Origin of the sequence: Marichromatium sp. AB31 (assembly GCF_003718685.1) — a bacterium.
Lineage (GTDB): Bacteria > Pseudomonadota > Gammaproteobacteria > Chromatiales > Chromatiaceae > Marichromatium > Marichromatium gracile.
The window spans coordinates 112293-169963 of sequence record NZ_RHFI01000001.1 but is presented as its reverse complement, the minus strand read 5'-3'; the positions used below and the strand labels follow the sequence as shown (position 1 = coordinate 169963).

Genomic DNA, 57671 nt, shown 5'->3' with positions numbered 1-57671 from the left:
CCCTATCTCGACGCCATCGCCGCGGTGATGGTGGCGCTGATGATCGCCAAGATCGCCTGGGAACTCGGTTGGGAGGCGGCCAGCGAGCTGGTCGATACCGGTCTGCAGGGCGAGCGGCTCGAGGCGGTCAAGCAGACCATCCACTCGGTCGGCGGGGTGCGCGATATCCATATGCTGCGCACCCGCCGTCTCGGAGGGCAGGCGTCGGTCGACGTGCATGTGCTGGTCGATCCCTACGTCAGTGTCTCCGAAGGTCACATGATCAGCGTCTTGGTCGAACGCCGGCTCAAGCGCGAGATCGACGAGATCGCCGATGTCACCGTGCACATCGACCCCGAGGACGACGAGCACCTCTCCGCCTGCTACCTGCTGCCGCTGCGTGCCGAGGCACTGGCGCGCCTGGCCTCGGCCTGGTCGGCGATCCCCGAGGCCAACGAGCGCCAGCGGGTGTTGCTGCACTATCTCGACGGGGCCATCGACATCGAGGTGTACTTCCCGTTTGCCGCCTGTCTGCGCCAGGGAGCCGATGCCGAGCGATTGCGGACGCGCCTGGCCGAGGCGCTCGCCGATGACCCGGTGTTCCGTGGGGTGCGAATCTTCTTTGGCGACTGATTTGCACCTTTTTGGTGCATAAAGTCGCTCGATGTTCTTTTTTAGTGCGGTCCGCGCCCGGTGTCGCGCCGCGATTGGGTGCGCCGGCCCCCCGCTGTCCGCCCATCCTTGGCGGTGCTGTCGTCACCATGGTGCGTGATTTCACAACCCTCTCATCGCCAAGGTCTTGTTTGTACGTCTCATCGTCTCATCGCGTGTTCGTTGCGATCGGGGCGCGGGGCTGGCGTCAGCGGGGTGCGCAAGATTCTGGCTTGCTCGTTGCATGACTGATTGGCATCGGACGGCGTGGATCATCCCGTCGTCCGGCGGAACGGTCGCGATGGAGGTCCTTGTCGTGGACCCGAGCCCGGGACATCAACCGGGTCAGCCAGAATTCTGCATCGCCTGCCGGCCCGGACGGCAGGTCGTGCGGCACGATCGATGACCTGTTAGGCTGCTGCGCCGGATGGTGCGAGCGCTGATACGCCAGCGCAAGCCTTGTGCATTGCTCGGCCGACAACGCCTTATCCGTATCTAGAACACAGCACTCAGCATTGGAGACGTTCGAATGACCACTGATGTCATGAAGATGATGAAAGACAACGAAGTGACCTTCGTGGATCTGCGCTTCACCGATACCCGCGGCAAGGAGCAGCACGTCTCCATGCCGACGAGCATGATCGACGAGGATGCCTTCAAGGAAGGCAAGATGTTCGACGGCTCCTCGATCGCGGGCTGGAAGGGCATCGAGGCCTCGGACATGGTGCTGATGCCCGACCCCACGACCGCGGTGATGGATCCTTTCTCCGAGGAGAGCACCCTCATCATCCGTTGTGACATCCTCGAGCCCGACACCATGATCGGCTACGAGCGTGATCCGCGTTCGGTGGCCAAGCGCGCCGAGGCCTATCTGAAGTCCACCGGTATCGCCGACACCGCCTTCTTCGGTCCCGAGCCCGAGTTCTTCGTGCTCGACGACGTGCGCTGGGGCGCGGACATGAGCGGCGCCTTCTACAAGATCGACTCCGAGGAGGCCGGCTGGAACTCCGAGCGGGTGTTCGGCGACGGCAACATGGGTCACCGTCCGAAGGTCAAGGGCGGCTACTTCCCGGTGCCCCCGGTCGACTCGCTCAACGATCTGCGTGCGGCCATGTGTCTGACCCTCGAGGAGATGGGCGTCGGCGTCGAGGTGCACCACCACGAGGTCGCCACCGCCGGCCAGTGTGAGATCGGCACCAAGTTCGACACCCTGGTCAAGCGTGCCGACGCCAACCAGATCCTCAAGTACGTGGTGCACAACGTCGCCCACGCCTACGGCAAGACCGCGACCTTCATGCCCAAGCCGCTGGTCGGCGACAACGGCAGCGGCATGCACGTGCACCAGTCGCTCGCCAAGGACGGTCAGAACCTGTTCGCCGGCGACAAGTACGGCGGCCTGTCCGACATGGCCCTCTACTACATCGGCGGCATCATCAAGCACGCGCGTGCGCTCAACGCCCTGACCAACGCCTCGACCAACTCCTACAAGCGTCTGGTCCCGGGCTTCGAGGCGCCGGTGATGCTCGCCTACTCGGCGCGCAACCGCTCGGCCTCGATCCGCATCCCGCACTGCGCCAGCCCCAAGGGTCGTCGCATCGAGGTGCGCTTCCCCGATCCCACCGGCAACCCCTACCTCGCCTTCTCGGCGATGATGCTCGCCGGTCTCGACGGCATCATGAACAAGATCCACCCCGGCGATGCCATGGACAAGGATCTCTACGACCTGCCGCGTGAAGAGGCCAAGGCCATCCCGACCGTCGCCTCCTCGCTGGAGATGGCGCTCGACAACCTCGACCGTGACCGTGAGTTCCTCACCGTCGGCGGCGTGTTCACCGATGACCTGATCGACAGCTACATCAACCTCAAGATGGACGAGGTCACCCGCATGCGGATGACGACCCACCCGGTCGAGTTCGACATGTACTACAGCCTCTGATCGGCTGTCGCGACCGCGCGGGTCCCGCGCGGTCGCAACCTCGGCGCAGGGAAGCGCCACCGACGTCCAGGCGTCCCCGCTTGAGCCCCCTCCGACGCTGGACTATGCTTCGGCCATGATCCGGCCGGCACTGCTCCTCCCGCTGTTGCTGCTCCCCTGCCTCATCGTCCAGGCCGGCGTCTATCGCTGGGTCGATGCCGACGGGCGGGTGCACTTCTCCGATCGACCCGCCGACGCCACCGCCGAGCGACTCGATATCCATGTCGACGCCCCGGTCTCGCGCGGCGCCGACAGCCCCGTCGATCCGCCCCCTGCCAGCGCCCCCTTCCCCGGGCCCTATGCGCGCTTCGAGATCCTCTCCCCTGTCGATGCGGAGGTGCTGATGCGCGGCGAGGGTCGCTTCGCCGTCGAACTCGGACTCGAACCCGCGCTGCAACCGGGGCATCGCTTGGCGATGGTGCTCGATGGACTCGAGACGGTGATCGAGGCCGGCGCCACCCGCTTTGCCCTCGATGGCGTGGCCTTCGGTCCCCACCGCCTCGGCGCGTTGATCCGCGACGAGCAGGGTGTGCTGATCGCCCGCGCCCCGACACTTCGCTTCGAGCTGCGTCGCGACGCGCCCCCCGGCGAGCTCTGAGCACTCCTCCTGGCCGCACTGGCCTGTCTCTTGCTAGTCTTTTCTTCGACGACAGGATGCCCTGTCTCGTCCTCCGGTCTCGGATGACCTCACTCAGTCGCGCAGATGGACCATGACAGCTCAAACCACCGGTAAGCGCTCGCTGGAGCGGACGATCCTCGATCACGTCAACATGGCGGTGCTGCTGTTCGATCGAGGGCTGCGGCTCGAATACCTCAACCCGGCGGCCGAGATCCTCTTCGAGGCCAGCGCCCGACACATGATCGGTCAGGCTGCCGCCGACCTGCTGCCCTGCCCCGATGGCCAGGTCGAGGCCCGGCTGGCGGCGGCGCTGCGTTCGCGCCACCCCTTCACCGAACGTGAGATCAACGTCACCGTGGCCGATGGGCGCACCAAGACGGTGAACTGTACCGTGCTGCCCCTGCACCATTTTGGTGCGGACGAGGGGGTGCTGGTCGAGCTCTATCAGGTCGATCGTCAGCTGCGCATCACCCGCGAGGAGCACCTGCTCACCCAGCACCGGGCCACCCAGGCGCTGATCCGCGGCCTCGCCCACGAGATCAAGAATCCGCTCGGGGGGTTGCGCGGCGCGGCCCAGCTGCTCGAGCAGGAACTGCCCGACCCCGCGTTGTGCGAATACACCCGGATCATCATCGACGAGGCCGACCGCCTGCAGTCGCTGGTCGATCGCATGCTGGGGCCCAACCGCATGCCCCAGCGCGAGACGCTCAACATCCACGACGTGCTCGAGCACGTGCGCGGGCTGATCCTCGCCGAGTTCCCGCGCGGCCCCGAGGTGGTGCGCGACTACGACCCCAGCATCCCCGACCTGATGGGCGACGGTGACCGGCTGATCCAGGCCTTCCTCAACCTCGCGCGCAACGCCGCGGCCGCCACCGGCGCGGACGGACGCGTCGAGCTGCGCACCCGGGTGCTGCGTCAGTTCACCATCGGCAGTCGTCGCTATCGGCTGGTGTTGCAGACCCAGGTTCGGGACGATGGCCAGGGGATCCCCGAGGACATCCGCGACAAGATCTTCTTCCCGATGGTCTCGGGCAAGCAGGGTGGCACCGGACTGGGGCTGCCCATCGCACAGGAACTCATCAACCAGCACGGCGGGCTGATCGAATGCGAGAGCCGGCCGGGCGAGACGGTGTTCTTCGTCTATCTGCCGCTGGAGTCGGAGCATGCATAGGAACCTGCAACCACCCCATTCGCCAACCTCGTCGGCGTCGCCGTGCCCACGCCGCCCGAGGCATGCCGTCGGCATGCCGGGAGCGCGATGATGCCGCACAGTCTCGAGCGCGGGAATCGCGAGCCCCGGGTCTGGGTGATCGACGACGATCGGTCGATCCGCTGGGTACTGGAACGGGCGTTGCGCAAGGCGCAGATGCACGTCACCTGTTTCTCCAACGGGGTCGGGGTGATGGAGGCGCTGGAGCGCGAGCAGCCCGACGTCATCCTCTCCGACATCCGCATGCCGGGGATCGACGGGCTCGATCTGCTCGAACAGGTCTCGGCCCGCTACCCCGGGCTGCCGGTGATCATCATGACCGCGCACTCGGACCTCGACAGCGCCGTCTCCGCCTTCCACGGCGGCGCCTTCGAGTACCTGCCCAAGCCCTTCGATCTCGACGAGGCGGTGGCGCAGGTCAGCCGCGCCTGCCGGCGTGGTCGCGAGGAGCGTCAGGAGGAGGTGGCGCGTCCGACCGGACCCGACATCATCGGCGAGGCGCCGGCGATGCAGGAGGTGTTCCGCGCCGTCGGGCGGCTGGCGCGCTCCAACATCACCGTGTTGATCAATGGTGAGTCGGGCACCGGCAAGGAGCTGGTGGCCCAGGCGCTGCATCGTCACAGCCCGCGCAGCGAACGTCCGTTCATCGCCCTCAACATGGCGGCGATCCCGCGCGACCTGCTCGAGTCCGAGCTGTTCGGTCACGAGCGCGGTTCCTTCACCGGTGCCCAGGCGCGCCGCGAGGGGCGTTTCGAGCAGGCCGACGGCGGTACCCTGTTCCTCGACGAGATCGGTGACATGCCCGCCGAGCTGCAGACCCGGCTGCTGCGGGTGCTCGCCGACGGCGAGTTCTATCGTGTCGGCGGGGTCGCGCCGATCAAGGTCGACGTGCGCATCATCGCCGCCACCCACCAGGACCTCGAGTCGCTGGTGCGCGAGGGACGCTTTCGCGAGGACCTGTTCCACCGACTCAACGTCATCCGTATCCATCTGCCGGCGCTGCGCGATCGCCGCGAGGACATCCCGCTGCTGATGCGCCACTTCCTCGCGCAGGCGGCGCGCGAGTTGAGCTGCGAGCCCAAGGTGCTGATGCAGGGGGCGATCGAGCGGCTCGAGCGACTCGACTGGCCGGGTAACGTGCGTCAGCTCGAGAACACCGCGCGCTGGCTCACGGTGATGGCCTCGGGCAAGCAGATCCATGCCGAGGACCTGCCCGAGGATCTCAGCGCCTCGCTGACCCAGGAGCAGCCCGAGACATCCTGGGAGACGGTGTTGCGGCGCTGGGCGCGGCAGCGGTTGCAGCAGGGCGAGCGCGGTCTGCTCGACGAGGCGCTGCCGGTCTTCGAGCAGACCCTCATCCAGTGCGCCCTCGAACAGACCGGCGGGCGGCGCCAGGAAGCGGCGCGGCTGCTCGGCTGGGGGCGCAACACCCTGACCCGCAAGATCAAGGAGCTCGGGCTCGAGAGCGAGTCCGAGACCGGGGTGGACTGAGCGCCGGGCTTGGCTTGGGCGGCGGCTGCCGCGACACTAGGTCGACGAGGCCCGGACGTCGTGGACCGGGCATGGCGATGGAGTGAGTCGAGTGGACAGCATCAGTATCGATCTCAAGGGCTCGACGGTCGATGCCGTCGAGCAGCGCGGCGGGCAGCTGCGGATCCATTTCTCGCGCGCCTATCAGCTCAAGACCATGACCGGCTCGCGCGAGCGGACACGCTGGTGGCAGGCCGGAACCCTGGTGTTCGAAGGGGCCGACGAGACCGTCCTGCCCCCTCCGGGTGAGCTGTGCTGCAGCGGTGGCGAGCTCGAGGACAACCTCTATGTCTATCGCGACATGATCCCGGTGCCCTTCGAGAGCCGGGGGCGGGTGGGGTGCAGTCTGGAGTTCGAGGGGCTGGAGGCGCCGCTGGTGGTGCGGGGCGAGGCGGTGCGGCTGGAGCTGGAGGCGGTGCCTCGATATATCGAGCACCTGCGCCCGGAGACGGGGTGACTGCGGCGGCCCCGGCGGCTGCCGGGGCCTGTCGGGTCAGAGTCGCGAGGACCCGACGAGTTCGTGGGCGATGTCGACGACACGGTTGGCCATCGTCATGTACTCGTCACGGTAATTGGCCAGCAGGCCCTCCTGGGACCCCCAGTAGTCCTTACCCGAGACGCCGTTTTCGTGTTCGTAGTCGATGAACTGCTGCTGCATCTCGACCATCTTCTCGATCAGCGCTTGCTTCTCTGCTTTCAGCGCGGCGATGTCACTCATGGACCTGTCCCCCACTATGGCGTGAGCCGTCTGCGACGGCGAATTTAGCAAATGCCGAAGTCTTAATATATCATGCGTCCGCGCGCCGGGGACAACCGTTAAACCCTGGTGCGCGGGCGGATATCTCGCCGTCCGCAAAGGATTTTCCTCCGCCCTCCGCTGCTTCCTGACGAGTCCCGCCCGCGATGTTCGATATCATCCTCTACGAGCCCGAGATCCCGCCCAACACCGGCAATGCGATCCGTCTGAGCGCCAACGCCGGGGCCCGGCTGCACCTGGTCGAGCCGCTCGGCTTCGTGCTCGAGGACAGCAAGCTGCGTCGCGCCGGGCTCGATTATCACGAATGGGCGGAGGTTCGCGTACACGTCTCGCTCGAGAGCTGTCTCGGGCAGCTCGCCCCGCGGCGGCTGTTCGCGCTCACCAGTCATGGCCAGGTGCCCTATACCGAGCCCGACTACCAGCCCGGCGATGCGCTGCTGTTCGGTCCGGAGACCCGGGGGCTGCCGCGCGCGCGCATCGAGGCGCTGCCCGAGTCGCAACGGCTCTATATCCCGATGTGTCCGGGCAATCGCAGTCTCAATCTCTCCAACGCGGTCGCGGTGGTGGTCTTCGAGGCCTGGCGCCAGCAGGGGTTTGCCGGTGCCGCGCCACGCTGAGGGCGGGCGCCCGGACCGCGTGCGGTCCGGGCGTGGGGGTCAGTGGAACTCGGGCTTGGGTTCGCGCTCGAGCAATGCCTGGGTCGCCTGTGCCGGCGAGACCCCGGCGTGGAGCACCAGATAGACCTGTTCGCTGATCGGCATCTCGATGCCGAGACGCTGGGCCAGGCCGTGGATCGCCTTGGCGGTGATCACGCCCTCGACCTCCTGGCCGATGCGCGCGCGTGCCGCCTCGATGCTCTCACCCCGGGCCAGCGCCAGCCCCATGCGGCGGTTGCGTGACTGGTCGTCGGTGCAGGTGAGCACCAGGTCACCCATCCCGGCCAGCCCCATGAAGGTCTCGGGGCGGCCGCCGAGTGCCTGACCGAGCCGGATCAGCTCGGCCAGACCGCGGGTGATCAGCGCCGCACGGGTGTTGGCGCCGAAACCGAGACCGTCGGCGATGCCGGTGGCGATCGCCAGCACGTTCTTCGCCGCGCCGCAGATCTCCACCCCGACCATGTCGCTGCTGGTATAGGCGCGGAAGCGCCCGCCGTGGAGCAGGCCGGCGACGTGTTGGGCGAAGGGCTCGCGTTCGGCGGCGACGGTGACCGCCGTCGGCAGGCCGTCGCCGACCTCGCGGGCGAAGCTCGGCCCGGAGACCACCGCCAGCGGGCGCTCGCCGAGCTCCTCCTGGGCGACCTGATGGAGCAGCTGGTTGCTGCCCGGGTCCAGCCCCTTGGTCGCCCAGGCCACGCCGAAGCCCTTGGAGAGGTGTGCGGCGAGCTGACGGGCGACGGTGCGGAAGGCATGGCTCGGCACCACCACCAGACAGTCGCTGGCGTCGGCCAGGGCCTCGGCGAGCGAGGCGGTGGGGATCAGCCCTTCGGGCAGCGCCACGCCGGGGAGGAACTGGCGATTCTCGCGGTCGCGCTGGAGTGCCGCGATCTGTTCCGGCTCATGACTCCAGAGCCGTACCTGATGGCCGTTGGCCACCAGCTGCAGCGCCAGCGCCGTGCCCCAGGAGCCGGCGCCGATGACTGCGATCCGGGCGCTGGGGGTGGTGCTCAATGCTGGACCGCCTCGGCCGGCTCGGTGCCGCCCTGCTGGGCCTCCTGCTGGGCGCGCTGCTGCTGGTGCTGGGCGAAGAGCATGTCGAAGTTGACGTGCTGCAGCACCAGTTGCGGGAAGCTGCCCTTGACCACCAGGTCGGAGACCACCTCTCGGGCATAGGGGAAGAGCAGGCTCGGGCAATAGGCGCCGAGCATCGGGCCGAGCTCCTGTTCGGGGAAACCGGCGATGTTGAAGATGCCGGCCTGCTGCACCTCGACGATGAAGGCGGTCTTGTCGCCGACCTTGACCGTCACCGTGACCTCGAGCACCACCTCGTAGTGGTCCTTGTCGAGATCGTTGATCCTGGTGTTGAGGTTGAGGGTGTGCTTCGGGGTCCAGTCGCCGCGGAAGAGTTCGGGCGCGTTGGGGGACTCGAAGGAAACATCCTTGATATAGACGCGCTGGACGGAGAATTGACGCTCGGGGGTCTGCTGTTGCTTGTCGGCCATGCCGCGATTCCTGTGTCTGGTGGTGCCCCCGACGTCCTTGACTGGCGTCGGGCGGCGGGAACGGATCGGGCCCGGCCCCGGCGCGCCGGGACGGGGCGAGGGTGCCCGCGCTCGCGCGGGCCGATCAGGCCCGCCGCGCGGCGGGGCTCAGCGCTTCTTCTTGCCGCCGCGGGCCAGCGGCAGGCTCGCCGCCTCCCAGCCCATGATGCCGCCGCGGAGGTTGTAGACCTCCTCGAAGCCCTCCTTGCGCAGCTGGGCGCAGGCCATCTGCGACTGCGAGCCGGAGCGGCAGTTGACGATGATCGGCTTGCCCTTGTGCTTGGCGACGGTGGCGAGCTGATTCTTGAAGCCGTTCATGGGGATGTTGATGGCGTTGAGGATGTGACCCTTGGCAAAGTCGGCCGCCGGGCGCACGTCGATCACCACCGCATCCTGGCGGTTGATCATCTCGGTGGCCGCGAGCGGTTCGACGCTGCCCTTGCTGCCGACGATCAGGTTGTGGATGAGCAACCCGAGGATGACGACGAGCGCCAGGAACAGGAGCCAATGGTTGCCCACGAACTGGACGAGCTGGTCTAGCGACATCGCGATGCAGTCTCACATGAATGTTGGAGCGCCGCCCGCGTGCCGCCCGTCACCGCTGCTGATCGGGGTGCGGCGGCGAGATCGCGCGAACCGGCGCTGGTGCAAAGGGGGTTCAGAGTATAAGGAGCCGCGGCGGTGGGCGACACCCCGGAGGTGTCAGCGCACGTGCTGACAGAAGACCTCGCGCATCATCCCGATCAGCTGCAGGGTGCGACCGTCGCTGACACGGTAGTAGACACGGTTGGCGTCCTTGCGCGAGGCCAGGATACCCTTGTCGCGCAGGATCGCCAGATGCTGGGAGATATTGCTCTGCGAGGTGCCGACATGGTCGACGATCTCCTGCACGCTGACCTCCTGCTCGCCGAGCGTGCACAGGATCTTCAGTCGCAGCGGATGCGACATCGCCTTGAGCGAACGCGAGGCGCGTTCGATATCCGCGTCGTCGGCGAACAGGTCGAGTGGCTCGGAGCCGGCGGCGTTGAGGATCGGGGGAGGAGACTGGCTCAGCTTGCTCACCATCGTGATCGTGTCTAATCAATGTTTCACCATATGATGATAAACGCTTTGCCCGTCAAGCGCGATGCGGCGCGCTGTGAGCCGAATCCGCCCGGATCGATCGCGGATGCCGGGGCTGGGGCGGCGACCGCGCACGCCGCGGCGGAGAGCGCATCATCGAGCAGACATTGACCGGGGGTGGGTGAGTTGAACGCGGCGTCCTGTGTCCCTCGTGCCTGGCCGTGGCTGTGTCTCTGCACGCTGCTGGCGGTCGCGGCGCCGACGGCCGGCTCCGAGCCCGCGCTCGAGACGCGCCAGCGCGACCTCGTCGAGCTCGAGCGCGAGGTCGAGCGCCTCGGCACCGCGCTGGCCGATCAGCAGCGCACCCGTGGCGAGCTGATCGCCGCGCTCGAGGGGCACGAGCGTGAGATCGCCCGACTCGCGCTGGCCGAGCGCGAGATCGCGCAGCAGGAGACCCGTCAGCGCGTCCGTGCCGAGGCGCTCGCGCAGCGTCGCCTCACCGCACGCGCCGCGCTCGACGGCCAGCTCGGCGAACTGGCCGAGCTGGTGCGTACCGCCCACGTGGTCGGGCGCGCCGACCGGTTGCGGCTGCTGCTCAATCAGGAGGACCCGGTTCGCGCCGGGCGGGTGCTGTCCTACTTCGCCTATCTCAATCGCGACCGGGTGCAGCGCATCGATCGGGTACGCGGCGAGATCGAGCGTCTCGCCGCGCTCGCCGCCGCCGCCGCCGAGCAGGCCGCGTTGCTGGCCGAGCTCGGCGCCGAGCGGGGCGCGACGCGCGCCCGGCTGGAGGCCGCCCAGGACGAGCGCGAAACGGTCCTTGCCGCGCTCGAGACGGCGATCGCCGCGCGTCGTGACGACCTCGCCGCGCGCCGCGCCGATGCCGAGACGCTGCGTCGGTTGATCGAGCACCTGCGTCAGCGCGCCGCCATCCAGGCCGAGCTCGAGATCCGTCGCGATCCCTTCGCCGCACGCAAGGGGCGGCTGACCTGGCCGCTCATCGAGGGCCGGGTGCTGGCCGGCTTCGGCAGCCGCAAGGCCGACTCCCAACTGCGTTGGGACGGCGTGCTGCTCGCCGCCGAGGCCGGCGAGGAGGTGCATGCGGTCTACGACGGCCGGGTGGTCTATGCCGACTGGCTGCGCGGCTTCGGCCTGCTGCTGGTGCTCGAGCACGGCGACGGTTTCATGAGCCTCTATGGCCACAACCAGGCGCTGACCAAGGAGGTCGGCGAGTGGGTCGGCGCCGGCGAGGTGATCGCACTCAGTGGCAACAGTGGCGGCCAGCCGCGCCCGGCGCTCTATTTCGCCATCCGCCACGACGGCAAGCCACAGGATCCGACCCAGTGGTGCAGTCGTCCCGGCGCGCGCGCTGCGCTCGGTCACCCACCGGTCGCCGGGAACATGTCGCCGCGCGCGTCGTCCAAGGCGCCGTTGCCCGGGGCGGCGCTGTCGGCGCGTGCGGAAACATGCGATCCTTACGCCATCAGGGATGTCCGCGGTGCGCCGGTCGGCCGCCGCGTCGCCGAATCCATCATCGATCGAGAGATCCCCGCGTCATGATGATCATGCCTCGTCCGCTCGCCCTGGCCCTGGGGCTGTTGCTCGCCGTCGGTCCGTCGGCGTATGCCGCCGAACCCGCCGGTGATGAGATCGCCGCCGCTGACACCGCCTCCGAGGCGCTGCCGCTCGATGAGCTGCGCACCTTCGCCGAGGTCTTCGGTCGCATCAAGACCGACTATGTCGAGTCGGTCGCCGACGGCGAGCTGCTCGAGAGCGCCATCCGCGGCATGCTCGCCGGACTCGATCCGCACTCGGCCTATCTCGACGCCGAGGAGTACCGCGACCTGCGTGTCGGTACCAGCGGCGAGTTCGGCGGACTCGGCATCGAGGTCGGCATGGAGAACGGCTTCGTCAAGGTGATCGCGCCGATCGACGACACCCCGGCACAGCGCGCCGGGCTGCGCGCCGGCGACCTGATCGTGCGCATCGACCACAAGCCGGTGAAGGGGATGAGCCTCAACGATGCCGTCGAGCTGATGCGCGGCGAGCCAGGCACCGAGGTGGTGCTGATGCTGATGCGCGAGGGCGAGGAGGCGCCGCTGGAGCTGACCCTGGAGCGCGCCGTCATCCAGGTCGAGAGCGTCAGGAGCCGGGTGCTCGAGCCCGGCTACGGCTATGTCCGCATCGCCCACTTCCAGTCGCGCACCGCCGAGGACATGACCGCGGCGATCGAGACGCTGAAGGCGGGCGAGACCCCGCTCGCGGGGCTGGTGCTCGACCTGCGCAACAACCCCGGCGGGGTGCTCAACAGCGCCGTCGGGGTGAGCGACGCCTTCCTCACCGGCGGGCTGATCGTCTATACCCAGGGGCGCGATCCGAGCAGCCGGCTCGACTTCAAGGCCGGTCCCGACGACGTGCTCGACGGCGCCCCGCTGGTGGTGCTGGTCAACGGTGGCAGCGCCTCGGCCTCGGAGATCGTCGCCGGCGCGCTGCAGGATCAGCGCCGCGCCATCGTCATGGGTGCCCAGACCTTCGGCAAGGGGTCGGTGCAGACCATCGTCCCGGTCGACGACGAGACCGCGCTCAAGCTCACCACGGCGCGCTACTACACCCCCTCCGGACGCTCGATCCAGGCCCAGGGGATCAGCCCCGACATCCTGCTCGAGCGCGGCGAGTTCCGCCCCCTCGCCGGCGCCTCGGTGGAGCCGCTCAAGGAGGCCGATCTGGTGCGTCATCTCGACGATCCGGACGAGGACGGGACGGTTCCGGTCGAGGCGGACGAACCCGCCGAGGCCGCGACCACCGAGTCGCTCGACGCCGAGGTCGAGCCGACGCCGTTGCGCGCCCGCGACGACTACCAGTTGCTCGAGGCGCTCAACGTGCTCAAGGGTGTCAACATCCTCGGGCGGTCACGCGCCGATTGAGTGCGCCCCTGGCCGCCGATCCATCCATCACTGCAAGTTAAGGAGTGTCAAGCCATGCCCAGGGTACTCGTCCCGCTCGCCGAAGGTCTCGAGGAGCTCGAGGCGGTGACCATCATCGATCTGCTGCGTCGCGGTGAGGTCGAGGTGGTGACGGCCGCGCTCGGTGCCCGTGAGGTCACCGCCAGTCACGGTACCGTGCTGGTGGCCGACACCTCCCTCGACGCGGTCGCCGATGAGCAGTTCGACATGGTGGTGCTGCCCGGCGGCCTGCCCGGCGCCGATCATCTCGATCAGGACCCGCGGGTGCGCGCCCTGCTCCAGCGCCATCACGCCGCCGGCGCCTATACCGCCGCGATCTGCGCCGCGCCCAAGGCGCTGGCCAACCTCGGGCTGCTCGACGAGCGTCGCGCCACCCACTATCCGGGCGCGCTCAATGCCGCCGACTTCCCGCGGGCCGAACTGGTCGACGCCCCGGTGGTGATCGACGGCAAGGTGGTCACCGGCCGTGGCCCCGGCACCGCGATGGACTTCGCCCTGGAGCTGCTCGAACTGCTGCAGGGCAGCGAGTGTCGCGCCCGGGTCGAGACGGGGCTGACACGCGCCGCCTGACCCCTTCCCGATGCAACCGCGCCCGGCCCGCGCCGGGCGCCGACCTCGAACCATTCCGAGATGATCCCACAGACCCCGATCCTGGCCGTGGCGGTGCTCGCCGCCCTGCTCCTGAGCGCGCTCGCCACGCGCTGGCTGTCTGCGCGCGCCGGCACCCGGTTCGGTGCGCTCGACGTCCCCAACGCCCGCTCGCTGCACAGTGCGCCGGTGCCCCGCACCGGCGGTCTGGCGGTGCTGCTGGGGCTGGCGCTGCCGCTGCTCGCGCTCGCCGTGCTGGGGCTGGCGCCGGGCGTGCTCGGCTGGATCGCACTGGCGCTGGCGCCGGTGGCGGCGGTCGCCTTCGTCGACGACCTCGGCGAGGTCGCGCCGCGCTGGCGGCTGCTCGCCCAGGTGCTCGGCGCGCTGGTGCTGATCGCCGTCGGGTTGCGCTGGGGCGTGGTCGAGCTGCCCGGGGTGGCGTGGGCGCTGCCGCTGGTCGCGAGTCTGCCGCTGACCCTGCTGGCGGTGGTGTGGATGACCAATCTCTACAACTTCATGGACGGCATGGACGGGCTGGCGGCGAGCATGACCCTGTTCGGTTTCGGTGCCCTGGCGCTGCTCGGCTGGAAGGGCGGCGAGCCGGGCTATGCCGCCGTCGCCGGTTGCGTGGCCGCTGCCGGTGCCGGCTTCCTCAGCGGCAATTTCCCACCGGCGCGGATCTTCCTCGGTGACGTCGGCTCGGCCTCGCTGGGGCTGCTGGCGGCGGCCCTGGCGCTGTGGGGCGCGCAGCTCGGGTTGTTCCCGCTGTGGGTGGCGCTGCTCGCCTTCTCGCCCTTCGTGGTCGATGCCACCTGGACCCTGCTCGTACGGCTCGCGCGCGGCGAGCGGGTGTGGCAGGCGCATCGCTCGCACCACTACCAGCGCCTGGTGCTCGCCGGCTGGTCGCACCGCCGCACCCTGCTGCGTGCCCAGCTGCTGATGGCCGCCGCCAGCGCCTGCGCGGTCGCCGCGCCGGGGCTGGTGGCGCGCGATCAGTGGCTGGTGATCGGTGCCTGGTGCGCGATCTATCTGCTGGTGCACCTCAAGGTCGGGCTGGTCGAGCGCGCCGCCGCGGGGTCGCGCGCATGAACCCGGTGCTCGACCGGCTGCGCTCGCGCACCGCCGCCTTCGCCCACGATCTCGTCACCATCCCAGCGGCCTGGCTGCTGGCCTACTGGCTGCGCTTCAACCTCGGCGAGATCCCCCCCGAGTTCCTCGCCGGGGCGCTGCAGGCGCTGCCCTGGGTGATGCTGGTGCAGGGCAGCGTCTATTGGGCCTTCGGGCTCTATCGCGGGGTGTGGCGCTTCGCCTCGCTGCCGGACCTGATCCGTATCCTCAAGGCGGTGGTGGTCGGCTCGCTGCTGGTGATCGCGGTGCTCTTCATCGTCAACCGCTCGCTGGCGCTGCCGCGCTCGGTGCCGGTGATCTATCTCGGCCTGCAGCTGGCGCTGCTGACCGGGCCGCGCCTGCTCTATCGCTGGCTCAAGGATCGCAAGCTCGACCTCTCCGGCGGTCAGCGGGTGCTGATCGTCGGTGCCGGGCGCGCCGGCGAGATGCTGGTGCGCGATATGCTGCGCGACCCGCGCCGCGCCTATGTCCCGATCGGCTTCCTCGACGACAAGCTGCGCCGTCAGGGCAGCGAGGTCCACGGCGTGCCGGTGCTGGGGTCGACCACGGCGCTGCCGGCGCTGGCCGCGCGTCACGACGTCGAGCTGGTGCTGCTGGCGGTGCCGAGCGCCGGGGCGCGACAGATGCGCCGCCTGGTGGCGCTGTGCGAGCGCGCCGGGGTGGCCTTCCGCACCGTCCCCGAGCTGGCCAGCCTGATGCGCGGCGAGGTCAGCATCGGCCAGCTGCGCCCGGTGTCGATCGAGGACCTGCTCGGGCGCGACCCGGTGCGGCTCGACTGGGACGGGATCTGTGCCGGGCTCTCGGGACGGGCGATCCTGATCACCGGCGCCGGCGGTTCGATCGGCTCGGAGCTGGTGCGCCAGCTCGCCGGCGCCGCCCCCGAGCGACTGATCCTGGTCGACAGCTGCGAGTACAACCTCTATCGCATCGAGCTGGAGCTGCGCGAGCGCCACCCCGGGCTCGCCTTCTCGCGCCACCTGCTCGACGTCACCGACGCCACCGCGATCGATGCCCTGTTCGCCGCCGAGCGCCCGGCGATCGTCTTCCACGCCGCCGCCTACAAGCACGTGCCGATGCTCGAGGATCAGGTCGGGGTGGCGGTGCGCAACAACGTCGGCGGCACCCGGGTGGTGGCCGAGGCGGCGGTCGCCCACGCCTGCGAGCGCTTCGTGCTGATCTCCACCGACAAGGCGGTGCACCCGGCCAACGTGATGGGTGCGACCAAGCGGCTGGCCGAGGCGCTGTGCCAGCGCCTCGATCGCGCCGAGGGCTGCCGCTTCATCACCGTGCGCTTCGGCAACGTGCTCGGCTCGGCCGGGAGCGTGGTGCCGCTGTTCCGTCGTCAGCTCGAACGCGGCGGTCCGCTCACCGTCACCCATCCCGAGATCGAGCGCTTCTTCATGACCATCCCCGAGGCCTGCCAGCTGATCATGCAGGCGGCGGCGATCGGCGAGGGCGGCGAGATCTTCGTTCTCGACATGGGCGAGCCGATCCGCATCGCCTATCTCGCCGAACAGATGATCCGGCTCGCCGGGCGCGAGCCCGGGGTCGACGTGGCCATCGAGTACGTCGGCCTGCGCCCCGGCGAGAAGCTCTACGAGGAGCTGTTCTACGACGGCGAGGACCTGGTCGAGACCGCGCACCCGAAGATCCGCGCCGCGCGCGGCGCCGGGGTCGCGCTCGATCCAGATCGCCTCGAGGCGCTGTGCCGCAGCGCGGTCGATGGCGACGAGCGCGCCGCCCGCGCGCTGCTGCAGGGGCTGTTGCCGGAGTGGCAGAGCCCGGTGATCGCGCCGGAGGGCGCCTGCGCATGTCCGCCGCCCCCGAGCTGAGCGCGGCCGAGTCCGCGGCGCTGACGCGTCTGGCGCGCGCCGGCCGGCTCACCGAGAGCGATCTGGCGCGCGCCCGGCGCCTCGCCGAGGAGGGCGGCGAGGCACTGCTGCCGATGCTGTTGCGGCTCGGGTTGGTGGCCGAGCGCGCGCTCGCCGAGGCGCTGGCCGCCGAGCTCGGGCTCGAACTGGTCGAGTCCGAGCGCTTTCCGGGTGCGCCGGTGGCCGAGGAGCGCTTCACCCCGCGTTTTCTCAAGGACGCCCGGGTGTTGCCGCTGGCCGAGCGCGACGGCGTGCTGGAGGTCGCACTCGCCAACCCCGCCGATCCCTTCGTCGTCCAGGCGGTGCGACTCGCCGCCGCCGGCCCGGTGCGTCTGGCGGTGGCGCTGCCGAGCGTGCTCGAACAGAGCTTCGAGCGGCTCTACGAGGCCGCGCCCGAGCCCGCGGCGGAGGAGCCGAGCGGCGAGATCGACGCCACCGACATCGAGCAGCTCAAGGACCTCGCCAGCGAGGCCCCGGTGATCCGCATGGTCAACCAGCTGCTGCAGCGCGCCGTCGAGGCGCGCGCCTCGGACATCCATCTCGAGCCCTTCGCCGACACCCTGCGGGTGCGCTATCGCGTCGACGGCGTGTTGCAGGAGGTCGAGGCGCCGCCGGTGCGCTCGAGCGCGGCGGTGATCTCGCGGGTCAAGATCATGGCGCGGCTCAACATCGCCGAGCGCCGCCTGCCGCAGGACGGGCGCATCCCGCTGCGGGTGCAGGGGCGCGAGCTCGATCTGCGCGTCTCCACGGTGCCGACCCTGTTCGGCGAGAGCCTGGTGATCCGGCTGCTCGACAAGGACCGGGTGCGCTTCGACCTCGATGCCCTCGGCTTCGACGGTGCGCTGCGCGCGCGGCTCGATCGGGTGCTCGAACACCCCTACGGCATCCTCCTGGTCACCGGGCCGACCGGCTCGGGCAAGAGCACCACCCTCTACACCCTGCTCGCGCGGCTCAACACCGAGTCGCGCAAGATCATCACCGTCGAGGACCCGGTCGAGTATCAGCTCGCCGGGATCAACCAGATCCCGGTGCGCCCGGCCATCGGCATGACCTTCGCCAGCGCGCTGCGGGCGATCGTGCGCCAGGACCCGGACGTCATCATGGTCGGTGAGATGCGCGACCTGGAGACGGCGCGCATCGCGGTGCAGTCGGCGCTGACCGGACACCTGGTGCTCTCCACCCTGCACACCAACGATGCCGCAAGCGGTGCCACCCGGCTGCTCGAGATGGGGGTCGAGGACTATCTGCTGACCTCCACCGTCAACGGCATCCTCGCGCAGCGGCTGGTACGGCGGCTCTGCCCCCACTGTCGCGCGCGCTATCGCGCCGACGCCGAGCTGGCCGCGCGACTCGGCCTCGCCACGGACGCGCTCGACCTCCACCGCGCCGTCGGCTGCGACGCCTGTCGCGGCACCGGCTATCACGGCCGGCTGGTGATCGGCGAGCTGCTGATCCTCTCCGAGGCGGTCCGTGCCGCCGTGCTCGATCATGCCGGGGCCGCCGAGATCCGCCGCATCGCCCGTGCCGAGGGCATGGTGACCATGTTCGAGGACGGGGTGACGAAGGCGCGCGCCGGGCTGACCAGCATCGAGGAGGTGCTGCGGGTGGCCGAGGACTGAGACCATGGCGCGCTTCCAGTTCCGCGCAGTCAGGCTCGAGGGCGAGACGCTCGACGGCGAGCGCGAGGCGCCGGATCTGGCGGCGCTGCGCGCGCAGCTGCAGCACGAGGGCCTGCTGGTGCTGGAGCTGCGCCCGGCCGGCGGGCTGCGGGCGCGGTTGCGCGCGCGCGCGCGTCGTCGGCTCGGGCGCGCCGAGGTCACCGCGCTGACCCGTCAGCTCGCCACCCTGCTGGAGTCGGGCATGGCCCTCGACCGTGCGCTGCAGATCCTCATCGAGCTGGCCGCCGCGGGGCCGACCACCCGGGTGCTCGGCGACCTGCAGCAGCGGGTGCGCGGTGGTGCGAGCTTCTCGACCGCGCTCGCCGAGCAGGACGGTCAGTTCTCCAGGCTCTATGTCAGCATGGTGCGCGCGGGCGAGGCCGGCGGCGCGCTCGATCGCGTGCTGGGGAGTCTGGCCGATTATCTCGAACGCATCGCCGAGCTGCGCCAGACGGTGATCTCGGCGCTGGTCTACCCGGCGATCCTGGTCGCGGTGGCGGGGCTGACGGTGGCCCTGCTGCTGATCTTCGTCGTCCCCCAGTTCGCCGGGCTGTTCGCCGACATGGGCGCGACCCTGCCGCGCTCGACCCGCATCCTCATCGGTCTCGGCGAGCTGCTGCGCGACTCTTGGTGGGTGCTGCTCTGTCTGCCCGCGCCGATCGCCCTGGCGCTCGAACGCTGGCTGGAGGACCCGGCGCGCCGCGTCCGGCTCGATCGCCGCCTGCTCGGGCTGCCGCTGGCCGGTGCGCTGCTGTGGCGGCTGGAGACGGCGCGGCTCTGTCACACCCTCGCCACCCTGCTCGGCAACGGTCTGCCGCTGGCCGGCGCGCTCGATCTGGCCCGCGAGGTGGTGACCAACCGCGCGCTCGCCGAACGGCTCGAGGCCGCCGGCGACGAGCTGCGTCGCGGGCGTGGTCTGGCCGGTCCGCTGGCGCGCCACCAGGCGCTGCCGCCGCTGGCGCTGCAGATGGTCCGGGTCGGCGAGGAGTCGGGCGGGCTGGAGCCGGTGCTGGCGAAGGTCGCGACGATCTACGATCGCGAGACCCGCGCTGCGGTGCAGCGCCTGCTCGCGTTGCTCGAACCGGCGCTGATCCTCGGCCTCGGGGTGGTGGTCGCCGGGATCATCCTCTCGATCCTTGGCGCCATCCTCGGTGCCAACGCCCTGGTGGTCTGAGGCCGGCGCGGGCGTTTGCCCGTGCTTTCCCCGGCCCTCTAGAATGGCCTCCCCTTCACTCGCGTATCGGCATTGCCATGGATTCTCAGCGTTCGCGTATGTACGGTTTCACCCTGGTCGAGCTGCTGGTGGTGCTCGCCATCCTCGGACTGCTCGCCGGGGTGGTCGGTCCCCAGGTGATGAAGTTCCTCGACAGCTCCAAGAGCAAGACCGCCAAGCTGCAGGTCGACAGCCTCGCCGCCACCCTCGATCTCTACCGGCTCGAGGTCGGGCGCTATCCGAGCACCAGCGAGGGGCTCGAGGCGCTGGTGCGCAATACCGCCGACCTCGACACCTGGAACGGCCCCTATCTCACCAAGGGCGAGGTGCCCACCGACCCCTGGGGCAACCCCTATCATTACCGTTTCCCCGGCGAGCACGGCGGTTTCGACCTGTGGACCTTCGGCGCCGACAACCGCGAGGGCGGCGAGGGCGAGAGCGCCGACCTCCACAGCTGGGACTGAGCGCGTGCGCGCCGCTCGCGCGCCCGGGTTCACCCTGGTCGAGCTGCTGGTGGTGCTGGCGATCCTCGGGCTGGTGCTCGCCGCGCTCCCCGGCGCCTTCAGCGCCGCGCTCCCCGGGGTCGAGGCCAAGGCCGCGGCGCGGCGCACGGTGGCCGCGCTGCGCCTGACGCGCGAGCGGGCGATCCGCGAGGCCCGCGCCGAGGCGCTGCTGGTGCGCCCCGCCGCGCACCGTCTGGAGCCGCCGGGTGCGGCGCCGGTGCAGCTGCCGCGGCGTCTGGCGCTGCATCTGGAGACGGCCCGCGCCGAGCTGGTTGGTGCGCGCGCCGGGGCCATCCGTTTCTTCCCCGACGGCAGTTCGAGCGGCGGGCGCATCGTGCTGAGCGCCGAGGGGCGCGGCTATCAGGTCGGGGTGCACTGGCTCACCGGGCGGGTGCGCATGGCCCCCTGGAGCGCGCCATGAGCCGGGCGCGCGAGCGCGGCTTCTCGCTGCTCGAGGCGGTGGTCGCCTTCGCCATCCTCGCCCTTGCCCTCGGGGTGCTGCTGGAGATCTTCTCGCGCGCCTCGCTCGCCAGTCAGCGCGCGACCATGCTGGCACGCGCCTCGGCGCTCGCCGAGTCGCGCCTGGCGCTGGTCGACGGCGGTGCCGTCGAGCTCGTCCCCGGGGTGATCGAGGGCGGCGAGGCGGCGGGGATGCGCTGGAGCCTGGCGATGATCCCGCTGGCGCGCGCCGGGCTCGCCGCCGGCGATCCCCAGCCCTACCGGGTCGAGGCGCGGGTGCGCTGGGTCGAGGCCGGGCGCGAGCGTCGGCTGGTGCTGCCCACCCAACGTCTCGGCGCGCCGCAGCCATGAGACCGAGTCCGCGCCGCCGCGCGCGCGGCTTCACCCTGCTCGAACTGCTGGTGGCGCTGGCGCTGCTCGGGCTGATCGCGACCCTGGTGTTCGCCGGGCTGCGCCTCGGTGCGCGCACCTGGGAGGCGGTCGATGCCCGCGCCGAGGCGCTCGCCGAGCTGCGCGCGGTGCATGGTTTCGTCGGTCGCGCGCTGCGTCAGGGGCGGGCGCTGGCGCTGACCCGCGAGGACGGCGTGCACCCGGTGTTCGCCGGCGACAGCGAACGTCTGGAGTGGGTTGCGCCCTTGTCGACCCATGTCGGCCTGCCCGGTCTGCATCTGCTGCGTCTGACCCGCGAGCGGGGGGCACGCGGCGAGGTGCTGATGCTCACCCACTGGCTGTTCCATCCCGAGGTGCTCGCCGGCGCGTCCGGTACGCCGCCCTGGGTGGCGCTGGCCGATGAGCCGCCAGCGCCCGGTGCGCCGGGCGAGGAACTGGACCTGGGCGACGGCGCCTTTGGCCGGACCCTGCTGCTGGCGGGGCCGATGCGCTTCGAGCTGGCCTATTACGGCACCCGCGAGGGCGAGCCGGGCCCGGCCTGGCATCGCGACTGGCTGGGTCAGCCGCGCCCGCCGCGGTTGGTGCGGATGCGGTTGCGCACCGCGGCGCTCGACTGGCCCGAGCTGGTGGTGGCGCTCGCCGATGAGGCGGCGCGATGAGTGCGTCGCGTCAGCGCGGGGTGGCGCTGCTGCTGGTGCTCTGGGTGCTGGCGCTATTGACGGTGATGGCCGCCGGGCTGACCGCCACCGGGCGCAGCGAGTTGGCGCTGGTCGACAACGCGCTCGCCGCCGCGCGCTTCCGCGCCGCCGCCGATGCCGCGCTCGCCGAGGTGGCGCTACGCCTGACGCTGCCGCCGGGGCGGCTTGGCGAGCCGCTGTGGCGGGTCGACGCCACGCCCCATCCCTGGACCTTCGGCGGCGAGCGGCTGGAGGTCCGCATCCAGGACCTCGGCGGGCTGATCGATCTCAACCGCGCCGACCCGCAGCGGCTCACCGACCTGTTGCGGGTCCTCGGGGTCGAACCGGGGCGAGCCGGACGGCTGGCGGCGGAGATCGTCGACTGGCGCGATGGCGATGCATTGACCCGCGCGGGGGGCGCCGAAGACGCCGATTACCGCGCCCTCGGTCGCGCCTTCGGGGCCCGCGATGGCGATCTGCCGCTGGTCGACGAGCTGGCGCTGCTGCCGGGGATGACGCCCGAGCTGGTCGCGGCGCTGGCGCCGCTGACGCGGGTGACGGGTGACGCTGGCGGGATCGCGCGCGCCTTCGCCCCGGCGGCGGTGCTCGCCGCACTCGACGGTCTCGGGCTGGAGCAGGCGCAAGCACTGCGCGCGGCGCGCGAGATCGATCCCAGGCTGCGCGGTGGGCCGCGCTATCGCGTCGAGGTGCGCGCCCGCGACGGTGGCTGGCGGTTGCTGGCGCTGCTCGAACTCGGTGCCGACCCGGGGCGCCCCTATCGCGTGCGCTGGCGCCGCCTCGTCTATCCCGGCGCCTGATCCGGGCGGTTCAGACGCCGGGCTCGGCGAGCAGCCGCTCCAGGGCGGGGAGGTCGGCGCCGCGCCAGGGGCGGTCGTCGACCGGGTCGAGCGGCGGCTGGCGCCGCGCCCGTGGCGGCAGCACGATCAGCTCGAAGGGCTGGTCGCCGGCGACGAAGCTGAAGGCGGGGTGGGCATTGCGGGCACCGCCGGGATAGCGCAGGGTGCGCTCGCCCTCGTCCCAGGGAATGCCCTGGTCGTGGAGACGGAAGAGCACGTCCTCGGGGCGCTCGGCATAGAGCAGCAACTCGACCCCGAGGCTGGGGTCGCCGACGCCCTGCAGCGCCGCGCCGACCAGTCGCGGCGAGAAGTCGGCGAGGTTGCGCATCGCCCCGGCGGCGGCCTCGCGCATCCGCCGCAACTGCGCGGCGTCGTCGTCGCGGAACAGCCGGCGCTGGGTCAGCAGCGCCTCCTGCACGGTCTCGTTGTCCGGCCAGTGCCGACGGTCGCGGATGCCGGTGCGGGTGGCGGCCTTGCGTCTGGCCCGGTCGAAGTCGGACAGGCCCTGTTCGATCATGATGCGCGCGGCCTCGTAGGCCATTCGCGCACGCAGGGCGTCGGTGCGCGCTCGTGCGGTCATCGCTGAACCCCTCCGCTCGTTCGCCGGTCCCGCCGGGGCGGGTCTGTGGACGACCATCGCGGGCGTCGTCACGCCCGTATCGGCACCGACACTAGCATGGCCGACGGCGGCGGCGGAAGGGTGTTCCGGCAAGGGCACCGTGCGTGGCGCGGCGATGAGCTCGGTTGTCGGGGCGCGGACCGGGTGGTGGTGCCGCCAGGATGGTCGTCGCGACGATGAATGCTCGCGAAAGCGCAAAATTTTGATATCTTTAGAGCCATTATCGTAGAAGTCGGTTTACCCGCTCCGGGTACGATCGAGCAGACGAGATCACTGAATGTTCGGCCTCATCAGCAAGAACCGTACACTGATCGGTGTCGATATCGGCTCGACCTCGGTCAAGCTCATCGAACTCTCGCGCGGGCACGCCAACGCCTCGAGCGGGTTGCGCCTCGAGCACTTCGCCATCGAGCCGCTGCCGGCCAATGCGGTCGCCGAGAAGAAGATCGTCGAGTCCGAGGCGGTGGGCGAGACCATCGCCCGTGCGGTGAGTCGCTCGGGCACCGAGACCAAGCGTGCCGCCGTGGCGGTGGCCGGCTCGGCGGTGATCACCAAGATGATCGTGATGCCGGGCGGACTCGAGGACGCCGAGCTGGAGAGCCAGATCGAACTCGAGGCCGACCAGTACATCCCCTATCCGCTCGAGGAGGTCAATCTCGACTTCGAGGTGATCGGTCCCTCGCAGACCAACCCGGGGATGATCGACGTGCTGCTCGCCGCCTCGCGCACCGAGAACGTCGACGACCGGGTCAACGCCCTCGAGACCGCCGGGCTGGTGCCGGCGATCGTCGACGTCGAGGCCTATGCCATGGAGAACGCCTGTGCGCTGCTGCTCGAGGAGGACGGCGAGCCGGGCGCGACCGTCGCCCTGGCCGACGTCGGCAGCGCGACCACCACCCTGCACGTGCTCCACGAGGGGCGCATCGTCTATACCCGCGAACAGAACTTCGGCGGGCAGCAGCTGCGTGACGAGGTGCAGCGTCGCTACGGCTTCTCGCGTGAGCAGGCGGCGGCGAAGATCCTCGACGGCGATGTCGCCGAGGGCTACGACATCGATGTGCTCGCGCCCTTCAAGGAGGCCTTGGCGCAACAGATCGGCCGTGCGCTGCAGTTCTTCTATTCGGGCACCAGCTACAACCGGGTCGACCGGCTGGTGATCTCCGGCGGCGTGGCCTCGCTGCCCCGGCTCGATCAGCTCGTCAGCGAGCGACTGCGTATTCCGACCACCATCGCCAATCCCTTCGCGCGCATGACCCTGGCCCCGACGCTCGACGCCCAGGCGTTGATGCGCGAGGCGCCGGGGATGATGCTCGCGCTCGGCCTGGCCCTGCGGGGAGTGGACTAGAGATGCCACGGATCAACCTGCTGCCGTGGCGCGAAGAGGCGCGACAGCGGCGCAAGAAGGAGCTGGCGATCGCCGCCGGCGCGGCGCTCGGCGCGACCCTGGTGCTGGCGGTGCTGGTGCACCTTCATTACGACGGGCGCATCGCCTATCAGGAGAGTCGCAACCAGCTGTTGCAGCAGGAGATCGCCCAGCTCCAGCGCAAGATCCGCGAGATCGACCGGCTCGAGCAGACCAAGGCCGACCTGCTTGCGCGCATGGAGGTCATCCAGAACCTGCAGCAGAGTCGGCCCGAGATCGTCCACCTCTTCGAGGAGCTGGTGGTGACCATCCCCGAGGGAGTCTATCTCAACCGTCTCGAGCAGAAGGGGCGTTCGGTGGTGGTCGAGGGGCGCGCCCAGTCCAACGCCCGGGTCTCGGCCTTCATGAGCAGCATCGAGTCATCGGACTGGGTCGGCAATCCGCGGCTGATGCTGATCGAGAACAAGGACAAGACCGGGACCGGGCTGAGCCACTTCCGGCTGTCCTTCGATCAGGTCCGCCCCGGCGGCGAGGACGAGGACCAGCCGGCATGATCGGCGCGACACGTGGCTCGCCCCCGACGGAGACCGCGACGCGGCGGAGATCGTCATGGATCTGAATCAACTCAACGAACTCGATCTCAGCACCATCGGCGACTGGCCGCTGCCGGCCAAGGCGGCGGTGATCGCGGTCGGCTGTCTGCTGCTCGGCGTCGCGGCCTACCATTTCGACATCAAGAATCAGCTGATGCTGCTCGAGACCGCCGAGCGTCAGGAGCAGCAGCTGCGTGCCGATTTCGAGAAGAAACAGCGCAAGGCGGCCAACCTCGCCGGCTATCGTCAGCAGCTCGCCGAGATGGAGGAGTCGTTCGGCGCCATGCTGCGCCAGTTGCCGAACAAGACCGAGGTCGCCTCGCTGCTGATCGATGTCTCCCAGACCGGGCTGGCCAACGGGCTGGAGTTCGAGCGCTTCGAGCCCGAGGGCGAGAACCAGCGCGACTTCTACGCCGAGCTGCCGATCCGGATCCGCGTCAACGGCAGCTATCACGAGTTCGGTCGATTCATCAGCGGGCTCGCGGCGCTGCCGCGCATCGTCACCATCCACGACATCGAGATCGAGCAGCCCGGCGGTCGCGACCGGGATGTCGCCGAGGCGGGGCGCAAGCTCTCGCTCGATGCCACCGTCAAGACCTATCGCTATCTCGACGAGGGGGCGGCGCAATGAACCGGATCCGCCTGTCCGTCCCGGTCGCCGCGCTGCTGGTGCTGGCCGGCTGTGGTGGCGGCAACATGTCCGATCTCGAACGCTATGTCGGCGAGGTCAAGTCGCGTCCGCCGCGTCCGGTCGAGCCGCTGCCCGAGATCCAGCCGGTCGACAGCTTCGTGTTCGACCCCGGCGATCGACGTGACCCCTTCGTCCCCGATCGCGGGCTCGCCCCGCTCGCCGCCGAGGAGAGCGACAACGGTCTGGCGCCCGACCCCAATCGCCGCAAGGAGGTGCTCGAGGGCTATGCACTCGATGCCTTGCGCATGGTCGGGACGCTCGAGCAGACGGACCTGCGCTGGGCGCTGGTGCGGACCCAGGACGGGGTCCTGCACCGGGTGCGGGTCGGCAACTACATGGGGCTGAACAACGGGCAGATCGTCAGCATCGACGAGGACTCGATCGAGCTCATCGAGATCGTCGCCGACGCCCCGGGGCAGTGGCGCGAGCGCGACGCGGCCCTGGAGCTTTCCGAATGATTTCTGGAGGGGACCCCGGCATGAACGCACCATCTCAATCCGATGCACGCCTCGGGAGGGCGCTGGCGCGCGGCGTGCGCCGGCCGGTCGTGTCGCTGTGTCTTCTGCTCCTGCTGCTCGCCGGCTGGAGCACCGCGACGATGGCCGTGGAGCTGCGCGACGTGCAGTTCGCCGCCCAGCCCGGCAACCGGGTCGAGATCCAACTCGAACTCTCGGCGCCGGTGAGTCCGCCCGAGACCTTCGCCACCGATGCGCCGGCGCGGATTGCGCTCGACTTCCCCGGGGTGAGCAACGGGCTCGATGAGCGCTCGCTGCCGATCGGCATCGGTTCGGTGCACAGCCTGGTGGCGGTGGAGGCGAGCAATCGCACCCGGGTGGTGATCAATCTCAGCGATCCCGTCCCCTATCGGGTGAGCAGCGAGGGCAACCGGGTGCGTCTGATCATCGAGACCCAGGCCGACGCGGCCGGCTCGCCGCCGAGTCGGCAAACGACAGCGGCGCTGTCCCGACCGACCGCGACGCGCGCGCCGTCGACGCCGGCCTCCGGCGGTTCGGTGCGCGATATCGACTTCAGACGCGGCGCCGAGGGTGAGGGGCGGGTGCTGATCCGTCTGCCCAACCCCGAGACCCGGGTGACGGTGCGCGAGCAGGGGCGGCGGGTGATGGTCGAACTGCACGACACCTCGCTGCCGCGCCGGTTGTTCCGCCGACTCGACGTGGTCGACTTCGCCACCCCGGTGGTGGCCGTCGAGTCGCGCCCGCGCGGGCGCAACGTCGAGGTCGCGGTGGAGACCGGCAGCGATTACGACTACATGGCCTATCAGACCGACGACCTCTTCACCCTCGACTTCCGTCCGCTGACCGCGGCGGAGAAGGAAGAGCAGCTGCGCAGCAAGGTCGTCTACGAGGGCGAGCGGCTGTCGCTGAACTTCCAGGACATCGAGGTGCGGGCGGTGCTGCAGGTGCTGGCCGACTTCACCGATCTCAATCTGGTGGCCAGCGACACCGTCACCGGCAACATCACCCTGCGGCTGAAGAACGTCCCCTGGGACCAGGCGCTCGACATCATCCTCAAGACCAAGGGACTGTCGATGCGCCGTACCGGCAACGTCATCATGGTTGCGCCGACCGAGGAGATCGCCAGCCAGGAAGAGCTGGAGATGCGCTCGATGCAGAAGATCGAGGAGCTGGCGCCGTTGCGCTCGGAGTTCATCCAGGTCAACTACGCCAAGGCCGCCGATCTCGCCCGTCTGCTCAAGAGCGAGGAGAACCAGCTGCTGACCAAGGATCGCGGCAACGTCACCGTCGACGAGCGCACCAACACCCTGCTGGTGCAGGACACCGCCGCGCGGCTCGAGGACATCCGCGGCATCGTCACCCGGCTCGACGTACCGGTGCGCCAGGTGATGATCGAGTCGCGGGTGGTGATCGCCGAGAGCAACTTCGCGCGCGATCTCGGCGTGCGCTTCGGGCTGTCGACCTCGTTCGGCGCCGCGGGCGGCAACGAGGTGATGATCGCCGGCGCCCAGCCCGGCACCCTCGAGATCGGTGGCTTCGACAAGGGCCCCTTCGGTCTCAACGTCGACACCGGCAGCCCCTACAACTCCGGGATCATCGACGAGGACGACAACCAGACCCTGATGGTCGACCTCGCCGCCCCCAACCCATCCGGCGCGGTCAACTTCCTGATCGGCAAGGTCGGCTCCTATCTGCTCCAGCTCGAACTCTCGGCGATGCAACAGGAGGGACGCGGCGAGATCATCTCCAGCCCGCGGGTGATCACCTCCGATCAGCACCAGGCGACGATCAAGGTCGGTCAGCAGATCCCCTATCAGACGGTGTCGCAGAACGGCACCCAGACCCAGTTCAAGGACGCGGTGCTGCAGCTCGACGTCACCCCGCACATCACCCCCGATGACAGGGTGATCATGGACCTGTTGGTCAACAAGGACGCGCCCAACTATACCAACGAGACCGATAGCGGCATCGCCATCGATACCCGCTCGGTGGAGACCTCGGTGCTGGTCGACAACGGCGAGACCGTGGTGCTCGGCGGCGTCTACGAGCGCACCCGCGGCTTCAAGAAAGAACAGGTGCCCTGGCTCGGCGACATCCCGGTGGTGGGACGGCTGTTCAAGCAGGAGCTGCGAGAGGATAACAACAGCGAACTGCTGATCTTCGTGACCCCCAAGATCCTCCGCGGCGATCTCGCGCGACGCTGATGGCGCCGTCCCGGCGCCCTCGGGAACCCGCATCTTTCCCGGGGATGCCGGCGTTTTTTTCGCGTATCCGGGACGCAACTTACCCCATGGGGCTAGAATGTCGCGCGAGCCGGGCGTTGCCCCGCTCCGCTGATGGGCGCGCTCGACCCGTCCCGCCGTGCCTGCGACCGCATGCGTGCCGGGGTGCCCGGTCGATCGTCCATGTCATCCGAGGGCTGCCTGGGGAGTCGGTCTCGAGCCGGGCAAGGCGTGCACGGTGGCCGGCATCCCGCCGCCGTCGTCGCCCGCGTCGAGACACCTCCTTGGTCCTCGTTCCAATGTTTCCGCAGCCCGAGCAGGCGCTGGCCCACCGTTCGCCGGTGTCGTCGGGTCGCCCGGGTCGGCAGGCGATGTAGGTCACCGCCATCCCCGCCGGTTCGCGCTGCGCGCTCATCCAACTCGATGCGAGGGAGGACGCGAACCTCACCCGCGTACAGACAACCTGGCATATCTTTCGCTATGATCCGTGCACAGAACATCTTCATCGTCGGCCCGATGGGGGCCGGAAAAAGCACCGTCGGGCGTCAGCTCGCCGAGGCGCTCTCCTACACCTTCAAAGACAGCGACCAGGAGATCCAGCGTCGTACCGGTGTCGATATCCCCACCATCTTCGAGTTCGAGGGCGAGGCCGGCTTCCGTGCCCGCGAGCGTCAGGTCATCGTCGATCTGATCGCCGGTGAACGGATGGTGCTGGCCACCGGCGGCGGGGTCATCATCGACCCCGAGAACCGTCAGGACCTGGCCGCGCGTGGCGTGGTCATCTATCTCCACTGCAGCGCCGAGCAGCAGCACGCCCGCACCGCCCGCGACCGCAATCGTCCGCTGCTCGACACCGAGGAGCCGCTGCAGCGCCTGCGCGAACTGATGGAGGAGCGCGAGCCGCTCTATCGCCAGGTCGCCGACATGGTGGTGACCACCGAGAAGCGTGGCACCGGCTCGGTGGTCAAGGAGATCGTGCGGCGGCTCGAGGAGGGCGCCACCGGCGTGCTCTGACCCCGATTTACGTTTGGGGTCGAACCCCTTCGCTCTGTGAAGGCGTCGCCCGGGACGGTCACAGCCACGGGCGCGTCGTGTCGGCGTCGGCGGTTGATGCGGACGATCGGGCGGGGTGTCTGGTCGGGTGATGCGATTGCAACTCCGTGTCAGACCGCTAAGATGCCAATAAGACCGATCATCAACCCGTGCGCGCGCATCCCTTGCGCCAGCCGTGCCAAGGACCGGGCTGGCCCCGGTCGCTGACGCCCAGCGCCATCCCGTCATCGGCCCGCCGTAATGCGTCGCCGCTGACGGGGGACGACGAGCCGGCGCCGGTGTGCGAGCCAACCCGCCAAGAGCTGCCTTATGACCAGAACCCTTGAAGTCGATCTTGGGGACAGAAGTTACCCGATCCATATCGGTCCCGGACTGCTCCACGACCCCGTGCTCTACCGCCCCCATATCCGTGGCCGGCAGGTGATGATCGTCACCAATGAAACGGTGGCACCCTTGTATCTGGCCCCCTTGCGCGCAGCCCTCGATGGTCTCGAGGTGCGCGAGGTGGTGCTGCCCGATGGTGAGCAGTACAAGACCCTTGAGGTGTGGAACCGCATCTTCGACGCCCTGCTCGATGCCCGTTTCGCGCGTGACTGCACCCTGATCGCGCTCGGCGGCGGGGTGGTCGGCGACATGGCCGGGTTCGCCGCGGCCTGTTATCAGCGTGGCGTGCCCTTCATCCAGGTGCCCACCACCCTGCTCTCCCAGGTCGACTCCTCGGTCGGCGGCAAGACCGGCATCAACCACCCCGCCGGCAAGAACATGATCGGCGCCTTCCATCAACCGCTGGCGGTGATCGCCGATACCGAGACCCTCGACACCCTGCCCCAGCGCGAACTCTCGGCCGGTCTGGCCGAGGTGCTGAAGTACGGACTGATCCGCGATCCCTCCTTCCTCGACTGGCTGGAGTCGCACATGGCCGAGCTGCTCTCGCGCGACCCCGAGGCGCTCGCCCACGCCATCCGCCGCTCCTGCGAGATCAAGGCACAGATCGTTGCCGAGGATGAGCTGGAGTCGGGACAGCGCGCCCTGCTCAATCTCGGTCACACCTTCGGACACGCGATCGAGACGGCCTCGGGCTATGGCAACTGGCTCCACGGCGAGGCCGTCGGCGCCGGCATGTGCATGGCCGCCGATCTCTCGGCGCGCATGGGCTGGCTGGCCGAGGCCGATGTCGAGCGGGTGCGCAGCCTGGTCACCTGCGCCGGGCTGCCCACCGAGCCGCCGCCCGAACTCGACGCCGAGCGCTTCCGCGAGCTGATGGCGGTCGACAAGAAGGTGCTCGACGGGCGTCTGCGTCTGGTGTTGCTCACCGCCGTCGGCGAGGCGGTGATCAGCGACGAGATCGATCAGGATCAATTGATGGCGACCCTGTCGGCGCGACGTCCCTGAGGGTGGTCGCCCACGCCCCGTGATCCGCACGCGCGCATAGATAGTGGCGTGCGCCGGTGTTCGACGTTATTATTAGGGGTTCGCGATTTCAACCCGGCCTGGTCGCTGGGGTTCGCATGCCTCGAACCCCGCTCGCCGAACACCGGCGTCGGCGGCCCGTGCCGACGCGCTCCGGACACCCTGGAGATCGCACGCCGAGCGTATTGCGATGACGAGCGAGCCTGCTCTCTGGATCCAGGACACAGGATTGTGACGCCAACCGCCTGGCGGTCGGCACGCGCCCTGGTGCTCGATCACCAAGGTCTTCCCGTCCACGGCGGCGTCGACAGTCGGAATCATTTACCCCAGGTATCAACGAGGTCAGCGATGAGCCTTCGTGCCTTGCCTCCTGCACAGGGTCTCTATGACCCAGCCAATGAGCGCGACGCCTGTGGCGTCGGCTTCGTCTGCAACATCAAGAACGAGAAGCGTCACGCAATCGTTCAACAGGGACTCGAGATCCTCGAGCGACTGACCCATCGCGGTGCCGTTGGCGCTGATCCCAAGGCCGGCGATGGCGCCGGTATCCTGGTGCAGATCCCCGACGCCTTCTTCCGCGCCGTGGTCGATTTCGAACTGCCGCCCGTGGGCGCCTATGGCGTCGGCATGGTGTTCCTGCCCAAGGACGCCGATGCACGCGCGCGCATGGAGGAGACCGTCACCCGCCACCTCGAGGAAGGTGGTCAGCGCGTGCTCGGTTGGCGCGACGTCCCGGTCGACAACAGCTCGCTCGGCGAGAGCGTGCTGCCGAGCGAACCGATGGTGCGCCAGGTGTTCGTCGGCTGCGGCGACAACTGTCCCGACCAGGACGCCTTCGAGCGCCGTCTGTTCGTCATCCGCAAGCGGATGGACAACGAGATCCGCAGCGCCGGCTTCGACAAGACCGCCTACTACGTGGTCTCGCTGTCCTCGCGCACCATCAACTACAAGGGCATGCTGCTCGCCGATCAGGTCGGCAAGTACTACCTCGATCTCGGCGACGAGCGCTTCACCTCGGCCCTGGCCCTGGTGCACCAGCGCTTCTCGACCAACACCTTCCCGACCTGGGACCTGGCGCAGCCGTTCCGCATGATCTGCCACAACGGCGAGATCAACACCGTGCGCGGCAACGTCAACTGGATGGCCGCGCGCCGTCACACCATGCGCTCGGAGATCCTCGGCGACGATCTCGACAGTATCTGGCCGCTGATCCCCGAGGGTCAGTCCGACTCGGCCTGCTTCGACAACGCGCTCGAGCTGCTGGTGATGGGCGGCTACTCGCTGGCCCACGCGATGATGATCCTGATCCCCGAGGCGTGGTCGGGTAACAAGCAGATGGACGCCGAGCGGCGCGCCTTCTACGAGTACCACGCGGCGCTGATGGAGCCCTGGGACGGTCCGGCGGCGGTCGCCTTCACCGACGGTCGCCAGATCGGCGCCACCCTCGACCGCAACGGCCTGCGTCCGGCGCGCTACCTGGTCACCAACGACGACATGGTGATCATGGGCTCGGAGATGGGCGTGCTCGACATCGCCGAGGAGCGCATCGTCAAGAAGTGGCGACTGCAGCCGGGCAAGATGTTCCTGATCGACCTCGAGCAGGGCCGCATCATCGACGACGCCGAGATCAAGGCCGAGCTGGCCGGCGCGCAGCCCTACGGCGAGTGGCTGGGCAAGACCCAGATCCACCTCGACGAGCTGCCCACCGACGTCGCCCCGATGGCCCCCGACGAGGCCACCCTGCTCGACGCCCAGCAGGCCTTCGGCTACACCCAGGAAGACCTCAAGTTCCTGCTCGCGCCGATGATCGCCAGCGGTCAGGAGGCGATCGGCTCGATGGGTGCGGACAACCCGCCCTCGGTGCTGTCGAGCCGTCCCAAGCACCTCTCGACCTACTTCAAGCAGAACTTCGCCCAGGTCACCAACCCGCCGATCGATCCGATCCGCGAGGAACTGGTGATGTCGCTGGTGTCGCTGATCGGCCCGCGCCCCAACCTGCTCGGTCTCAACGAGATGGGCAAGAACTGGCGTCTGGAGGTCAACCAGCCGGTCCTCACCAACGAGGACCTGGAGCGGGTGCGCCACATCGAGGACAACTGTGGCGGCGCCTTCCGCACCACCACCCTGCACATGGTCTATGCCTCGAGCGAGGGCTCCGCGGGCATGGCCGCTGCGCTCGAGCGGTTGTGCAAGGAGGCCGAGGATGCGGTGCTCGCCGGCTACAACATCCTCATCCTCTCCGACCGCAATACCAACCGTGACCACATCGCCATCCCGGCGCTGCTGGCCACCTCGGCGGTGCATCACCACCTGATCCGTCGCGGGCTGCGCACCAGCTCCGGCCTGGTGGTCGAGACCGGTGCGGCGCTCGAGGTGCATCACTTCGCCACCCTCGCCGGTTACGGCGCCGAGGCGATCAACCCCTATCTGGCCTTCGACACCATCCAGTCGATGCTTGCCGCCGAGGACGACGCGCCGAGCTTCGAGGAAGCGCAGTCGCGCTACATCAAGGCCGTCGGCAAGGGGCTGAAGAAGGTGATGTCGAAGATGGGCATCTCCACCTTCCAGTCCTACTGCGGCGCGCAGATCTTCGACGCGGTCGGTCTCAACAGCGGCTTCGTCGAGGCCTACTTCACCGGCACCCCGACCACGGTCGAGGGCGTGGGTCTGCCCGAGGTCGCCGAAGAGGCGGTGCGCTGGCACGCCCAGGCATTCGGTGGCGAGCAGATCTATCGCAAGCATCTCGATGTCGGCGGCGACTACGCCTTCCGGCTGCGCGGCGAGGAGCACATCTGGACCCCGGACAGCATCGCCAAGCTGCAGCACGCCACGCGTGCCAACGACGCCAACACCTTCGCCGAGTTCTCGCGTCTGATCGACGAGCAGAGCGAGCGGTTGCTGACTTTCCGCGGGCTGATGGACTTCAGGTTCGCCGAGACCCCGGTGCCGATCGACGAGGTCGAGCCGGCCAAGGAGATCGTCAAGCGTTTCGTCACCGGCGCGATGTCCTTCGGCTCGATCAGCTACGAGGCGCACTCGACCCTGGCCAAGGCGATGAACGCCATCGGCGGCAAGTCGAACACCGGTGAGGGTGGCGAGGAGCCCGAGCGCTTCAACCCGCTGCCCGACGGTTCGAGCAACCCCGAGCGCTCGGCGATCAAGCAGGTCGCCTCGGGTCGTTTCGGCGTCACCGCCGAGTACCTGGTCAACGCCGACGACATCCAGATCAAGATCGCCCAGGGCGCCAAGCCCGGCGAGGGTGGTCAGCTGCCCGGTCACAAGGTCAACGCGCAGATCGCGCGGGTGCGTCACTCGACCCCGGGCGTCGGTCTGATCTCGCCGCCGCCGCACCACGACATCTACTCGATCGAGGATCTCGCCCAGCTGATCCACGACCTGAAGAACGTCAACCCCAAGGCGCGCATCTCGGTCAAGCTGGTCTCCGAGGTCGGTGTCGGCACCGTGGCCGCGGGCGTGTCCAAGGCCCATGCCGATCACGTCACCATCTCCGGCTATGACGGCGGCACCGGCGCCAGCCCGCTGACCTCGATCAAGCACGCCGGCTCGCCCTGGGAGATCGGTCTCGCCGAGACCCACCAGACGCTGGTGCTCAACCGTCTGCGCGGGCGCATCTCGGTGCAGGTCGACGGCGGCATGCGTACCGGTCGCGACGTGGTCGTCGGCGCGCTGCTCGGCGCCGACGAGTTCGGCTTCGCCACCGCACCGCTGATCGTCGAGGGCTGTCTGATGATGCGCAAGTGTCATCTCAACACCTGCCCGGTCGGCGTCGCCACCCAGGATCCGGAGCTGCGCAAGCGCTTCACCGGCAAGCCCGAACACGTCATCAACTACTTCTTCTTCGTCGCCGAGGAAGTGCGTCAGCTGATGGCCAAGCTCGGCTTCCGCACCATCAACGAGATGATCGGTCGCTCCGATCGCCTCGAGATGCGTCGCGCCATCGATCACTGGAAGGCGCAGGGGCTCGACTTCTCGCGTCTGCTGGCCAAGCCCGAGGTCGGTCCCGAGGTTGCGATCCACAACACCGAGGCCCAGGACCACGGGCTCGACCAGGCGCTCGACAACGAGCTGATCGCTCAGGCCGCGCCCGCGCTCGAGCGCGGTGAGTCGGTACGCATCGAGACCCCGGTGAAGAACTTCAACCGTTCGTTCGGCGCCATGCTCTCGGGCCGCGTCGCCGAGCGCTACGGTCACGCCGGGCTGCCCGATGGCACCATCCACATCAAGGCCAAGGGCACCGCCGGTCAGTCGTTCGGCGCCTGGGTCGCCGGTGGCGTGACCGTCGAGCTCGAGGGCGAGGGCAACGACTACGTCGGCAAGGGCCTCTCGGGTGGACGCATCATCATCTACCCGCCGGCCGAGTCGGCCATCGGCAAGGCCGAGGAGAACATCATCGTTGGCAACACCGTGCTCTACGGTGCCATCAACGGCGAGTGCTTCTTCCGCGGTGTCGCCGGCGAGCGCTTCTGCGTGCGCAACTCCGGCGCCGTGGCGGTGGTCGAAGGCGTCGGCGATCACGGCTGTGAGTACATGACCGGCGGTGTCACCGTGGTGCTCGGCGCGACCGGGCGCAACTTCGCCGCGGGCATGTCCGGCGGTGTCGCCTACGTGCTCGACGAGGCCGGCGACTTCGCCGATCGCTGCAACCTGGCGATGGTCGAGCTCGAGCCGGTCGCTGCCGAGGACGACGCACTCGAGGCGCTCGACCATCAGGGCGGCGATCTCGAGACCCATGGACGGGTGGATCTCAGCCGCGACATGACGCGCCACGACGCGTTGCGTCTCAAGCAGCTGATCGAGAAACACCTGCACTACACCAACTCCGCGGTGGCGCGGCGCATCCTCGACGACTGGGCGGCCTGGCTGCCGAAGTTCGTCAAGGTGATGCCGGTGGATTACCGTCAGGCGCTGGAAGGCATGCGTGCCAGCCAGAGCCGTCCGCCGCAGTCGAACAAGCAGCTCAAGGGGATCGTCGACCATGGGTAAGCCGACCGGTTTCATGGAATACGACCGTCGCGACCGGCGCTACGAGCCGGCCGGCGATCGCGTCGTCCACTACAACGAGTTCGTCATCCCGCTGACCGAGGCCGAGGTCAGCGAACAGGGTGCGCGCTGCATGGACTGTGGCATCCCCTTCTGTCACCAGGGGTGCCCGGTCAACAACATCATCCCGGACTGGAACGATCTGGCCTATCGGGGTGACTGGCAGGCGGCCATCGAGGTGCTGCACTCGACCAACAACTTCCCCGAGTTCACCGGTCGAATCTGTCCCGCGCCCTGCGAGGCCTCGTGCACGCTCAACCTCGAGGACACCCCGGTGGCGATCAAGACCATCGAGTGTGCGATCGTCGACAAGGCCTGGGAGGAGGGCTGGATCAAGCCCCAGGTGCCCGAGCGGCGTACCGGCAAGCGGGTCGCCGTGGTCGGTTCCGGCCCGGCGGGCCTGGCCGCCGCGCAGCAGCTCGCGCGCGCCGGCCACAAGGTCTCGCTCTACGAGAAGGAAGACCGCATCGGCGGCCTGCTGCGCTACGGCATCCCCGACTTCAAGCTCAACAAGCAGTTGATCGATCGGCGCATGGCGCAGATGCGTACCGAGGGCGTGGAGTTCCACACCAACGCCCACATCGGTGTCGACATCTCGGTCGCCCAGCTGCGCGATGAGTACGATGCGGTGGTGCTGGCCGGCGGCTCGGAGAAGCCGCGCGACCTCGACGTGCCCGGTCGCAGCTTCGCCGGCATCCACTTCGCGATGGACTTCCTCACCCGCAACAGCAAGCGGGTGCAGGGCTCCCACGTCCCCGACGACGACTTCATCAGCGCCGAGGGCAAGCACGTGGTGGTCATCGGTGGTGGTGATACCGGTTCGGACTGCATCGGCACCTCCAACCGTCACGGCGCCAAGTCGGTCACCCAGGTCGAGATCCTCGACCGTCCGCCGGAGCGCGAGGACAAGTCGCTGACCTGGCCCAACTGGCCCAACCGCATGCGCACCTCCTCCTCCCAGGAAGAGGGCTGCGAGCGGATGTGGAACGTCGCCACCAAGGGCTTCGTCGGTGATGCCAACGGTCAGGTGACCGGGGTGCGCTACAACCTGGTGCGCTGGGAGCGTGACGCCGACGGTCGCTGGCAGATGCACGACGTCCCCGGCACCGAGGGTGAGCTCAAGGCCGATCTGGTGCTGCTGGCGATGGGCTTCGTCCACCCGGTCCACGAGGGCATGCTCGCCGAGCTGCGCGACGAGGCCGGGCTCGAGCTCGACGCCCGCGGTAACGTCAAGGGCACCACCGAGGGTCCCGAGGCCTATCGCACCAGCGTCGACGGCGTGTTCGCCGCCGGCGACATGCGTCGCGGCCAGTCGCTGGTGGTGTGGGCGATCCGCGAGGGCCGTCAGTGCGCCCGCGCCGTCGACGAGTGGCTGATGGGCTGCTCCGACCTGCCGCGCTGAGCGCCGCCGTCCGCCCCGGTCGATCCGGGGCGAGACGGTCCCCGACCCCAGGAGAAGCGGCCCGCGAGGGCCGCTTTTTCGTTGTCCACATCCCGGTCACGGGCAGGGTCTTGTCGGTGCCGGCGAGGTGATACACTCGATGGCTGAGAACCAACGAGGTATCGCCATGGATCGCCAACAGGCCGCGCGTTTCATGCTCGACTGTCTGCGCAAGATGGTCGCCAAGAAGGGCTCCGATCTCTTCATCACCGCCGGCTTCCCTCCCGCTTGCAAGATCGACGGCCGTCTCACCCCGATCGGCGATCAGCCGCTGAGCGCGGCGCAGACCAACATCCTCGTGCGCTCGATCATGAACGATCGGCAGATCCGCGATTACGACATGCACAAGGAGTGCAACTTCGCGATCCATCCCCAGGACATCGGCCGTTTCCGCGTCAACGCCTTCGTCCAGCAGGGCAAGGGCGGCGCGGTGCTGCGCACCATCAACGCCCGCATCCCCTCCGCCGCCGAGCTCAAGCTGCCGCCGGTGCTGCTCGACATCGTCATGGCCAAGCGCGGCATGGTGCTGCTGGTCGGCGGTACCGGTTCGGGCAAGTCGACCTCGCTGGCGGCGATGGTCGGACACCGCAACCAGGAAACCTATGGCCACATCGTCACCATCGAGGACCCGGTCGAGTACGTCCATCCCCACGGTAACTGTCTGATCACCCAGCGCGAGGTCGGAGTCGATACCGAGAGCTGGGAGGCGGCGCTGGTCAACACCCTGCGCCAGGCCCCGGACGTCATCCTCATCGGCGAGATCCGCAATCGCGAGACCATGGAGCACGCGATCAACTTCGCCGAGACCGGCCATCTCTGTCTCTCGACGCTGCACGCCAACAGCGCCAACCAGGCGCTCGATCGCATCATCAACCTCTTCCCCGAGGAGCGCCGCGCCCAGCTGCTGATGGATCTCTCGCTCAACCTCAAGGCGGTGATCTCGCAGCGTCTGCTGCCCTGCACCGACGGTGGTCGCATCCCCGCCGTCGAGGTGCTGATCAACTCGCCGCTGATCCAGGACCTGATCTTCAAGGGCGACGTCAGCGGTATCAAGGAGGTGATGAAGCGCTCGCGCGAGCAGGGCATGCAGACCTTCGATATGTCGCTGTTCGACCTCTACGAGGCGCGCAAGATCAGCTACGAGGACGCGCTGCGCAACGCCGACTCGATGAACGAGCTGCGGCTGATGATCAAGCTCCAGGGACAGGAGGCGCGCGAGAAGGATCATTTCGAGCCGGCCGACGGGCTGTCCATCCTCGGCGACGACGATGAGCCGCCCTTTCGTTAGGTGACGGGCTGCCGCTGTCCGGCGAGCGCGGTGCTAGAGGATTGAAACGGCTGGCCGCATCGCGCGCCGCCCGCTGCGGAGGCGCAAGCGCGTCGAGCAAAAGCCATTGACGCGGAACAAAGATAAATGCATAAGGATATAAGAATTCCTTTATAAGTTAACCTTGCAGTTTCTCCGTCTTCACCCGCGCGTCCGCGCCGACCCCCGGAGCCCGACATGGCGATGGATATCACCCCCTATCTCGAGATGATGATCCGGCACAACGCCTCCGATCTCTTCCTCACCCCGGGTATGCCGGTGAAGATCAAGATCGAGGGCGTCATCCGCCCGATCGGCGAGACCATGCTCACCCCGACGGTGTGTCGCGAGGCCCTTGCCTCGTTGCTCGATCCGGCCAAGGCGCGCGAGTTCGAGGAGGAGCTGGAGGTCGACTTCGCCGTCGCGCTCGACAATCGCGCCCGCTTCCGCGTCAACGCCTATCACCAGCGCGGCTACCCCTCGATGGTGCTGCGCTATATCCGCACCACGGTCCCCACCTGCGACGAGCTCGGTCTGCCGGCGGTGTTGCCCAAGCTGATCATGCACCGGCGCGGCATCATCCTCATGGTCGGCGCCACCGGCTCGGGCAAGTCGACCACCCTCGCGGCGATGCTCGATCACCGCAACAGCACTGCCCCGGGCCATATCATCACCATCGAGGACCCGATCGAGTTCGTCCATCCGCACAAGCAGTGCATCGTCAGCCAGCGTGAACTCGGGCTCGACACCAAGAGCTATGCCAAGGCGCTCAAGAGCGCGCTGCGCGAGGCCCCCGATGTGGTGCTGATCGGCGAGATCCGCACCCGCGAGACCATGGAGGCGGCGCTCGAACTGGCCGGTACCGGCCATCTGGCCGTCGCCACGCTGCACGCCAACAACGCCTATCAAGCGATGGAGCGCATCATCAACCTGTTCCCCCAGGCGCAGCACAAGACGCTGTTCACCGACCTCTCGGTCTATCTGCGCGCGATCATCTCGCAGCGCCTGGTACGCACCCAGGCCGGGTCGCGCTGCGCCGCGATCGAGGTCATGGTCAACACCCCGCACATTGCCGACCTGATCCGCGACGGTCAGGTCGAGGCCCTCGGTCAGGCGATGCAGCAGAGCGGCGAGGAGGGCATCCGCACCTTCGACGACGCCCTGCTCGCGCTCTATCGCGACGGCACCATCTCGCTGCAGGAAGCACTCGACAACGCCGATTCCGCCGCCAACCTGGAGGCGAGGATCCACTTCGGCTGATCTGGATGGACCCGCGCGCGACCACAGCGGTGGCCGGACGCTCCGGCACCCGAACGACCAACCGGCGGCCCAGGGGTCGCCCGCTATCCCGCCCTGGGCACACGGACCGGGGTCTCTCGCGGAGGAATGGATGATCATCGGACTGGACGTCGGCGGCACGCACGCCGACATCGTCTTGCTCGGCCCCGAGGGGGTGCGCGCGCGCGCCAAGGTCGACACCGACCCCGACGACCTGGGCGCGACCCTGCTCGAGGCCCTCGACCGGGTGCTGCACGCCACCGAGCCGACGGCGGTGCGCCGGGTGGTGCTGAGCACCACGCTGACCACCAACGCGGTGGTCGGCGCCGGTCTCTCCCCGGTGGGGATGCTGGTGTGCGCCGGTCCCGGGGTCGATCCCGCGCTCTATCGCACCGGCGAGCATTACGCGGTGGTGCCGGGCGCGATCGATCATCGCGGTCGCGAGATCAGCCCGCTTGATCTCGACGCCGTCGATCTCTGCGCCGAGCGCTTTGCCGCCGCCGGCATCCGCTATGTCGGCGTGGTGGGCAAGTTCTCCACCCGCAACCCGGCCCACGAGCTGGGCATCGCCGAGCGTATCGCCGAGCGCTTCGAGCGGGTGTTCACCGGCCACCGCGTCTCCGGGCAGCTCAACTTCCCCCGGCGCATCGCCACCACCCATCTCGCCGCCTCGGTCTATCCGCTGCACCGCAACTTCTACGAGGCGATCGCCGAGGCGCTGCGCACCCGCGGGGTGAGCGCCCCGGTGCACCTGCTCAAGGCCGATGGCGGCACCCTGTCGCTGGCCGCCTCGCTCGACTCCCCCGCCGAGACCGTGCTCTCGGGGCCGGCGGCGAGCGTGATGGGGGCCATCCCGGTGGCCTCGCCCGAGGAGGACGTGGTGGTGCTCGACATCGGCGGCACCACCACCGAGATCGCCCTGCTCAGCGGCGGTTCGCCGCTACTCGAACCGCTCGGCATCACCATCGGCGCCACCCGCACCCTGATCCGCGCCCTGCTCAGCCGCTCGATCGGCGTCGGCGGCGACAGCGAGGTGCGCTGTGTCGAGGGCAAGATCACCATCGGTCCACGCCGACTCGGCGCACCGCTGGCGCGCGGCGGACCGGCGCTCACCCCCACCGACGCGCTGATCGCCCTCGGCGAGAGCGAGCGCGGCGACCCGCAGGTGGCCGCCGCCGGGGTGGCCGAGCTCGCCGCCGAACTCGGCTGCGAGCCGGCGATGGCCGCGCGCGCGGTGATCGATCACGCCTGTCGACGGATCATGGCCGCGGTCGATGGCCTGGTCGATCAGGTCAACGGCAGCCATGTCGACACCATCCACGAGCTGCTCGACGGGCATCGCATCCGCCCGGCGCGCATCCTGGTGCTCGGCGGGCCGGCCGAGTCGCTGGCCCCGCACCTGGCGCGGCGCAGCCAGCTGCCGGTCGAGCTGGTGCCCGATTCGGGGGTGGCCAACGCGATCGGTGCGGCGATGGCGCGCCCGACCGATGCCCTGAGCCTGATCGCCGACACCGAGCAGGGCTGGGTGAGCTGCTCCGGGAGCGACCGGCAGTGGCGCTGCGATCGGAGTTATCGGCGCGAGCAGGCGCTGGAGCAGGCCCGGGCATTGCTCTTCGAGCGTCTCGGTCCCGAGGCCGGGACCCCGGAGCTGGAGGTGGTCGAGGACCTCGAGTTCAACATCGTGCGCGGCTTCTCCACCGTCGGGCGCAACATCCGTCTGACCCTCCAGGTCAAGCCCGGGCTGCTCGAGCCCTTCACCCCGGAACACGCCAAGGTCGCCGTATGCTGAGTGCCAGACACGAGACCGGGCTGGTCCTCTTTCCCGCCTTCGACTGGGCGATCGAGGCCACCCACCCCGAACGCGAGGAGCGCCTGCTCTACACCCGCGACCAGATCTGCGAGGAGGGCCTGCTCGATCTCGAGGGGGTGCGCGAATACCGCCCCGAGCCGGTCTCCGTGGCCGACGTGCAGCGGGTCCACTTCTGCCCGTCCGGGGTCGAGACGGTGGCCGGCGAGTCGCACCGCATCGCCGCCGGTGGCGCGCTGCGTCTCGCCCGCGCCTGGCACGCCGGCGACATCGAGCGCGGCTTCGCGCTGGTGCGCCCGCCGGGTCATCACGCCCAGCGGGTGATGCACGGCGGGCGCGGCTTCTGCGCGATCAACAACGAGGCGATCATGATCGAGGCGCTGCGCCAGCAGCACGACATCCGCCGCGTCGCCATCATCGACACCGACTGCCATCACGGCGACGGCACCCAGGACATCTACTGGCACGATCCCGACGTGCTCTTCATCTCCATCCATCAGGACGGTCGCACCCTCTATCCCGGCACCGGCTTCATGGACGAGCAGGGCGGACCCAACGCGGTCGGCACCACGGTCAACATCCCGCTGCCGCCGCGCACCTCGGACGCCGGTTATCTGGAGATCGTGCGCGACACCGTGCTGCCGATCCTCGAGGACTTCGAGCCCGAGCTGGTGATCAACTCCGCCGGTCAGGACAACCACTTCGCCGACCCGCTCACCGACATGGACTTCAGCGCCCGTGGCTATGCCGAGCTGACCCGGCTGCTCGCCCCGGACCTGGCGGTGCTCGAGGGCGGCTACTCGATCGAGAGCGCGCTGCCCTATATCAACATGGGCATCCTGCTGGCGATGACCGGGCTGGAGAGCGATCATGTCGTCGAGCCCTACCGCCGCCCCTCGGGCGGGGTGCAGCCCGAGGAGATCACCGAGGCGGTGCGCCGCATCGGCACCCGCACCCGCGCCGTCTGGGCCAAGCGCGAGCAGCGTCAGGCACAGCTCCACGCGGTCAGCGACGAGTGTGCCCATCGCACCCGCGAGATCTACTACGACACCATCGACGCCTTCGAGCATCAGCACGAGGCGGTGCGGCTGTGTCGGCACTGCGGCGGCGCGCTGCGTATCGCCACCCGCATCGGCGACGGTCCGCAGACGCTCGCCGTCCATGTCCCGCTCTATGCCTGCGACGACTGCCGTCGCGCCGCGCTGCGCTGGTTCGAGCTGGCGCCCGACGAGGGCTTCGCCGCCGCCTTCCTCCAGGACCGTCCCGCCGATCGTTATCTGATCCGCTGATCGCGATCTTCCCCCGCCTCGCCCGCCGCTGCCGTTCGTCGGCGGTGCGCGAGGCGCCTCTCCCCGTTCGACTCCAGGCGCCGGCGTCTCTGCGCCGTCGTGACGGGCGCTCGTCTGTCTGATCGTCAGCGTCCAGTGTGATATCTGGACGGTGATTTATCATGTTCAACGTTTGCATAAACATGGTTCAGAGTACTAAGCTAATGTTCAAATACTAATTAGTGATGTCTGAGACATGATTACAGCCGCGCAACTTCGTGCCGCCCGCGCCCTGCTGGGCCTCGATCAACGCCGACTGGCCGAGGCGGCGGCCCTGTCGCTGCCGACCATCCAGCGCATGGAGGCCAGCGACGGCCAGGTGCGCGGCAATGTCGAATCCCTGGTCAAGGTGGTCGAGGCGCTCGATCGGGCCGGTATCGAGCTGATCGGCGAAGGTGCGGTCAGCGCCGGTGGCGGACGCGGGGTGCGGCTGAAGGTCATGCCGCCGGACGACGATCGTCCATGAACATGCATCCCGCCCTGTCACTGGCCCTGCTGGCGCTGACCCTGGCGCTGGCCTCGGCGCTGGTCGCGCTGCCGGCCGCACGCTGGCCGCGGGCGCTGCGTTGGGCCTCGCTGCCGCTGCTCGGGCTCTCCGGGGTGGCGGCGAGCGGCGCCGGGCTGTGGGCGCTGGTCGAGGGGCTCGATCTCGGTCTCGTCCTGCCGCTGGGGCTGCCCTGGCTGCCCTGGCACCTCCAACTCGACGCCCTCGCCGGCTTCTTCCTCGCGCTGATCGGTATCCTCGTCACCGCCGCCGGCATCTACGGCCCGGCCTATGTGCGCGGGCTGGAGAACGGACGCGAGTCGCTCGCCGCGCTCGGCGGCTTCAGCGGGCTGTTCGTCGCCGGCATGCTGCTGGTGGTGCTCGCCGCCGACGCCTTCGTGTTCATGGTGGCCTGGGAGCTGATGTCGCTGGCCTCCTATTTCCTCGTCGCCTTCCACCACGACAACCCGGCCAACCGTCGCGCCGCCTTCCTCTATCTGCTGATGGCCCATGTCGGCGGGCTGGCGATCCTGCTCGGCTTCGGCGTGCTCGCCGCCTTCGCCGGCGGTTTCGAGTTCACCCTGCTGCGCGAGGCGGCGCTGTCGACGTCCTGGGCGAGCCTGTGCTTCGCCCTGGTGCTGCTCGGCTTCGGCATGAAGGCGGGGCTGGTGCCGCTGCACGCCTGGCTGCCCGAGGCGCACCCGGTGGCGCCCTCGCACATCTCGGCGCTGATGTCCGGGGCGATGCTCAAGGTCGCCGTCTACGGCTTCGTGCGCGTGGTCTTCGACCTGATCGGTCAGTTCCACTGGCAGTGGGGCGTGGTGATGCTGGCCGTCGGCAGTCTCTCGGCGCTCACCGGGGTGCTGTTCGCGATGATGCAGAGCGACCTCAAGCGGCTGCTCGCCTACTCCTCGGTGGAGAACCTCGGCATCATCTTCATCGCCCTCGGTCTGGCGGTGCTGTTCATGGCCACCGGCCATCCGACGCTCGCCGCGCTGGCCTTCGTCGCCGCGCTCTATCACGCCATCAACCACGCGCTGTTCAAGGGGCTGCTGTTTCTCGGCGCCGGGGCGGTGCTGCACAGCACCCACGAGCGCGACCTCGAGCAGATGGGCGGGCTGCTGCGGCGCATGCCCTGGACCGGGCTGTTCTTCCTCATCGGTTGTGTCGCGATCTCGGCGCTGCCGCCGCTCAACGGCTTCGTCTCCGAATGGCTGACCTTCCAGGCCGCGCTCCAGGCCTGGCAGCTCGACAGCGGCGTGCTGCGCAGCCTGATCCCGATCGTCTCGGCGGTACTCGCGCTCACCGGCGCGCTGGTGGCGGCGACCTTCGTCAAGGTCTATGGCGTCGCCTTCCTCGGCCAGGCGCGCTCGCGTCACGTCCGGCGGGCGCGGGCGGTGCCGCTGGGGATGCGCTGGGGACAGGGGCTGCTGGCGCTCTTCTGCGTGCTGCTCGGGGTGCTGCCGACCCAGGTGATCGCGCTGCTCGACCCGGTCGCCGTGGCCGTCGTCGGCACCGGGCTGCCGCAGGCCGCTGCCGGCGGCTGGCTGTGGCTGACCCCGGTCTCGGCCGAGACCGCGAGCTACAGCGCGCCGCTGTCGATCCTGCTGCTGGCGCTGATCGCCGGTGCGGCGATCCTCTGGGCGCGGCGCGGGCGGGTACGACGGGTGCGCCGCTGCGACCCCTGGGACTGCGGTCTGACCCCGCCGACGCCGCGGATGCAGTACAGCGCCGCGGCCTTCGCCCAGCCGATCCGCCGGGTGTTCGCGCTCGCCTTCGCGATCGACGAGCGCAAGCCCGCGGCCACCGATACCCGGCCGCGCTATCGCCTGCGCATCGCCGACCGTGCCTGGTCGCTGCTCTATGTGCCGCTGGCCCAGGCGGTGGAGTCGGCCGCGCGTCGGGTGGTGCTGCTGCAGTCGGGGAACGTGCGGGTCTATCTGGGCTGGACCCTGGCGACGCTGCTGGTGCTGCTGTGGATCATCTCGTGATCGCGGCGCGCGCCCTGCTCAACCCGGTGGCGTCGCGCCCAGTCGCGGCGCGCCCACTGCCGTGCGGGACCCTGTGCGATGGATGAACCTGTGATGCTCTCGGCCTGGGGGATGGCGCTGCTGCAGGCGCTGCTCTACCCCGCGCTGGCGCCCCTGCTGATCGGCTGGGTGCGCAAGGTCAAGGCGCGGCTGAACAACCGCCGCGGCGCCTCGGTGCTGCAACCCTATCGCGATCTGCGCAAGCTGCTGGCGAAGGAGACGCGGGTGGCGCACACCGCCTCGCCGCTGTTTCGTCTGGCGCCCTACGTGGTGTTCGTCGCCACCTGGCTGGCCGCGGCCACGGTGCCGCTGGTGGCGCGCGACCTGCCGACGGCGCAGATCGCCGACATCATCGTGCTGGTCGGCCTGCTCGGTCTGGCGCGCTTCTTCCTCGCGCTGGCGGGGATGGACGTCGGCACCGCCTTCGGCGGCATGGGCGCCTCGCGCGAGATGATGGTCTCGAGCCTCGCCGAGCCGGCGATGCTGGTCGCGGTCTTCACCCTGGCGATGAGCGCCCACAGCACCAGCCTGTCGAGCGTGATCGGCTATCACCTGGCCGACGGCTTCGTGGTCCGCCCGTCCTATCTCTTCGCCTTCGGCGCCCTGGTACTGGTGGCGCTCGCCGAGAGCGGACGCATCCCGGTCGACAACCCCACCACCCATCTCGAACTGACGATGATCCACGAGGGCATGCTGCTCGAGTACACCGGTCGCCACCTGGCGCTGATGGAGTTGGCCGCGTATCTCAAGCTGATGCTCTACGGGGTGCTGATCGCCAACGTCTTCGTGCCCTGGGGGATCGGTCAGGCGTTCGCCCCGGCGGCGCTGGCGCTCGGCCTGGGGGCGATCCTGCTCAAGCTCGCGGTGCTCGGCGCGGCGCTCGCCGTCGGCGAGACGGTGGTGGCCAAGATGCGGCTGTTCCGCGCCCCGGCCTTCCTCAACCTCGCCCTGCTGCTGGCCCTGCTCGGGCTGCTCAGTCACGTCATCCTGGAGGTGGGCGCATGAGTCTCACGCAACTGCCGCTGCTCGAACAGTTCGTGCTGCTGCAGGCGGCGCTGGTGCTCTTCCTGTCCTTCGGGCTGCTGTCGCAGACCCGACTGCTCGCCGCCATCCACGCCTTCGCCTGGCAGGGCGCGCTGATCGCCGCGGTGACCCTCACCGTGGCGATCGCCGGCCACGCCCACCACCTCTATTTCTCGGCGCTGCTCACCCTGGCGCTGAAGGCGATGCTGATCCCCTGGATGCTGCACCGGCTGGTGCGCCGTCTCGCCCTGGAGCGTCACACCGAGACCCTCAGCCACCCGGCGCTGGTGAGCATGGCGGCGGTGGCGCTGGTGATCTTCAGCTACTGGGTGGTGGTGCCGATTGTCGCCGAGGAGCTGACCTTCACCCGCAACATCGTCGCGGTGAGCCTGGCGGTGGTGCTGATCGGGCTGCTGATGCTGGTGGCGCGCCAGCAGGCGGTGGCCCAGGTGCTCGGCTTCATGTCGATGGAGAACGGGCTGTTCCTGGCCGCGGTCTCCGCCACCGCCGGCATGCCGCTGGTGGTCGAGCTGGGCGTGGCCTTCGACGTGCTGGTGGCGATGGTGCTGTTCGGGGTGTTCTTCTTCCAGATCCGCGACAGCATCGACTCGCTCGACGTCGACCGCCTCAACCGACTCACCGAGACCGAGGAGGAGACGCCATGAGCGCGCTGATCCTGATCCTGCTGCTGCCGCTGGCCGGGGCGCTGGCGCTGGCCTTCGTCAGCTCGGTGCGCTGGGCCGGCTGGATCAACCTCGGCGTCGCCGCGCTCACCCTGGCCGCCGCGTTGTGGCTCGGCTGGACGGTCGCCGAGCACGAGGTGGTCGCCGGGCTGCACTTCAGGGTCGATGCCTTCAACGTCTATCTGGTGGTGCTCACCGCCTTCGTCGGTCTGACCACGGCGATCTTCTCGCGCCCCTACATGCGTCACGTCTGCGCCAACGCCCGTATCAGTCCGCCCGGGGTGCGCATCTATCACAGCATGTACCAGACCTTCATGCTGACCATGCTGGTGGCGCTCACCACCGACAACCTCGGCGTGCTCTGGGTGGCGGTCGAGGGCGCGACCCTGGCCACGGTGCTGCTGGTCTCGCTCTATCGCACCCCGGAGGCGGTCGAGGCGGCGTGGAAGTACTTCATCCTCTGCGGCGTCGGCATCGCCCTGGCGCTGTTCGGCACCGTGCTGACCTACTTCGCCGCCCAGCAGGTGCTCGCCGACCCCACCGAGGGGCTGACCTGGAGCGTGCTCTACGCCGACGCCGCGGCGCTCGACCCCACGGTGATGCGCATCGCCTTCGTCTTCCTGCTGGTCGGCTACGGCACCAAGGTCGGGCTGGTGCCGATGCACCAGTGGCTGCCCGATGCCCACTCCGAGGGGCCGACGCCGATGTCTGCGGTGCTCTCCGGGCTGCTGCTCAACGTCGCCCTCTATGCCGTGGTGCGGCTGAAGATGCTGGTCGACGGCTCGCTGGCGGCGACCGATACCCCGCACCTGGCCGGTGCGCTGCTGATGGGCTTCGGGCTGATCTCCTTCCTCGTCGCCGGGCTGTTTCTGCACCGCCAGCGCGACATCAAGCGGATGTTCAGCTACTCCTCGATCGAGCACATGGGCCTGATGACCTTCGCCTTCGGGCTCGGCGGGCCGCTGGCCACCTTCGGCGCGCTGCTGCACATGCTGGTGCACTCGCTGACCAAGTCGGCGATCTTCATCACCGTGGGGCACGCCGCGCACATCGCCGGCACCCAGTCGATCGACCGCATCCGCGGGCTGATCCGTACCCAGCCGGCGGTCGGCTGGTCGCTGTTGCTGGGGGTGGTGGCGATCGCCGGCTTCCCGCCGTTCGGGGTCTTCGCCAGCGAGTTCCTGCTGCTCACCGCCACCATCCAGACCCAGCCCTGGTTGAGCGTGGCGCTGCTCGGCGGGCTGGCGGTGGCCTGCGCCGGGCTGTTTCGCCATGTCCACCCGATGGTCTACGGCACGCCGCCCGAGGGTCAGCAGCCGGTCGAGGCCAACATGCTGCCGGTGATGATCCATCTCGGGCTGGTGCTGTGGCTGGGGCTGGCGATCCCGGCGCTGCTCGCCGGCTGGCTCGACCGGGCGACCGGACTGATCGCGGGGAGTCATCTGCTATGAACGTCACCGATCCGCTCGCCGACCTGCAGGGGCTGCTCACCGCCCCGGGTATCGGCGCCACTGCATGCGCCGGCGTCGCCGGGGTCGAGTCCTGTCTGGCGCTGCCGGCGGCGCACTGGGGCCTGCTCGCCGAGCTCGCCGCCGACGCCGGGCTGCGTCACGCCGGGCTCTGGGCCGATGCGCTCGATGAGGAGCGGCTGCGCGTGCAGGCGCTGTTCGCCGCCGCCGACGGCTATCTGCTGGCGCAGACCGAGGTGACGGGCGCGCCGCCCGAGCTGGCCTCCCACACCCCGCTCTTCCCCGGTGTCGACCGTCTCGAACGCCATGCCCAGGACCTCCTCGGGGTGCGCTTCCTCGGTCATCCGCGCGGCACGGTGCGCTGGACCCGTCACCAGGCCTGGCCGGAGACGGCCCACCCGCTGCGTCCCGGCTTCCCGCTCGCCGGCGACCATCCCGGTCGCACCCCCGCCGATGGCGACTACCCGATCGTGCGGCTGCAGGGCAACGGCGTCTGCGAGGTGCCGGTGGGGCCGGTGCACGCCGGGGTGATCGCCCCCGGACACTTCCGTTTCCAGGTGATGGGCGAGGACGTGCTGCGGCTCGAGGAGCGTCTCGGCTATGTCCACAAGGGCATCGAGAAACACGCCGTCGGCCGTGATGCCGCGGGGCTGGTGCGACTCGCCGCGCGGGTCGCCGCCGACAGCACCGTGGCCCATGCCTGGGCGGCCTGTCAGGCACTCGAGCGCGCCTGCGACACCGAGGTGCCGGCGCGCGCGCTCTATCTGCGCGCGCTGCTCGCCGAGCGCGAGCGGGTGGCCAACCATCTCGGCGACATCGGCGGGATCTGCAACGACGTCGGTTTCGGCTTCGGCCAGAGCCAGTGCGCGCTGCTGCGCGAGCGCTGGCAGCGCGACAACGCCAGCCATTTCGGCCATCGTCTGCTGATGGACACCCTGGTCCCCGGCGGCGTGGCGCGCGATCTCGACCCCGCCGCGCCGGAGCGTCTGATCCAGGCCAACGGCGAGCTCAGACGGGTGCTGCGGCGGCTGTTCGACATCCTCGACGATCATCCGCCGCTCAACGACCGGCTGCTCACCACCGGCATCCTCGCGCAGGGCACGGCGCGCGCGCTCGGCTGCACCGGCTATGTCGCCAAGGCCAGCGGGATCGACCACGACCTGCGCCATCACGTCCCCTACGCACCCTACGACCGGCTGCGGCTGGAGACGGCGGTGGTCGAGCACGAGGGCGACGTGGCGGCGCGGATGCGGGTGCGGATGCGCGAGATCCACGCCAGCCTGGGGCTGATCGAGCAGCTGCTCGCCGCGCTCCCCGAGGGCGCGATCGCGGCGCCGCTGACGCCGCGCCCCGAGGCCAGCGGGCTGGGGCTGGTCGAGGGCTGGCGCGGCGAGTCGGTCGCGCTGGTGCGGCTCGATGTCGCCGGGCGGGTGGCGCGCTACTTCCCGCGCGACCCGAGCTGGTTCAACTGGCCGGCGCTCGAACACCTGATCCTCGGCAACATCGTCCCCGACTTCCCGGTGTGCAACAAGTCGGTCAACGGCTCCTACTCCGGGGTGGACCTGTAGCGCCCGCCCCAGCATCGACAGGCACTGAACCATGTTCCGCATCCTCAACCAGATCGTTCGCACCGGGCTGCGCACCGAGCCGGTCGCGCGTCCCGACGCCGCCGGCCTCGAACGTCTCGGCATCGAGCTGCGCCGCCGGGTCGACGCGCGGTTCGGCCACAGCCTCGCGATCCGTCAGGTCGATGCCGGTTCCTGCGGTGGTTGCGAGATCGAGATCCACGCCCTCGCCAACGCCTACTACGACCTCGAACGCTTCGGCATCCGCTTCTGCGCCTCGCCGCGTCATGCCGACGCGCTGCTGGTCACCGGGCCGGTGTCGCGTCACATGGAACAGGCGCTGCGTCGCACCTGGCGCGCCATGCCCGCGCCCAAGTTCGTCATCGCCGCCGGCGACTGCGCCTGCGACGGCGGCGAGTTCGGCGAGAGCTATGCCAGCTGCGGCGCGGTCGAGCGGGTGATCCCGGTCGACGTGCGCATCCCCGGCTGCCCGCCCACCCCGCTGCAGTTGGTCGAGGGGTTGCTGGCGGCGCTGGCGCAGGATCGCGACTGATCGCGATCGCCGGCGACGGTATCCTTGGCACTCATCCCCATCGCACGAGTGTCACCATGAGCGAGCCCCGTCTCTCGATCCTGATGTATCACCAGGTCGGCGATTTCGCGCCGATGCGCGCACATCGCGCCAACTACTGCGATCGCCGTCGCTTCAGCGCGCAGATGGCGTTGCTCGCGCGCCTCGGCTATCGGGTGATCGGGCTCGACGAGGCGCTCGCCGGGCTGCGCGGCGAGCGCGCGCTGGCGCCGCGCTCGGTGGTACTGACCTTCGACGACGGTTATCGCAACTTCGTCGACCACGCCCTGCCGGTGCTCGCGCGTCACGGCTTCCCGGCCACCGTCTATGTCATCAGCGACTGGGTCGGGCGGCGCGCCGAGTGGTTCGCCAAGGACCCCGGCCGCCCGGTCCCCGAGCTGATGGACGCCGCCGCGCTGCGCGAGATCCATGCCGCTGGCATCACCATCGGCTCGCACACCGCCAATCACGTCAAGCTCGGCGAGTGCCCGCCTGCGCGTCAGGCCGAGGAGCTGGGCGCCAGTCGTGCACGGCTCGAGGACCTGCTCGGCGCCCCGGTGCAGCATCTCTGCTATCCCTTCGGCAGCTTCGATCACCACACCCCGGGGCTTGCCGCCGCCGCCGGCTATCGCTCGGCGACGACCTGTCTGCGCGGTGCCGCGACCCGCGCCGATCATCCGCTGGCGCTGCCGCGCAAGGCGATCTCCTTCGGCGACGACCTGCTCGGTTTCTGGTGGAAGGTCGCGGTCAAGCACGCCCCCAAGCCCGATCTGGTGAGCTGGCGGGCGCGATTGGCGGGTGAATGAGCGGGTGAAATTCATTACACTTTTCGCGTGAATCATGCGCTGCGGGCACACCATGGAGCGATGACCTGGAGCGATCCCACGACGATCGATCTGCGGTGTTCGTTCTATGGCCACAGCAAGCATGGATATCGATCCGAGCGCGCTCGACGCGCTGCCCTCGCCACCCCTGGTGCTGCTCGAACTGCTCGATGCCTTCGTCGACGAGGCCGTCGAGTTCGAGACCCTGGCGCGGATCTGCGCGCGCGACCCGTCGCTGACCACGCGGATGCTGGCGATCGCCAACTCCGCCGCCTTCCGCCGTCGTGCGCCCACCTTCGTCTCGCTCGAACGGGTGCTGGTCACCCTCGGGCTCGACACCATCAAGACCATCGCCCTGACCACCGCGCTGGTCCAGGCCTTGGCCCCGGAGCGCACGCTGTCCGCCGCGACGCTCGCCGCCTTCTGGCGTCATGCCCTGGTCACCGCCGCGCTCGCCCGCGCCCTGGCCCATACCCTCTCCATCGATGTGCCCGAGCGGCTCTATCTCGCCGGTCTGCTGCACGACATCGGTCGTCTGGTGATCGCCACCCAGCGCGGTGAGTGGCCGCCCGAAGGCGCGGGCGAGGGTGATGCCGCGCGTCTGCTCGCGTGCGAGCGCGAACGGCTCGGTGTCGATCACTGCGCCGTGGGCGCTGCGTTGCTCGGCGCCTGGCGGTTGCCGGCGCCGCTGGTGATGGCCGCGCGCCATCATCACGCCCCGCTCGCGGCGCTCGCCGACGCGCCGCCGGCGCTGCGTCTGGTGCATCTGGCCAACGCACTCGACAGTCCGCACTGGCGCGAGTCCGAGGCCCTGGCGCTGGCCGATGCGCTGTTCGGCCTGACCCCGGCGCTGGCGCAACGGCTGCATCGCGAGGCCGTGCAACAGGTCGAGCCGTTGTGCGCGGCGCTGGGGTTCGAGACCGGCGCCGCGCCGGGCGCGCCGTTGACGCGTGCGCTGTGCGATCGCGCGCTGGTCGACGGGCTCGACGGCCAGCTCGCCCGCGCCGAGGACGAGGACGTGCTGCTCGCGACCATCGCGCGCTGCGTGGTGGTGCTGTTCGGCATCGACCGGGCGCGCTTCCTGGTGGCTGAGGACGGGCGCTTGCGCGGTCGCGATCCGCTGATGGCCGATCCCGGGTTCGCGGCGATCGACTGTGCCGCCGACGGTGAGCACCTGCCCGCTCGCGCACTCGCCGGCGAGCCCTGCTCGACGCTGCTCGCGGACGACGGGCCCGGGGTGCTCGAACACCAGCTCGCCGCCGGCGCCGAGGCGCTCTATTGTCTGCCGCTGCGCGCCGCCGGCGAGCCCGGCGCGGTGCTGGTGCTGGCGCCGAGCGCGGCGCAGCTCGCCCAGCTGCGCGCGCGCGAGCGGCTGCTGCGGACCTTCGGCGAGGTCTGTGGCCGGGCGCTGGCGCGCCAGCGCGAGCAGCGCCTGCTGCACCAGCGCGCCGCGCAGGAGCGCGCGCTGCTCGAACGGGCGCGATTGCGTCAGGTGGTGCACGAGGCGGGCAACCCGCTGAGCATCGCCCAGAACTATCTCGAACTGCTCGCCCAGCGTCTTGCAGACGACGCCGAGGCCAATGCCGACCTGTTGGTGCTGCGCGAGGAGCTGGAACGGGTCGGGACCATCCTGGTGCGTCTGGTCGACGGCGACGAGGCCGCCGGCGACGGTGACGAGGGCGATCCGGCCGAGTCGTTGCGCCGGCTCGTCGGGGTGCTCGACCATGCGCTGTGTCGGCCGCGCGGGATCGCGTTCAGCTGTACCTGTCCCGACTCGCTGCCGCCGCTGCGTCTGGCGCGCGACGCCCTGCGTCAGGTGGTGGTCAATCTGGTGCGCAACGCCGCCGAGGCGCTGGGCGAGGGCGGACGGATCGAGGTGGCGCTGGAGGACGGGGTGCGGGTCGGCGGTCGCGCCCATGTCGAGCTGCGGGTCGAGGACGACGGCCCGGGGCTTGCCGCCGAACGGCTGGAGACCCTGTTCCAGCCGCAACAGAGCGCCAAGCCGGGACATGCCGGGGTGGGGCTGACCATCGTGCGTAATCTGGTCGAGGCGGCCGGAGGGCTGGTGAGCTGTCGCAGTCGGCCTGGCGCCGGCTGTCGCTTCCAGGTCCTGTTGCCGCTGCGCCGACCCTGAGCGAGGCGGAGCGAAGCGATGAGCGATCGACAACCCCCTTCCCCCGCGACGCTGGCCGAGGACGGCTGCCGGCGCCTGCTGGTGGTCGACGACGAGCCGCGCAGTCGCGCCAGCCTGGAGCGCCTGCTCGGGGCGCGGGGCTTCTCGGTGTGCGCCGTCGCCGGTGTCGCCGAGGCCCTGGCGCAGCTCGAGGGCGAGCGCTTCGACCTGATCCTGCTCGACCTGATCCTGCCGGTCGGCGACGGCGTGCAGGTACTCGACCGGCTCGCCGAGCGCGGCGAGGAGATCGCCGTGGTGGTGGTCAGCGCCACCCGCTCGGTGGCCGAGGCGACCCGCGCGCTGCGTCATGGCGCCTGTGACTTCGTCGCCAAGCCCTATCGGCTCGACACCCTGCTTGCGGCGATCGCGCGCGCCTGCGAGCGCGGCGCGCTGACCCGCGCCCAGGCGACCATGCAGGCGCGGCTGCGCGACTCCGAGCGTCTCCACCGCTTCCTGGTGCACGCCTCGCCCGACCTGGTCTTCCTGCTCAACGGCGCCGGCCGGGTGCGCTTCGTCAACGACCGGATCGCGGTGCTGTTGCAGCGCCGTCCCGAGAGCGTGCTCGAGCGCCCGCTGCTCGAACTGGTCGCGCCCGGCCATCGGGGTCGCGCCAGCGCCCTGCTGGATGAGCTGGGTGAGAGCGCCGAGGGGCGGGTGCGCGCCATCGAGCTGGAGCTGCTCGACGGCGCCGGCGGGCCGCCGCTGCCGGTCGAGATCAAGCTGCTCGCGCTCGGCGCCGGTAACGAGACGCCGGTCGGCGGCGAGGTCTTCGCGGTGGTCCGCGACCTCGCCGCGCACCGTCGCGCCGAGGAGGCGATGCGCCGCTCCTTCGATCTGCTCCACCACGTCATCGCCGCCAGCCCGGCGGTGGTCTATGCCCGCGAGCCGGGGCGCCCGGCGCGCTTCATCTTCGTCAGCGACAACCTCCGCCAGCTGCTCGGCTACGATCCCGAGCAGCTGGTCAACGGCGCGCTGGTGTGGGAGGGGCTGGTACACCCGGACGATCGCGCCGTGCTCGACGGCATGTTCGACGGCGATGCCGGGCGCGCGGCCAATGCCGAGTACCGCATGCGTCATCGCGACGGCGACTGGCGCTGGGTGCGTGACAGCGTGCGCCTGCTGTGCGACGGCAACGGCCGGGCGGTGGAGCTGGTCGGCTCCTGGCTCGACAACACCGAGGCCCACCGACTCTCCGAGGAGCTGCGCCGTCAGGCCAGTCTCGACGCGCTCACCGGGCTGCTCAACCGCAGCGCCTTCGAGCAGCGACTGCAGCGGGCGATCGAGGAGGCGCGGCGCGAGCGCCGCCAGCATGCGCTCTGCTATCTCGATCTCGATCAGTTCAAGGTGATCAACGACACCTGCGGGCACATCGCCGGCGACGCGGTGCTGCGCCAGCTCGCCCACGTGCTCGCCGCCTGCATCCGTCAGCAGGACACCCTGGCGCGGCTCGGCGGCGACGAGTTCGGGGTGCTGATGGAGGACTGCGAGCACGCCGGCGCGATCCGGGTCGCCGAGGCGCTGTGCAAGGCCGTCGGCGACTTCCACTTCGTCTGGGGCGACAAGCGCTTCCGGCTCGGCGTGAGCATCGGGCTGGTGTCGATCGACGCCGCCAGCGAGGGCCTGGTCTCGCTGCTCAGCGCCGCCGACAGCGCCTGTTACGCGGCCAAGGACGGCGGGCGCAACCGCATCCATGTCTATACCGCCGACGATGCCGAGCTGGCGCGCCGTCACGGCGAGATGCAGTGGGTGTCGCGGATCAACCTGGCGCTCGAGCAGGCGCGCTTCGGGCTCGCCTTCCAGCCGATCGTGCCGGTCAACGGCGACGGCGACGGCGCGCACTACGAGCTGCTGCTGCGGATGTACGACGACGACGGCGCGGCGGTGATGCCCGGCGCCTTCCTGCCCGCCGCCGAGCGCTATCACCTGATCGGGCGGATCGACGAGTGGGTGCTGGAGACGGCGCTCGCCTGGCTCGGCGATCACCCCGAGCATCTCGACGGTCTCAGCCTGTGCTCGATCAACCTCTCCGGTCACTCGCTGAGCGATCCCCAGCTGCTCGATCGCATCGCCATGCGGCTGCACCGCCACGAGGCCATCGCCGCCAAGCTCTGCTTCGAGGTCACCGAGACCGCGGCGATCTCCAACATGACCAACGCCGTCGAGTTCATCGAGGCGCTGCGCGCGCTCGGCTGTCGCTTCGCCCTCGACGACTTCGGCAGCGGGCTGTCCTCCTTCGCCTATCTGAAGAACCTGCCGGTCGACTTCATCAAGATCGACGGCATGTTCATCAAGGACATCGCCGTCAACCCGATCGCCCGCACCATGGTGCGCTCGATCAACGAGGTCGGTCAGGCGATGGGGATGCGCACCGTGGCCGAGTTCGTCGACGGCGAGGAGACGCTGGAGGTGCTGCGCGGCATCGGCGTCGATTACGCTCAGGGTTACGGCGTCGGTCGACCGCGCCCGATCGAGGAACTCGTGCGATCATGTTAGGGATCTGTCCCGTGCGATTGCGGAGTCCAGCTTGAGCCCGATCCCCCTTCCCGATCTCCCCGACTTCGGCCGCGCCAGCATCCTCGTGGCCGGCGATCTGATGCTCGACCGCTACTGGAGCGGCAGCACCCGTCGTATCTCGCCCGAGGCCCCGGTGCCGGTGGTGCGCATCGACGGGCGCGAGGACCGCCCCGGCGGTGCGGCCAACGTCGCGCTCAACCTCGCCGCGCTCGGCGTGCGCACCGCGCTGGCCGGGGTCACCGGTCGCGACGAGGCCGCCGAGTGCCTGAGCGCGCCGCTGCGCGAGGCCGGGGTCGCGCTGCACCTGCACCGTCGCGACGACGTGCCGACCATCACCAAGCTGCGGGTGCTCAGCCATCACCAGCAGCTCATCCGGCTCGACTTCGAGGAGCCGCTCGCGCCGCTGGCCGAGGACCCGCTGCCGGCGCTGGTCGAGGCCGCGCTGCCGCATCATCAGCTGCTGCTGCTCTCGGACTACGGCAAGGGCACCCTGGTCGACCCGCAGCGGCTGATCGAGCGCGCCCGCGCCCGTGGCCTGCCGGTGCTGGTCGACCCCAAGGGATCGGACTTCGCGCGCTATCGCGGCGCCACCCTGCTCACCCCCAATCGCGGCGAGCTGGAGGCGGTGGTCGGCGTCTGCGCCGACGACGCCACCCTGATCGCGCGCGCCGGGCGGCTGCGCGACGAGCTGGCGCTGGAGGCGCTGTTGGTGACCCTGGGCGAGCGCGGCATGTTGCTGCTCGCCGCCGGTGCCGAGGCGTTGCACCTGCCGACCCAGGCACGCGAGGTGTTCGACGTCACCGGCGCGGGCGATACCGTGATCGCCGCGCTCGCCGCCGCGCTCGCCGCCGGCATGCCGCTGCCCGCCGCCTGCGCCCTGGCCAACTGCGCCGCCGGGCTGGCGGTGGCCAAGCTCGGCACCGCCAGCGTCGGCGTGCGCGAACTGGCGCGCGCCTATCGCGGCGGCGAGTGGCGCACCCTGCTCGATCGCGACGCCCTGGTGCACACCGTGGCCGAGGCGCGCGCGCGCGGCGAGCGGGTGGTGATGACCAACGGCTGCTTCGACATCCTCCACGAGGGTCATGTCGCCTATCTGCAGCAGGCCCGCGCGCTCGGCGATCGGCTGGTGGTGGCGGTCAACGACGACGACTCGGTGCGCCGGCTCAAGGGCGAGGGGCGACCGATCAACGGCGTCGAGCAGCGCATGGCGGTGCTCGCCGGGCTGGCCTCGGTCGACTGGGTCTGTCCCTTCTCCGAGGACACCCCGGAGGCGCTGATCTGCGCCGTCGGCCCGGACGTGCTGGTCAAGGGCGGGGACTACCGCGTCGAGGAGATCGCCGGGGCCGACTGCGTGCGCGCGCGCGGCGGCGAGGTGCGGGTGCTCGACTTCCTGCCCG

Annotated in this window: 49 protein-coding genes (2 of these 49 cut by a window edge); 43 read left to right on the top strand and 6 right to left on the bottom strand. The window is 69.7% G+C overall.

The window, feature by feature from the left end:
- The 6 genes from EBL84_RS00770 to EBL84_RS00745 form a co-directional block, all read left to right on the top strand.
- A protein-coding gene (locus tag EBL84_RS00770) for a cation diffusion facilitator family transporter (protein WP_123139074.1) crosses the window boundary here: on the top strand, positions 1-612 show its 3' portion. The gene continues 546 nt to the left of window position 1, outside the view; only the last 612 of its 1158 coding nucleotides appear in the window; its start codon lies beyond the left edge, outside the window; it ends in the stop codon at positions 610-612.
- A 547-nt stretch (positions 613-1159) separates the two neighbouring features.
- Positions 1160-2566, top strand: a complete 1407-nt coding sequence (glnA, locus tag EBL84_RS00765) for a glutamate--ammonia ligase (protein WP_062272656.1) — start codon at positions 1160-1162, stop codon at positions 2564-2566.
- Between the two features lie 115 nt (positions 2567-2681).
- Positions 2682-3203 carry a DUF4124 domain-containing protein gene (locus tag EBL84_RS00760; RefSeq protein ID WP_123139073.1) on the top strand — a complete coding sequence of 174 codons (522 nt, stop codon included), beginning with the start codon at positions 2682-2684 and terminating at the stop codon, positions 3201-3203.
- A gap of 112 nt (positions 3204-3315) precedes the next feature.
- Positions 3316-4398: a nitrogen regulation protein NR(II) gene (glnL, locus tag EBL84_RS00755; protein ID WP_123139072.1), complete on the top strand. Its 1083-nt coding sequence runs from the start codon at positions 3316-3318 to the stop codon at positions 4396-4398.
- Between the two features lie 90 nt (positions 4399-4488).
- Positions 4489-5928, top strand: a complete 1440-nt coding sequence (gene ntrC, locus EBL84_RS00750) for a nitrogen regulation protein NR(I) (protein ID WP_123139330.1) — start codon at positions 4489-4491, stop codon at positions 5926-5928.
- 91 nt (positions 5929-6019) lie between these two features.
- Positions 6020-6424, top strand: a complete 405-nt coding sequence (locus tag EBL84_RS00745) for a hypothetical protein (RefSeq protein ID WP_123139071.1) — start codon at positions 6020-6022, stop codon at positions 6422-6424.
- Positions 6425-6460: 36 nt separating this feature from the next.
- Here the strand turns inward: EBL84_RS00745 and EBL84_RS00740 are convergent, their stop codons facing one another.
- Complete coding sequence (locus EBL84_RS00740) at positions 6461-6685, bottom strand: hypothetical protein (protein WP_062272772.1); 225 nt, start codon at positions 6683-6685, stop codon at positions 6461-6463.
- 185 nt (positions 6686-6870) lie between these two features.
- Between EBL84_RS00740 and EBL84_RS00735 the strand changes: the two genes are divergently transcribed.
- Positions 6871-7341, top strand: coding sequence for a tRNA (cytidine(34)-2'-O)-methyltransferase (locus tag EBL84_RS00735; RefSeq protein WP_123139070.1), 471 nt, complete (start codon positions 6871-6873; stop codon positions 7339-7341).
- A 39-nt stretch (positions 7342-7380) separates the two neighbouring features.
- Here the strand turns inward: EBL84_RS00735 and EBL84_RS00730 are convergent, their stop codons facing one another.
- The 4 genes from EBL84_RS00730 to EBL84_RS00715 form a co-directional block, all read right to left on the bottom strand.
- Positions 7381-8391 carry an NAD(P)H-dependent glycerol-3-phosphate dehydrogenase gene (locus EBL84_RS00730; protein ID WP_123139069.1) on the bottom strand — a complete coding sequence of 337 codons (1011 nt, stop codon included), beginning with the start codon at positions 8389-8391 and terminating at the stop codon, positions 7381-7383.
- Complete coding sequence (gene secB, locus EBL84_RS00725; protein ID WP_123139068.1) at positions 8388-8882, bottom strand: protein-export chaperone SecB; 495 nt, start codon at positions 8880-8882, stop codon at positions 8388-8390. The genes EBL84_RS00730 and secB overlap by 4 nt, the downstream gene beginning before the upstream one ends.
- A 147-nt stretch (positions 8883-9029) precedes the next feature.
- Positions 9030-9467 (bottom strand): rhodanese-like domain-containing protein, encoded by a 438-nt coding sequence (locus EBL84_RS00720; protein WP_062272671.1) that lies wholly within the window; start codon positions 9465-9467, stop codon positions 9030-9032.
- 156 nt (positions 9468-9623) lie between these two features.
- Entirely contained in the window at positions 9624-9986 is a 363-nt protein-coding gene (locus EBL84_RS00715; RefSeq protein WP_123139067.1) for a helix-turn-helix transcriptional regulator, read from the bottom strand.
- 183 nt (positions 9987-10169) lie between these two features.
- On the opposite strand from EBL84_RS00715, the gene EBL84_RS00710 reads away from it, so the two are divergent.
- The 12 genes from EBL84_RS00710 (at position 10170) to EBL84_RS00655 (ending at position 22251) form a co-directional block, all read left to right on the top strand.
- Positions 10170-11543, top strand: coding sequence for a murein hydrolase activator EnvC (locus EBL84_RS00710; RefSeq protein ID WP_223806934.1), 1374 nt, complete (start codon positions 10170-10172; stop codon positions 11541-11543).
- Positions 11540-12907 carry a S41 family peptidase gene (locus EBL84_RS00705; RefSeq protein ID WP_123139066.1) on the top strand — a complete coding sequence of 456 codons (1368 nt, stop codon included), beginning with the start codon at positions 11540-11542 and terminating at the stop codon, positions 12905-12907. The genes EBL84_RS00710 and EBL84_RS00705 overlap by 4 nt, the downstream gene beginning before the upstream one ends.
- Before the next feature lie 54 nt (positions 12908-12961).
- Entirely contained in the window at positions 12962-13516 is a 555-nt protein-coding gene (locus EBL84_RS00700) for a DJ-1 family glyoxalase III (protein WP_123139065.1), read from the top strand.
- 60 nt (positions 13517-13576) lie between these two features.
- Positions 13577-14623 (top strand): glycosyl transferase, encoded by a 1047-nt coding sequence (locus EBL84_RS00695; protein WP_123139064.1) that lies wholly within the window; start codon positions 13577-13579, stop codon positions 14621-14623.
- Positions 14620-16494, top strand: a complete 1875-nt coding sequence (locus EBL84_RS00690) for a nucleoside-diphosphate sugar epimerase/dehydratase (protein WP_123139063.1) — start codon at positions 14620-14622, stop codon at positions 16492-16494. The genes EBL84_RS00695 and EBL84_RS00690 overlap by 4 nt, the downstream gene beginning before the upstream one ends.
- The gene (gspE, locus tag EBL84_RS00685) at positions 16473-18152 is read left to right on the top strand and encodes a type II secretion system ATPase GspE (RefSeq protein ID WP_123139062.1); all 1680 of its coding nucleotides are present in this window, start codon (positions 16473-16475) and stop codon (positions 18150-18152) included. Before EBL84_RS00690 ends, gspE begins: the two co-directional genes overlap by 22 nt.
- Before the next feature lie 4 nt (positions 18153-18156).
- Positions 18157-19365: a type II secretion system F family protein gene (locus EBL84_RS00680; RefSeq protein WP_123139061.1), complete on the top strand. Its 1209-nt coding sequence runs from the start codon at positions 18157-18159 to the stop codon at positions 19363-19365.
- 77 nt (positions 19366-19442) lie between these two features.
- Positions 19443-19868, top strand: a complete 426-nt coding sequence (gene gspG, locus EBL84_RS00675; RefSeq protein WP_123139060.1) for a type II secretion system major pseudopilin GspG — start codon at positions 19443-19445, stop codon at positions 19866-19868.
- 4 nt (positions 19869-19872) lie between these two features.
- Positions 19873-20328, top strand: a complete 456-nt coding sequence (locus tag EBL84_RS00670) for a GspH/FimT family pseudopilin (protein ID WP_123139059.1) — start codon at positions 19873-19875, stop codon at positions 20326-20328.
- Positions 20325-20717 (top strand): prepilin-type N-terminal cleavage/methylation domain-containing protein, encoded by a 393-nt coding sequence (locus EBL84_RS00665; protein ID WP_123139058.1) that lies wholly within the window; start codon positions 20325-20327, stop codon positions 20715-20717. The genes EBL84_RS00670 and EBL84_RS00665 overlap by 4 nt, the downstream gene beginning before the upstream one ends.
- Complete coding sequence (locus EBL84_RS00660) at positions 20714-21415, top strand: prepilin-type N-terminal cleavage/methylation domain-containing protein (protein ID WP_123139057.1); 702 nt, start codon at positions 20714-20716, stop codon at positions 21413-21415. The genes EBL84_RS00665 and EBL84_RS00660 overlap by 4 nt, the downstream gene beginning before the upstream one ends.
- Positions 21412-22251, top strand: coding sequence for a general secretion pathway protein GspK (locus tag EBL84_RS00655; protein ID WP_123139056.1), 840 nt, complete (start codon positions 21412-21414; stop codon positions 22249-22251). Before EBL84_RS00660 ends, EBL84_RS00655 begins: the two co-directional genes overlap by 4 nt.
- Positions 22252-22261: 10 nt before the next feature.
- On the opposite strand, the gene EBL84_RS00650 is transcribed toward EBL84_RS00655, so the two are convergent.
- Positions 22262-22870: a hypothetical protein gene (locus EBL84_RS00650; RefSeq protein WP_123139055.1), complete on the bottom strand. Its 609-nt coding sequence runs from the start codon at positions 22868-22870 to the stop codon at positions 22262-22264.
- A 316-nt stretch (positions 22871-23186) separates the two neighbouring features.
- Here EBL84_RS00650 and EBL84_RS00645 point away from each other — a divergent pair, with 316 nt between their 5' ends.
- From EBL84_RS00645 to hldE, 24 genes are all read left to right on the top strand, one after another.
- On the top strand, positions 23187-24254 hold the full coding sequence (locus tag EBL84_RS00645) for a pilus assembly protein PilM (RefSeq protein WP_123139054.1): 1068 nt from the start codon (positions 23187-23189) through the stop codon (positions 24252-24254).
- Between the two features lie 2 nt (positions 24255-24256).
- Entirely contained in the window at positions 24257-24826 is a 570-nt protein-coding gene (locus EBL84_RS00640; RefSeq protein WP_123139053.1) for a PilN domain-containing protein, read from the top strand.
- 55 nt (positions 24827-24881) lie between these two features.
- Positions 24882-25496 carry a type 4a pilus biogenesis protein PilO gene (locus EBL84_RS00635; protein WP_123139052.1) on the top strand — a complete coding sequence of 205 codons (615 nt, stop codon included), beginning with the start codon at positions 24882-24884 and terminating at the stop codon, positions 25494-25496.
- Positions 25493-26014 carry a pilus assembly protein PilP gene (locus tag EBL84_RS00630; protein ID WP_123139051.1) on the top strand — a complete coding sequence of 174 codons (522 nt, stop codon included), beginning with the start codon at positions 25493-25495 and terminating at the stop codon, positions 26012-26014. The genes EBL84_RS00635 and EBL84_RS00630 overlap by 4 nt, the downstream gene beginning before the upstream one ends.
- A gap of 20 nt (positions 26015-26034) precedes the next feature.
- Positions 26035-28236 (top strand): type IV pilus secretin PilQ, encoded by a 2202-nt coding sequence (pilQ, locus tag EBL84_RS00625; protein WP_123139050.1) that lies wholly within the window; start codon positions 26035-26037, stop codon positions 28234-28236.
- A 498-nt stretch (positions 28237-28734) separates the two neighbouring features.
- Positions 28735-29268 (top strand): shikimate kinase AroK, encoded by a 534-nt coding sequence (gene aroK / locus EBL84_RS00620; protein WP_123139049.1) that lies wholly within the window; start codon positions 28735-28737, stop codon positions 29266-29268.
- Positions 29269-29616: 348 nt separating this feature from the next.
- Complete coding sequence (gene aroB / locus EBL84_RS00615) at positions 29617-30699, top strand: 3-dehydroquinate synthase (RefSeq protein ID WP_123139048.1); 1083 nt, start codon at positions 29617-29619, stop codon at positions 30697-30699.
- Between the two features lie 366 nt (positions 30700-31065).
- Positions 31066-35721, top strand: a complete 4656-nt coding sequence (gene gltB / locus EBL84_RS00610) for a glutamate synthase large subunit (protein ID WP_123139047.1) — start codon at positions 31066-31068, stop codon at positions 35719-35721.
- Entirely contained in the window at positions 35714-37180 is a 1467-nt protein-coding gene (locus EBL84_RS00605; protein WP_123139046.1) for a glutamate synthase subunit beta, read from the top strand. Before gltB ends, EBL84_RS00605 begins: the two co-directional genes overlap by 8 nt.
- Positions 37181-37346: 166 nt before the next feature.
- Positions 37347-38507 (top strand): PilT/PilU family type 4a pilus ATPase, encoded by a 1161-nt coding sequence (locus tag EBL84_RS00600; protein WP_123139045.1) that lies wholly within the window; start codon positions 37347-37349, stop codon positions 38505-38507.
- Positions 38508-38729: 222 nt separating this feature from the next.
- A complete protein-coding gene (locus tag EBL84_RS00595; protein WP_123139328.1) occupies positions 38730-39785 on the top strand; it encodes a PilT/PilU family type 4a pilus ATPase in 1056 nt (351 codons plus the stop codon).
- Positions 39786-39915: 130 nt separating this feature from the next.
- Entirely contained in the window at positions 39916-41592 is a 1677-nt protein-coding gene (locus tag EBL84_RS00590) for a hydantoinase/oxoprolinase family protein (protein ID WP_123139044.1), read from the top strand.
- A complete protein-coding gene (locus EBL84_RS00585) occupies positions 41586-42899 on the top strand; it encodes a histone deacetylase (RefSeq protein WP_123139043.1) in 1314 nt (437 codons plus the stop codon). Before EBL84_RS00590 ends, EBL84_RS00585 begins: the two co-directional genes overlap by 7 nt.
- Before the next feature lie 235 nt (positions 42900-43134).
- Positions 43135-43404: a transcriptional regulator gene (locus EBL84_RS00580; protein ID WP_005224898.1), complete on the top strand. Its 270-nt coding sequence runs from the start codon at positions 43135-43137 to the stop codon at positions 43402-43404.
- Positions 43401-45413 (top strand): hydrogenase 4 subunit B, encoded by a 2013-nt coding sequence (gene hyfB, locus EBL84_RS00575; protein ID WP_123139042.1) that lies wholly within the window; start codon positions 43401-43403, stop codon positions 45411-45413. Before EBL84_RS00580 ends, hyfB begins: the two co-directional genes overlap by 4 nt.
- A gap of 78 nt (positions 45414-45491) precedes the next feature.
- The gene (locus tag EBL84_RS00570; protein WP_123139041.1) at positions 45492-46457 is read left to right on the top strand and encodes a respiratory chain complex I subunit 1 family protein; all 966 of its coding nucleotides are present in this window, start codon (positions 45492-45494) and stop codon (positions 46455-46457) included.
- Complete coding sequence (locus EBL84_RS00565) at positions 46454-47140, top strand: formate hydrogenlyase (RefSeq protein ID WP_123139040.1); 687 nt, start codon at positions 46454-46456, stop codon at positions 47138-47140. Before EBL84_RS00570 ends, EBL84_RS00565 begins: the two co-directional genes overlap by 4 nt.
- Positions 47137-48609, top strand: a complete 1473-nt coding sequence (locus tag EBL84_RS00560) for a hydrogenase 4 subunit F (protein ID WP_123139039.1) — start codon at positions 47137-47139, stop codon at positions 48607-48609. Before EBL84_RS00565 ends, EBL84_RS00560 begins: the two co-directional genes overlap by 4 nt.
- On the top strand, positions 48606-50195 hold the full coding sequence (locus tag EBL84_RS00555) for an NADH-quinone oxidoreductase subunit C (protein WP_123139038.1): 1590 nt from the start codon (positions 48606-48608) through the stop codon (positions 50193-50195). Before EBL84_RS00560 ends, EBL84_RS00555 begins: the two co-directional genes overlap by 4 nt.
- A 31-nt stretch (positions 50196-50226) precedes the next feature.
- Entirely contained in the window at positions 50227-50745 is a 519-nt protein-coding gene (locus EBL84_RS00550) for an NADH-quinone oxidoreductase subunit B family protein (RefSeq protein ID WP_062272728.1), read from the top strand.
- 56 nt (positions 50746-50801) lie between these two features.
- On the top strand, positions 50802-51569 hold the full coding sequence (locus tag EBL84_RS00545; protein WP_123139037.1) for a polysaccharide deacetylase family protein: 768 nt from the start codon (positions 50802-50804) through the stop codon (positions 51567-51569).
- Between the two features lie 121 nt (positions 51570-51690).
- Positions 51691-53721 carry an HDOD domain-containing protein gene (locus EBL84_RS00540; RefSeq protein ID WP_190287853.1) on the top strand — a complete coding sequence of 677 codons (2031 nt, stop codon included), beginning with the start codon at positions 51691-51693 and terminating at the stop codon, positions 53719-53721.
- 18 nt (positions 53722-53739) lie between these two features.
- Positions 53740-56253, top strand: coding sequence for an EAL domain-containing protein (locus EBL84_RS00535; RefSeq protein WP_123139035.1), 2514 nt, complete (start codon positions 53740-53742; stop codon positions 56251-56253).
- Positions 56254-56284: 31 nt separating this feature from the next.
- On the top strand, positions 56285-57671 hold the 5' portion of the coding sequence (gene hldE / locus EBL84_RS00530; protein ID WP_123139034.1) for a bifunctional D-glycero-beta-D-manno-heptose-7-phosphate kinase/D-glycero-beta-D-manno-heptose 1-phosphate adenylyltransferase HldE. Its footprint extends 44 nt past the window's final position; 1387 of the gene's 1431 nt are visible here — the first part of the coding sequence; it begins with the start codon at positions 56285-56287; its stop codon lies off the right edge, out of view.

What these genes read in the sequence shown, in the direction of transcription:
- glnA (WP_062272656.1), top strand. Translation starts at nt 1,160, where the DNA reads ATGACCACTGATGTCATGAAGATGATGAAAGACAACGAAGTGACCTTC.
- EBL84_RS00760 (WP_123139073.1), top strand. Translation starts at nt 2,682, where the DNA reads ATGATCCGGCCGGCACTGCTCCTCCCGCTGTTGCTGCTCCCCTGCCTC.
- glnL (WP_123139072.1), top strand. Translation starts at nt 3,316, where the DNA reads ATGACAGCTCAAACCACCGGTAAGCGCTCGCTGGAGCGGACGATCCTC.
- ntrC (WP_123139330.1), top strand. Translation starts at nt 4,489, where the DNA reads ATGCCGCACAGTCTCGAGCGCGGGAATCGCGAGCCCCGGGTCTGGGTG.
- EBL84_RS00740 (WP_062272772.1), bottom strand. Translation starts at nt 6,685, where the DNA reads ATGAGTGACATCGCCGCGCTGAAAGCAGAGAAGCAAGCGCTGATCGAG.
- EBL84_RS00735 (WP_123139070.1), top strand. Translation starts at nt 6,871, where the DNA reads ATGTTCGATATCATCCTCTACGAGCCCGAGATCCCGCCCAACACCGGC.
- secB (WP_123139068.1), bottom strand. Translation starts at nt 8,882, where the DNA reads ATGGCCGACAAGCAACAGCAGACCCCCGAGCGTCAATTCTCCGTCCAG.
- EBL84_RS00720 (WP_062272671.1), bottom strand. Translation starts at nt 9,467, where the DNA reads ATGTCGCTAGACCAGCTCGTCCAGTTCGTGGGCAACCATTGGCTCCTG.
- EBL84_RS00715 (WP_123139067.1), bottom strand. Translation starts at nt 9,986, where the DNA reads ATGGTGAGCAAGCTGAGCCAGTCTCCTCCCCCGATCCTCAACGCCGCC.
- EBL84_RS00705 (WP_123139066.1), top strand. Translation starts at nt 11,540, where the DNA reads ATGATGATCATGCCTCGTCCGCTCGCCCTGGCCCTGGGGCTGTTGCTC.
- EBL84_RS00700 (WP_123139065.1), top strand. Translation starts at nt 12,962, where the DNA reads ATGCCCAGGGTACTCGTCCCGCTCGCCGAAGGTCTCGAGGAGCTCGAG.
- EBL84_RS00695 (WP_123139064.1), top strand. Translation starts at nt 13,577, where the DNA reads ATGATCCCACAGACCCCGATCCTGGCCGTGGCGGTGCTCGCCGCCCTG.
- EBL84_RS00690 (WP_123139063.1), top strand. Translation starts at nt 14,620, where the DNA reads ATGAACCCGGTGCTCGACCGGCTGCGCTCGCGCACCGCCGCCTTCGCC.
- gspE (WP_123139062.1), top strand. Translation starts at nt 16,473, where the DNA reads ATGTCCGCCGCCCCCGAGCTGAGCGCGGCCGAGTCCGCGGCGCTGACG.
- EBL84_RS00680 (WP_123139061.1), top strand. Translation starts at nt 18,157, where the DNA reads ATGGCGCGCTTCCAGTTCCGCGCAGTCAGGCTCGAGGGCGAGACGCTC.
- gspG (WP_123139060.1), top strand. Translation starts at nt 19,443, where the DNA reads ATGGATTCTCAGCGTTCGCGTATGTACGGTTTCACCCTGGTCGAGCTG.
- EBL84_RS00665 (WP_123139058.1), top strand. Translation starts at nt 20,325, where the DNA reads ATGAGCCGGGCGCGCGAGCGCGGCTTCTCGCTGCTCGAGGCGGTGGTC.
- EBL84_RS00660 (WP_123139057.1), top strand. Translation starts at nt 20,714, where the DNA reads ATGAGACCGAGTCCGCGCCGCCGCGCGCGCGGCTTCACCCTGCTCGAA.
- EBL84_RS00655 (WP_123139056.1), top strand. Translation starts at nt 21,412, where the DNA reads ATGAGTGCGTCGCGTCAGCGCGGGGTGGCGCTGCTGCTGGTGCTCTGG.
- EBL84_RS00650 (WP_123139055.1), bottom strand. Translation starts at nt 22,870, where the DNA reads ATGACCGCACGAGCGCGCACCGACGCCCTGCGTGCGCGAATGGCCTAC.
- EBL84_RS00645 (WP_123139054.1), top strand. Translation starts at nt 23,187, where the DNA reads ATGTTCGGCCTCATCAGCAAGAACCGTACACTGATCGGTGTCGATATC.
- EBL84_RS00640 (WP_123139053.1), top strand. Translation starts at nt 24,257, where the DNA reads ATGCCACGGATCAACCTGCTGCCGTGGCGCGAAGAGGCGCGACAGCGG.
- EBL84_RS00635 (WP_123139052.1), top strand. Translation starts at nt 24,882, where the DNA reads ATGGATCTGAATCAACTCAACGAACTCGATCTCAGCACCATCGGCGAC.
- EBL84_RS00630 (WP_123139051.1), top strand. Translation starts at nt 25,493, where the DNA reads ATGAACCGGATCCGCCTGTCCGTCCCGGTCGCCGCGCTGCTGGTGCTG.
- pilQ (WP_123139050.1), top strand. Translation starts at nt 26,035, where the DNA reads ATGAACGCACCATCTCAATCCGATGCACGCCTCGGGAGGGCGCTGGCG.
- aroK (WP_123139049.1), top strand. Translation starts at nt 28,735, where the DNA reads ATGATCCGTGCACAGAACATCTTCATCGTCGGCCCGATGGGGGCCGGA.
- aroB (WP_123139048.1), top strand. Translation starts at nt 29,617, where the DNA reads ATGACCAGAACCCTTGAAGTCGATCTTGGGGACAGAAGTTACCCGATC.
- gltB (WP_123139047.1), top strand. Translation starts at nt 31,066, where the DNA reads ATGAGCCTTCGTGCCTTGCCTCCTGCACAGGGTCTCTATGACCCAGCC.
- EBL84_RS00605 (WP_123139046.1), top strand. Translation starts at nt 35,714, where the DNA reads ATGGGTAAGCCGACCGGTTTCATGGAATACGACCGTCGCGACCGGCGC.
- EBL84_RS00600 (WP_123139045.1), top strand. Translation starts at nt 37,347, where the DNA reads ATGGATCGCCAACAGGCCGCGCGTTTCATGCTCGACTGTCTGCGCAAG.
- EBL84_RS00595 (WP_123139328.1), top strand. Translation starts at nt 38,730, where the DNA reads ATGGATATCACCCCCTATCTCGAGATGATGATCCGGCACAACGCCTCC.
- EBL84_RS00590 (WP_123139044.1), top strand. Translation starts at nt 39,916, where the DNA reads ATGATCATCGGACTGGACGTCGGCGGCACGCACGCCGACATCGTCTTG.
- EBL84_RS00585 (WP_123139043.1), top strand. Translation starts at nt 41,586, where the DNA reads ATGCTGAGTGCCAGACACGAGACCGGGCTGGTCCTCTTTCCCGCCTTC.
- EBL84_RS00580 (WP_005224898.1), top strand. Translation starts at nt 43,135, where the DNA reads ATGATTACAGCCGCGCAACTTCGTGCCGCCCGCGCCCTGCTGGGCCTC.
- hyfB (WP_123139042.1), top strand. Translation starts at nt 43,401, where the DNA reads ATGAACATGCATCCCGCCCTGTCACTGGCCCTGCTGGCGCTGACCCTG.
- EBL84_RS00570 (WP_123139041.1), top strand. Translation starts at nt 45,492, where the DNA reads ATGGATGAACCTGTGATGCTCTCGGCCTGGGGGATGGCGCTGCTGCAG.
- EBL84_RS00565 (WP_123139040.1), top strand. Translation starts at nt 46,454, where the DNA reads ATGAGTCTCACGCAACTGCCGCTGCTCGAACAGTTCGTGCTGCTGCAG.
- EBL84_RS00560 (WP_123139039.1), top strand. Translation starts at nt 47,137, where the DNA reads ATGAGCGCGCTGATCCTGATCCTGCTGCTGCCGCTGGCCGGGGCGCTG.
- EBL84_RS00555 (WP_123139038.1), top strand. Translation starts at nt 48,606, where the DNA reads ATGAACGTCACCGATCCGCTCGCCGACCTGCAGGGGCTGCTCACCGCC.
- EBL84_RS00550 (WP_062272728.1), top strand. Translation starts at nt 50,227, where the DNA reads ATGTTCCGCATCCTCAACCAGATCGTTCGCACCGGGCTGCGCACCGAG.
- EBL84_RS00545 (WP_123139037.1), top strand. Translation starts at nt 50,802, where the DNA reads ATGAGCGAGCCCCGTCTCTCGATCCTGATGTATCACCAGGTCGGCGAT.
- EBL84_RS00540 (WP_190287853.1), top strand. Translation starts at nt 51,691, where the DNA reads ATGGATATCGATCCGAGCGCGCTCGACGCGCTGCCCTCGCCACCCCTG.
- EBL84_RS00535 (WP_123139035.1), top strand. Translation starts at nt 53,740, where the DNA reads ATGAGCGATCGACAACCCCCTTCCCCCGCGACGCTGGCCGAGGACGGC.